At 41.1% G+C, this 56,803-nt stretch carries 67 protein-coding genes, 4 tRNA genes and 4 pseudogenes (2 of these 75 only partly in view); 22 read left to right on the top strand and 53 right to left on the bottom strand.

Annotated elements, in window-relative coordinates; genetic code table 11:
• From uvrA to JEU79_RS27235, 4 genes and pseudogenes are all read left to right on the top strand, one after another.
• A pseudogene (gene uvrA / locus JEU79_RS00715) lies at positions 1–201 on the top strand (excinuclease ABC subunit UvrA) (its annotated part extends 2,043 nt beyond the left edge of the window); the annotation flags it as partial.
• A gap of 61 nt (positions 202–262) precedes the next feature.
• On the top strand, positions 263–583 hold the full coding sequence (locus tag JEU79_RS25870; RefSeq protein ID WP_198263033.1) for a transposase: 321 nt from the start codon (positions 263–265) through the stop codon (positions 581–583).
• The gene (locus JEU79_RS00720; RefSeq protein WP_198263029.1) at positions 561–1,424 is read left to right on the top strand and encodes an IS3 family transposase; all 864 of its coding nucleotides are present in this window, start codon (positions 561–563) and stop codon (positions 1,422–1,424) included. The genes JEU79_RS25870 and JEU79_RS00720 overlap by 23 nt, the downstream gene beginning before the upstream one ends.
• Before the next feature lie 277 nt (positions 1,425–1,701).
• A complete protein-coding gene (locus JEU79_RS27235) occupies positions 1,702–1,824 on the top strand; it encodes a hypothetical protein (RefSeq protein WP_281400810.1) in 123 nt (40 codons plus the stop codon).
• A 218-nt stretch (positions 1,825–2,042) separates the two neighbouring features.
• Here the strand turns inward: JEU79_RS27235 and rplQ are convergent, their stop codons facing one another.
• From rplQ to JEU79_RS00945, 45 genes are all read right to left on the bottom strand, one after another.
• The gene (gene rplQ, locus JEU79_RS00725) at positions 2,043–2,447 is read right to left on the bottom strand and encodes a 50S ribosomal protein L17 (protein WP_198262547.1); all 405 of its coding nucleotides are present in this window, start codon (positions 2,445–2,447) and stop codon (positions 2,043–2,045) included.
• Positions 2,448–2,558: 111 nt separating this feature from the next.
• Positions 2,559–3,554 (bottom strand): DNA-directed RNA polymerase subunit alpha, encoded by a 996-nt coding sequence (locus JEU79_RS00730; RefSeq protein ID WP_198262548.1) that lies wholly within the window; start codon positions 3,552–3,554, stop codon positions 2,559–2,561.
• Positions 3,555–3,656: 102 nt separating this feature from the next.
• Positions 3,657–4,277 (bottom strand): 30S ribosomal protein S4, encoded by a 621-nt coding sequence (rpsD, locus tag JEU79_RS00735; RefSeq protein ID WP_198262549.1) that lies wholly within the window; start codon positions 4,275–4,277, stop codon positions 3,657–3,659.
• A 16-nt stretch (positions 4,278–4,293) separates the two neighbouring features.
• Positions 4,294–4,680, bottom strand: a complete 387-nt coding sequence (gene rpsK, locus JEU79_RS00740) for a 30S ribosomal protein S11 (RefSeq protein WP_198262550.1) — start codon at positions 4,678–4,680, stop codon at positions 4,294–4,296.
• A gap of 232 nt (positions 4,681–4,912) precedes the next feature.
• Positions 4,913–5,269, bottom strand: a complete 357-nt coding sequence (gene rpsM, locus JEU79_RS00745; RefSeq protein ID WP_198262551.1) for a 30S ribosomal protein S13 — start codon at positions 5,267–5,269, stop codon at positions 4,913–4,915.
• Between the two features lie 173 nt (positions 5,270–5,442).
• Positions 5,443–5,556: a 50S ribosomal protein L36 gene (gene rpmJ / locus JEU79_RS00750; RefSeq protein WP_198262552.1), complete on the bottom strand. Its 114-nt coding sequence runs from the start codon at positions 5,554–5,556 to the stop codon at positions 5,443–5,445.
• A gap of 49 nt (positions 5,557–5,605) precedes the next feature.
• Positions 5,606–6,946, bottom strand: coding sequence for a preprotein translocase subunit SecY (gene secY / locus JEU79_RS00755; protein ID WP_198262553.1), 1,341 nt, complete (start codon positions 6,944–6,946; stop codon positions 5,606–5,608).
• A gap of 58 nt (positions 6,947–7,004) precedes the next feature.
• A complete protein-coding gene (gene rplO, locus JEU79_RS00760; protein ID WP_198262554.1) occupies positions 7,005–7,436 on the bottom strand; it encodes a 50S ribosomal protein L15 in 432 nt (143 codons plus the stop codon).
• Between the two features lie 4 nt (positions 7,437–7,440).
• Positions 7,441–7,620 carry a 50S ribosomal protein L30 gene (gene rpmD, locus JEU79_RS00765; RefSeq protein WP_198262555.1) on the bottom strand — a complete coding sequence of 60 codons (180 nt, stop codon included), beginning with the start codon at positions 7,618–7,620 and terminating at the stop codon, positions 7,441–7,443.
• A gap of 16 nt (positions 7,621–7,636) precedes the next feature.
• A complete protein-coding gene (gene rpsE, locus JEU79_RS00770) occupies positions 7,637–8,149 on the bottom strand; it encodes a 30S ribosomal protein S5 (RefSeq protein ID WP_198262556.1) in 513 nt (170 codons plus the stop codon).
• Between the two features lie 10 nt (positions 8,150–8,159).
• Entirely contained in the window at positions 8,160–8,513 is a 354-nt protein-coding gene (rplR, locus tag JEU79_RS00775) for a 50S ribosomal protein L18 (RefSeq protein WP_198262557.1), read from the bottom strand.
• Positions 8,514–8,524: 11 nt separating this feature from the next.
• Positions 8,525–9,058, bottom strand: a complete 534-nt coding sequence (gene rplF, locus JEU79_RS00780; protein WP_198262558.1) for a 50S ribosomal protein L6 — start codon at positions 9,056–9,058, stop codon at positions 8,525–8,527.
• A 93-nt stretch (positions 9,059–9,151) separates the two neighbouring features.
• A complete protein-coding gene (gene rpsH, locus JEU79_RS00785) occupies positions 9,152–9,544 on the bottom strand; it encodes a 30S ribosomal protein S8 (RefSeq protein ID WP_198262559.1) in 393 nt (130 codons plus the stop codon).
• Positions 9,545–9,577: 33 nt separating this feature from the next.
• Positions 9,578–9,883 (bottom strand): 30S ribosomal protein S14, encoded by a 306-nt coding sequence (gene rpsN, locus JEU79_RS00790; protein WP_198262560.1) that lies wholly within the window; start codon positions 9,881–9,883, stop codon positions 9,578–9,580.
• A gap of 4 nt (positions 9,884–9,887) precedes the next feature.
• Positions 9,888–10,445 carry a 50S ribosomal protein L5 gene (gene rplE / locus JEU79_RS00795; protein ID WP_198262561.1) on the bottom strand — a complete coding sequence of 186 codons (558 nt, stop codon included), beginning with the start codon at positions 10,443–10,445 and terminating at the stop codon, positions 9,888–9,890.
• Between the two features lie 72 nt (positions 10,446–10,517).
• Positions 10,518–10,832, bottom strand: coding sequence for a 50S ribosomal protein L24 (rplX, locus tag JEU79_RS00800; RefSeq protein WP_198262562.1), 315 nt, complete (start codon positions 10,830–10,832; stop codon positions 10,518–10,520).
• Between the two features lie 150 nt (positions 10,833–10,982).
• On the bottom strand, positions 10,983–11,351 hold the full coding sequence (gene rplN, locus JEU79_RS00805; RefSeq protein ID WP_198262563.1) for a 50S ribosomal protein L14: 369 nt from the start codon (positions 11,349–11,351) through the stop codon (positions 10,983–10,985).
• 187 nt (positions 11,352–11,538) lie between these two features.
• Positions 11,539–11,796, bottom strand: a complete 258-nt coding sequence (gene rpsQ, locus JEU79_RS00810) for a 30S ribosomal protein S17 (protein ID WP_198262564.1) — start codon at positions 11,794–11,796, stop codon at positions 11,539–11,541.
• 12 nt (positions 11,797–11,808) lie between these two features.
• A complete protein-coding gene (rpmC, locus tag JEU79_RS00815; RefSeq protein WP_198265791.1) occupies positions 11,809–11,991 on the bottom strand; it encodes a 50S ribosomal protein L29 in 183 nt (60 codons plus the stop codon).
• Between the two features lie 18 nt (positions 11,992–12,009).
• A complete protein-coding gene (gene rplP, locus JEU79_RS00820; RefSeq protein WP_198262565.1) occupies positions 12,010–12,423 on the bottom strand; it encodes a 50S ribosomal protein L16 in 414 nt (137 codons plus the stop codon).
• A gap of 64 nt (positions 12,424–12,487) precedes the next feature.
• The gene (rpsC, locus tag JEU79_RS00825) at positions 12,488–13,171 is read right to left on the bottom strand and encodes a 30S ribosomal protein S3 (RefSeq protein WP_198262566.1); all 684 of its coding nucleotides are present in this window, start codon (positions 13,169–13,171) and stop codon (positions 12,488–12,490) included.
• 15 nt (positions 13,172–13,186) lie between these two features.
• Positions 13,187–13,519: a 50S ribosomal protein L22 gene (gene rplV, locus JEU79_RS00830; RefSeq protein ID WP_198262567.1), complete on the bottom strand. Its 333-nt coding sequence runs from the start codon at positions 13,517–13,519 to the stop codon at positions 13,187–13,189.
• A 5-nt stretch (positions 13,520–13,524) separates the two neighbouring features.
• On the bottom strand, positions 13,525–13,797 hold the full coding sequence (rpsS, locus tag JEU79_RS00835; protein WP_198262568.1) for a 30S ribosomal protein S19: 273 nt from the start codon (positions 13,795–13,797) through the stop codon (positions 13,525–13,527).
• A 22-nt stretch (positions 13,798–13,819) separates the two neighbouring features.
• Positions 13,820–14,647, bottom strand: a complete 828-nt coding sequence (rplB, locus tag JEU79_RS00840; protein WP_198262569.1) for a 50S ribosomal protein L2 — start codon at positions 14,645–14,647, stop codon at positions 13,820–13,822.
• Between the two features lie 26 nt (positions 14,648–14,673).
• Positions 14,674–14,970, bottom strand: coding sequence for a 50S ribosomal protein L23 (gene rplW / locus JEU79_RS00845; RefSeq protein ID WP_198262570.1), 297 nt, complete (start codon positions 14,968–14,970; stop codon positions 14,674–14,676).
• Positions 14,967–15,587 carry a 50S ribosomal protein L4 gene (gene rplD, locus JEU79_RS00850; RefSeq protein WP_198262571.1) on the bottom strand — a complete coding sequence of 207 codons (621 nt, stop codon included), beginning with the start codon at positions 15,585–15,587 and terminating at the stop codon, positions 14,967–14,969. Before rplD ends, rplW begins: the two co-directional genes overlap by 4 nt.
• 11 nt (positions 15,588–15,598) lie before the next feature.
• The gene (gene rplC / locus JEU79_RS00855) at positions 15,599–16,249 is read right to left on the bottom strand and encodes a 50S ribosomal protein L3 (RefSeq protein ID WP_198262572.1); all 651 of its coding nucleotides are present in this window, start codon (positions 16,247–16,249) and stop codon (positions 15,599–15,601) included.
• Between the two features lie 316 nt (positions 16,250–16,565).
• Positions 16,566–16,883, bottom strand: coding sequence for a 30S ribosomal protein S10 (rpsJ, locus tag JEU79_RS00860; RefSeq protein ID WP_198262573.1), 318 nt, complete (start codon positions 16,881–16,883; stop codon positions 16,566–16,568).
• 81 nt (positions 16,884–16,964) lie between these two features.
• Complete coding sequence (gene tuf / locus JEU79_RS00865; protein ID WP_198262574.1) at positions 16,965–18,155, bottom strand: elongation factor Tu; 1,191 nt, start codon at positions 18,153–18,155, stop codon at positions 16,965–16,967.
• A 281-nt stretch (positions 18,156–18,436) separates the two neighbouring features.
• On the bottom strand, positions 18,437–20,539 hold the full coding sequence (gene fusA / locus JEU79_RS00870; protein WP_198262575.1) for an elongation factor G: 2,103 nt from the start codon (positions 20,537–20,539) through the stop codon (positions 18,437–18,439).
• A gap of 109 nt (positions 20,540–20,648) precedes the next feature.
• The gene (gene rpsG, locus JEU79_RS00875) at positions 20,649–21,119 is read right to left on the bottom strand and encodes a 30S ribosomal protein S7 (protein ID WP_198262576.1); all 471 of its coding nucleotides are present in this window, start codon (positions 21,117–21,119) and stop codon (positions 20,649–20,651) included.
• A gap of 205 nt (positions 21,120–21,324) precedes the next feature.
• Positions 21,325–21,696, bottom strand: a complete 372-nt coding sequence (gene rpsL, locus JEU79_RS00880; protein ID WP_198262577.1) for a 30S ribosomal protein S12 — start codon at positions 21,694–21,696, stop codon at positions 21,325–21,327.
• 228 nt (positions 21,697–21,924) lie between these two features.
• Positions 21,925–26,178: a DNA-directed RNA polymerase subunit beta' gene (gene rpoC, locus JEU79_RS00885; RefSeq protein WP_198262578.1), complete on the bottom strand. Its 4,254-nt coding sequence runs from the start codon at positions 26,176–26,178 to the stop codon at positions 21,925–21,927.
• 119 nt (positions 26,179–26,297) lie between these two features.
• Positions 26,298–30,395 carry a DNA-directed RNA polymerase subunit beta gene (rpoB, locus tag JEU79_RS00890; RefSeq protein WP_198262579.1) on the bottom strand — a complete coding sequence of 1,366 codons (4,098 nt, stop codon included), beginning with the start codon at positions 30,393–30,395 and terminating at the stop codon, positions 26,298–26,300.
• A 316-nt stretch (positions 30,396–30,711) separates the two neighbouring features.
• Positions 30,712–31,089 carry a 50S ribosomal protein L7/L12 gene (rplL, locus tag JEU79_RS00895; protein WP_198262580.1) on the bottom strand — a complete coding sequence of 126 codons (378 nt, stop codon included), beginning with the start codon at positions 31,087–31,089 and terminating at the stop codon, positions 30,712–30,714.
• Positions 31,090–31,234: 145 nt separating this feature from the next.
• Positions 31,235–31,762, bottom strand: coding sequence for a 50S ribosomal protein L10 (gene rplJ / locus JEU79_RS00900; protein WP_198262581.1), 528 nt, complete (start codon positions 31,760–31,762; stop codon positions 31,235–31,237).
• Between the two features lie 276 nt (positions 31,763–32,038).
• The gene (rplA, locus tag JEU79_RS00905) at positions 32,039–32,737 is read right to left on the bottom strand and encodes a 50S ribosomal protein L1 (RefSeq protein ID WP_198262582.1); all 699 of its coding nucleotides are present in this window, start codon (positions 32,735–32,737) and stop codon (positions 32,039–32,041) included.
• Between the two features lie 2 nt (positions 32,738–32,739).
• Positions 32,740–33,174 (bottom strand): 50S ribosomal protein L11, encoded by a 435-nt coding sequence (rplK, locus tag JEU79_RS00910; protein ID WP_198262583.1) that lies wholly within the window; start codon positions 33,172–33,174, stop codon positions 32,740–32,742.
• Positions 33,175–33,332: 158 nt separating this feature from the next.
• Complete coding sequence (gene nusG / locus JEU79_RS00915; RefSeq protein ID WP_198262584.1) at positions 33,333–33,866, bottom strand: transcription termination/antitermination protein NusG; 534 nt, start codon at positions 33,864–33,866, stop codon at positions 33,333–33,335.
• Positions 33,867–33,870: 4 nt separating this feature from the next.
• Positions 33,871–34,215: a preprotein translocase subunit SecE gene (gene secE / locus JEU79_RS00920; RefSeq protein ID WP_198262585.1), complete on the bottom strand. Its 345-nt coding sequence runs from the start codon at positions 34,213–34,215 to the stop codon at positions 33,871–33,873.
• Between the two features lie 113 nt (positions 34,216–34,328).
• A tRNA-Trp gene (locus JEU79_RS00925) sits at positions 34,329–34,404 on the bottom strand.
• A gap of 159 nt (positions 34,405–34,563) precedes the next feature.
• Complete coding sequence (gene tuf, locus JEU79_RS00930) at positions 34,564–35,754, bottom strand: elongation factor Tu (RefSeq protein ID WP_198262574.1); 1,191 nt, start codon at positions 35,752–35,754, stop codon at positions 34,564–34,566.
• A gap of 44 nt (positions 35,755–35,798) precedes the next feature.
• A tRNA-Thr gene (locus JEU79_RS00935) sits at positions 35,799–35,873 on the bottom strand.
• A 65-nt stretch (positions 35,874–35,938) separates the two neighbouring features.
• A tRNA-Gly gene (locus tag JEU79_RS00940) sits at positions 35,939–36,012 on the bottom strand.
• Between the two features lie 130 nt (positions 36,013–36,142).
• A tRNA-Tyr gene (locus JEU79_RS00945) sits at positions 36,143–36,227 on the bottom strand.
• Between the two features lie 274 nt (positions 36,228–36,501).
• Between JEU79_RS00945 and JEU79_RS00950 the strand changes: the two genes are divergently transcribed.
• Positions 36,502–38,211, top strand: a complete 1,710-nt coding sequence (locus JEU79_RS00950) for a bifunctional sulfate adenylyltransferase/adenylylsulfate kinase (protein WP_198262586.1) — start codon at positions 36,502–36,504, stop codon at positions 38,209–38,211.
• A gap of 27 nt (positions 38,212–38,238) precedes the next feature.
• Complete coding sequence (locus tag JEU79_RS00955; RefSeq protein WP_198262587.1) at positions 38,239–39,222, top strand: DHH family phosphoesterase; 984 nt, start codon at positions 38,239–38,241, stop codon at positions 39,220–39,222.
• A gap of 31 nt (positions 39,223–39,253) precedes the next feature.
• Here the strand turns inward: JEU79_RS00955 and JEU79_RS00960 are convergent, their stop codons facing one another.
• The 4 genes from JEU79_RS00960 to JEU79_RS00975 form a co-directional block, all read right to left on the bottom strand.
• A complete protein-coding gene (locus JEU79_RS00960) occupies positions 39,254–40,219 on the bottom strand; it encodes a KpsF/GutQ family sugar-phosphate isomerase (RefSeq protein ID WP_198262588.1) in 966 nt (321 codons plus the stop codon).
• Between the two features lie 3 nt (positions 40,220–40,222).
• The gene (gene kdsB, locus JEU79_RS00965) at positions 40,223–41,017 is read right to left on the bottom strand and encodes a 3-deoxy-manno-octulosonate cytidylyltransferase (protein ID WP_198262589.1); all 795 of its coding nucleotides are present in this window, start codon (positions 41,015–41,017) and stop codon (positions 40,223–40,225) included.
• 500 nt (positions 41,018–41,517) lie between these two features.
• On the bottom strand, positions 41,518–42,063 hold the full coding sequence (locus JEU79_RS00970; RefSeq protein ID WP_198262590.1) for a KdsC family phosphatase: 546 nt from the start codon (positions 42,061–42,063) through the stop codon (positions 41,518–41,520).
• Positions 42,064–42,104: 41 nt separating this feature from the next.
• Complete coding sequence (locus JEU79_RS00975) at positions 42,105–43,463, bottom strand: YfiM family lipoprotein (protein ID WP_198262591.1); 1,359 nt, start codon at positions 43,461–43,463, stop codon at positions 42,105–42,107.
• 238 nt (positions 43,464–43,701) lie between these two features.
• On the opposite strand from JEU79_RS00975, the gene JEU79_RS00980 reads away from it, so the two are divergent.
• From JEU79_RS00980 to JEU79_RS01030, 11 genes and pseudogenes are all read left to right on the top strand, one after another.
• Entirely contained in the window at positions 43,702–44,403 is a 702-nt protein-coding gene (locus JEU79_RS00980; protein ID WP_198262592.1) for an IS1 family transposase, read from the top strand.
• Positions 44,404–44,434: 31 nt separating this feature from the next.
• Positions 44,435–45,595, top strand: a pseudogene (locus JEU79_RS00985) (IS3 family transposase).
• A 311-nt stretch (positions 45,596–45,906) separates the two neighbouring features.
• Positions 45,907–46,083 carry a hypothetical protein gene (locus JEU79_RS00990; protein ID WP_198262593.1) on the top strand — a complete coding sequence of 59 codons (177 nt, stop codon included), beginning with the start codon at positions 45,907–45,909 and terminating at the stop codon, positions 46,081–46,083.
• 122 nt (positions 46,084–46,205) lie between these two features.
• Complete coding sequence (locus JEU79_RS00995; protein WP_214660466.1) at positions 46,206–46,466, top strand: hypothetical protein; 261 nt, start codon at positions 46,206–46,208, stop codon at positions 46,464–46,466.
• A gap of 32 nt (positions 46,467–46,498) precedes the next feature.
• The gene (locus JEU79_RS01000) at positions 46,499–46,909 is read left to right on the top strand and encodes a hypothetical protein (RefSeq protein ID WP_198262595.1); all 411 of its coding nucleotides are present in this window, start codon (positions 46,499–46,501) and stop codon (positions 46,907–46,909) included.
• 12 nt (positions 46,910–46,921) lie between these two features.
• Positions 46,922–47,221, top strand: coding sequence for a hypothetical protein (locus JEU79_RS01005; protein ID WP_198262483.1), 300 nt, complete (start codon positions 46,922–46,924; stop codon positions 47,219–47,221).
• Between the two features lie 92 nt (positions 47,222–47,313).
• Complete coding sequence (locus tag JEU79_RS01010; RefSeq protein WP_198262596.1) at positions 47,314–47,478, top strand: hypothetical protein; 165 nt, start codon at positions 47,314–47,316, stop codon at positions 47,476–47,478.
• Positions 47,475–47,750, top strand: a complete 276-nt coding sequence (locus tag JEU79_RS01015; protein ID WP_198262597.1) for a hypothetical protein — start codon at positions 47,475–47,477, stop codon at positions 47,748–47,750. The genes JEU79_RS01010 and JEU79_RS01015 overlap by 4 nt, the downstream gene beginning before the upstream one ends.
• Positions 47,751–47,758: 8 nt before the next feature.
• On the top strand, positions 47,759–48,379 hold the full coding sequence (locus JEU79_RS01020) for an N-6 DNA methylase (protein ID WP_198262598.1): 621 nt from the start codon (positions 47,759–47,761) through the stop codon (positions 48,377–48,379).
• On the top strand, positions 48,376–48,564 hold the full coding sequence (locus JEU79_RS01025) for a hypothetical protein (protein WP_198262599.1): 189 nt from the start codon (positions 48,376–48,378) through the stop codon (positions 48,562–48,564). Before JEU79_RS01020 ends, JEU79_RS01025 begins: the two co-directional genes overlap by 4 nt.
• 1 nt (position 48,565) lies before the next feature.
• Positions 48,566–48,943, top strand: a complete 378-nt coding sequence (locus tag JEU79_RS01030; RefSeq protein ID WP_198262600.1) for an Eco57I restriction-modification methylase domain-containing protein — start codon at positions 48,566–48,568, stop codon at positions 48,941–48,943.
• A gap of 149 nt (positions 48,944–49,092) precedes the next feature.
• Here JEU79_RS01030 and JEU79_RS01035 read toward each other — a convergent pair.
• Positions 49,093–50,248 (bottom strand): annotated as a pseudogene (locus tag JEU79_RS01035) (IS3 family transposase).
• Positions 50,249–50,691: 443 nt separating this feature from the next.
• On the opposite strand from JEU79_RS01035, the gene JEU79_RS01040 reads away from it, so the two are divergent.
• The 5 genes and pseudogenes from JEU79_RS01040 to JEU79_RS01070 all read left to right on the top strand — a co-directional run bounded on the left by JEU79_RS01040 (position 50,692) and on the right by JEU79_RS01070 (position 53,923).
• The gene (locus JEU79_RS01040; protein WP_198262601.1) at positions 50,692–50,979 is read left to right on the top strand and encodes a hypothetical protein; all 288 of its coding nucleotides are present in this window, start codon (positions 50,692–50,694) and stop codon (positions 50,977–50,979) included.
• A 79-nt stretch (positions 50,980–51,058) separates the two neighbouring features.
• A complete protein-coding gene (gene tnpA, locus JEU79_RS01045) occupies positions 51,059–51,382 on the top strand; it encodes an IS66 family insertion sequence element accessory protein TnpA (RefSeq protein ID WP_198262602.1) in 324 nt (107 codons plus the stop codon).
• On the top strand, positions 51,379–51,759 hold the full coding sequence (gene tnpB / locus JEU79_RS01050) for an IS66 family insertion sequence element accessory protein TnpB (RefSeq protein ID WP_198262603.1): 381 nt from the start codon (positions 51,379–51,381) through the stop codon (positions 51,757–51,759). Before tnpA ends, tnpB begins: the two co-directional genes overlap by 4 nt.
• Positions 51,760–51,808: 49 nt before the next feature.
• Positions 51,809–53,338 (top strand): annotated as a pseudogene (gene tnpC / locus JEU79_RS28240) (IS66 family transposase).
• Positions 53,339–53,347: 9 nt separating this feature from the next.
• The gene (locus tag JEU79_RS01070; RefSeq protein ID WP_198262606.1) at positions 53,348–53,923 is read left to right on the top strand and encodes a hypothetical protein; all 576 of its coding nucleotides are present in this window, start codon (positions 53,348–53,350) and stop codon (positions 53,921–53,923) included.
• 80 nt (positions 53,924–54,003) lie between these two features.
• Here JEU79_RS01070 and JEU79_RS01075 read toward each other — a convergent pair whose 3' ends face one another.
• The 3 genes from JEU79_RS01075 to mnmL form a co-directional block, all read right to left on the bottom strand.
• Entirely contained in the window at positions 54,004–55,221 is a 1,218-nt protein-coding gene (locus JEU79_RS01075) for an RNA-guided endonuclease InsQ/TnpB family protein (RefSeq protein WP_198262607.1), read from the bottom strand.
• 147 nt (positions 55,222–55,368) lie between these two features.
• Entirely contained in the window at positions 55,369–56,229 is an 861-nt protein-coding gene (locus JEU79_RS01080; RefSeq protein WP_198262608.1) for a hypothetical protein, read from the bottom strand.
• 5 nt (positions 56,230–56,234) lie between these two features.
• Positions 56,235–56,803: the 3' portion of a tRNA modification radical SAM protein MnmL/YtqA gene (gene mnmL / locus JEU79_RS01085; protein WP_198262609.1), read on the bottom strand. It continues 361 nt past the right edge of the window; the window shows 569 of its 930 coding nt (coding positions 362–930); its start codon lies off the right edge, out of view — the gene reads right to left on this strand; its stop codon occupies positions 56,235–56,237.

Genomic DNA, 56,803 nt, shown 5'->3' on the forward strand with positions numbered 1-56,803 from the left:
GATAAGGTGATTGATATTAATCAAAGCCCCATTGGTCGCACGCCTCGTTCAAATCCTGCCACTTATACTGGCTTATTCACTTCTATTCGTGATCTTTTCACTGCAACTAATGAGGCACGTTCTCGTGGTTATACCCCTGGACGCTTTAGTTTCAATGTCAAAGGTGGACGCTGTGAAGCATGTCAGGGTGATGGTGTAATGTGGCTATACTTAACCGGACACACAACTTAAAATAACTAAAAAATAAAAAGTGTGACCTAAAATGAATGATCAAACAAAAAAACCGAATAAAAGCTATACATCAGAATTTAAAGAATCAGCTGTCAAATTAGCTAATGAGACGGATCAACCCGTTTCTCAGACTGCCAGGGAGCTAGGTGTTAATGTAAATACTCTACATACCTGGATCAGTAAATATTCCAAACCGGTGAAGACGGTAGCCAATAGAAGTGATGAACACATTTATGATGAAGTAAAACGTCTGAAAAAAGAATTGGCAAAAGTGATTCAGGAGCGTGATTTATTAAAAAGGCCACAGCGTACTTTGCAAGGGAAACTTTGTGAAGTACGCATGGATAACTGATCAGGCTAAAGATTACCCGGTAACGATTCTGTGCCGTTTTATGGATGTTTCCCGTAGTTGCTATTATGATTGGGTTAGCTCTCCTAAAACGGATAGAGAGAAAGAAAATGAAGCGCTTACTGAGCAGCTAAAAAACTGTTTGAAGACAGTCGCAAGACTTATGGAACCCGTCGTCTTAAAAAGAAAACTGGCTGAAAAAGGCGTTCATATAAGCCGCCGGAGAATTGGTCGATTAATGAAAAAAGCCGGTTTGTTTTGTAAAACGAAGAGACGCTTTAAAGCGACGACTAATTCCAAGCATAATAAGCGTATATCTCCAAATTTACTGGAAAGAGAGTTTACTGTCTCTCAACCTGATCGCTACTATGTGGGTGATATTACCTATATTGCCACCAAGGAAGGCTGGTTATATTTAGCGGTTGTCATTGACTTATTCTCTAGGCAAATTGTTGGCTGGTCGATGGATGAGCGAATGAAAGCCAAGCTAGTCAATGATGCTTTACTGATGGCCATATGGAAGCGTAAACCAATGGATGGATTGCTTTGGCATACTGACCGAGGTAGCCAATATGCCTCTGATAGTCATAGAAAAATATTGTCGGATCATAACATAATTCAGTCTATGAGCCGCAAAGGAAATTGCTGGGACAATGCTGTATCAGAGAGCTTCTTTCATAGTTTGAAAACTGAATTGACGCACCATTGTCGATTCAAAACCAGAGTAGAAGCAAAGCAGGCAATATTTGAATATATTGAGGTATTTTATAATCGGGAGCGACTTCATTCGGCTAATGATTATTTGTCACCAGTCGATTATGAAATACAGCAGGAAATAGCTTAAATCGATTGATTGAAGAGGGGTAAAAGGCGACATAAATGCCGCCCATTACCGTTGACGGCCATCGGCTCCTCAGCCTGTGCCGTGAAGATATTGTAACAGGATCATTACCGTTGTGAAAATACCTTGGGTGAATGGAACGGCTCTATCGTTCCAGAGGGCAAAGCCCTTTCTCTTCATCTGTTTAAAGTTAACATGAGAAACTAAAATGATAGGAAATACAAAATGACAAAAATCACTTGAAACAGCCAAAAAAATATTTAGAAAACTGTCCGGAAAAGTGTTGACACATCAACCTGAGGGTGGTAACAAGGGAGGGACAGTGATTGCTTGTACCACACCAGAAAAATTAATTAAGAATAAGAAATCTTATACAGGACAGTATTTGAAGAGTTATTTATAGATAATCTCAACTTAGTTTATGATGTTGAAGATGCGCTTCGTACCTCAGCAGCATCCTACATTCCATATAAATTTGACTAGGTAGATTTGTAGGATGCTGCTGAGGTACGAAGCGCATCAAGTTTAAAGTCTCATAGAATATTTATCAGGCATAAAAAAACCGAGCAAGCCCGGTTTTTATGCCCTTACAGGCTAGAACATTAAGTCAGTGAAACTTATTTATTCATCAATTTCTTCAATATCGTCTTCTTCTTCATCTTCGATGATAGGACGGTCAACCAATTCTACATAAGCCATTGGTGCACGGTCACCCTTACGGAAACCACATTTCAAGACACGTACATAACCACCTGGGCGATCTTCATATCGAGGACCAATCTCAGTGAATAATTTTGCTGTAATTTCGCTATCACGAGTACGAGCAAAAATGATACGACGGTTAGCAACGCTGTCAGATTTACCACGAGTAATCAATGGTTCAACAAAACGACGCAGTTCTTTTGCCTTAGGCAAAGTTGTTCTAATAATTTCGTGGCGTAACAAAGAAACACACATATTTCTAAACATCGCTTTACGATGTGAGCTATTACGATTTAATTGACGACCACTATGGCGATGACGCATGATAAAACCCTTTTACTAATTCACAGCACCCAGTGAATAAAAACATGCACTGAATCAAAGTAACTGTAAACACTATTTACATAGATTTTTAAAACTTAAAAAACAACCAGCTTATAACTTAGTGCTGTCCTTAAGGATAGCAGGTGGCCAGTTTTCTAATTTAATACCAAGACTTAAGCCCTTAGAAGCAAGTACATCTTTAATTTCAGTTAAAGACTTCTTACCTAGGTTAGGTGTCTTCAACAATTCAACTTCAGTTCTCTGAATCAGATCACCAATGAAGTAAATTTGTTCTGCTTTCAAACAGTTTGCTGAACGAACAGTCAATTCTAGATCATCAATTGGACGTAATAGAATTGGGTCAATTTCAGGCTCTTTCTCTTCTGGTGCTTCTGCTTCACGCACATTCAGATTAACGAAAGAAGACAGTTGGTCAGTAAGAATAGTCGCAGCATGTTTAATTGCTTCTTCTGGATCAATCGTACCGTTTGTTTCTAAATCAATAATTAATTTATCCAGATTAGTACGCTGTTCAACACGGGCACTTTCAACGGAATAAGAAACTTTGATAACCGGACTATAGCTTGCATCTAATTGTAAGCGACCGATAACAGTATCTGACTCTTCAGCATTAGTACGTGCATTTGAAGGATGGTAACCAATTCCCTTATTGATGCGTAATTTCATAGAAATTTCAGCACCTGAGGATAGGTTACAAATAACGTGATCAGGATTGATGATTTCAACATCATGATCCAAAGCGATATCAGCCGCAGTAACTATACCAGGACCTTTCTTAGTCAAGCTAAGCTCAACTTCATCACGATTATTTAAAACAATTGCAACACCCTTAAGGTTCAGCAAGATTTCAATCACATCTTCCTGCACGCCTTCCATGCTCGAATACTCGTGCAATACACCATCTATTTCAACTTCATGGATGCAAGCACCAGTCATTGAAGAAAGTAAGATGCGACGCAATGAGTTACCCAAAGTATGTCCGAAACCACGTTCGAGAGGTTCCAAAACTACTTTCGCATGATTTTCTGAATATTGTTGTACATCAACCAGTTTAGGTCTTAGAAACTGTGATACAGAGTCCTGCATGAAGTGTCCTCATAGCATTTTAAGTTTATTTGAACGACAAAAGCACCAATAGCACCCTGCAATAAAGCCAGGATGATATAGTGCTTTTTACAAAAAGTAGAATTACTTAGAGTATAATTCCACAATTAGATTTTCTTGAATTTCGCTTGGTAAATCAGCACGTTCAGGAATGGATTTAAAGGTACCTTCCATTGATTTTTCATCAACAGCAATCCACTCATCAGTTTCACGTTGCTTGCGTAGTTCTAGAGCATCTTTAACGCGTTGTTGTTTTTTTGCTTTTTCACGTATGGAAATAACATCACCCGGCTTACAGCAAAAAGAAGCGACATTAACAGTCTGACCATTAACAACAATGGCTTTATGACCGACCAATTGTCTTGCTTCTGCACGTGTAGAGCCAAAACCCATACGATAAACAACGTTATCGAGACGTTGCTCAAGAAGTTTTAACAGGTTTTCACCCGTAGCACCCTTTTGACCTGATGCTTTTTTATAGTAATTTCTGAATTGTTTTTCCAGAACACCATAGATTCTTTTTACTTTTTGTTTTTCACGTAACTGAAGTCCGAATTCGCTTAAGCGACCACGGCCTGCACCATGAACGCCAGGAGGCTGTTCCATGTTACATTTTGAATCCAGTGAACGTAAGCCACTTTTAAGACCTAAATCAGTTTTTTCACGACGTGCTAATTTACAAGTTGGTCCGATATATCTAGCCATTATTTATCTCCCTACCCTATACACGACGTTTCTTAGATGGACGACAACCGTTATGTGGAATCGGTGTCACATCTGTAATACTATTAATTTTATAACCCAAGGCATTGAATGCACGAACTGCAGATTCACGACCAGGACCAGGACCTTTAACATTCACGTCAAGATTTTTCATACCCATTTCAAGGGTGATTTTGCCCGCTCTTTCAGCAGCAACCTGTGCTGCAAAAGGGGTACTTTTTCTTGAACCACGGAAACCAGAGCCACCAGCGGTAGCCCAAGACAGAGCATTACCCTGACGGTCTGTGATTGTGATAATAGTGTTATTGAAGGATGCATGTATATGTGCAATGCCATCAACAACTGTACGTTTTACTTTCTTACGTGAACGACTTGGTTTAGCCATAGTTGTACCTACATTTTGATCCCTTTTGAAATAATCAATTCGGGATATAATAAATGAAACTTAATTGAGCATCTATTTAGTTGCATAGTATTAGTTATTTTATTGGTAACACTTGTTACCAATGGCTGTTTATTTGATAAAACAGTTTACTAAGGCAGCTCAATTAACAATCAGTTCGTGTTAATTCGCAAATTATTCATTTACGATTTACGGATTGGCTCGTGGTAAAAGCTTACTTACGAATTGGTTTTCTAGGACCCTTACGTGTTCTAGCATTCGTTTTAGTACGCTGACCGCGTAGAGGTAAACTTCTACGGTGTCTTAAACCACGGTAACAACCCATGTCCATCAAGCGTTTGATGTTCATAGACGTTTCACGTCGTAGATCACCTTCTACACTGAACTCACCCACAAAACCACGAATTGCATCTAACTGCGCTTCGGATAAAGTGTCAATTTTAGTATCACCAGCAATACCGGCTTTTTCTAAAATTTGAGTTGAACGGGTTCTTCCAATTCCATAAATCGATGTTAACGCAATAACTGCATGTTTTCTATCTGGAACATTTACACCAGCAATACGAGCCATAAAGGCACTCCCATCAATCTAATAGTAATACAAAGAGCGCGTAAGTATACGCGCCCTCATTAGGTCTGTCAATCAGAAACCTTTTAAACTCTAAAGATTAATTGATATGACAGTATTTAAAATTAATCGGGTTAGGATTAATTATTTAAAAAAACATAATACCAGGTTAAAAATTAACCCTGACGTTGTTTGTGACGGCCATCTGAACAGATGACGCGTACTACGCCTTTACGTTTGATAATTTTGCAATTTCTGCAAATCTTTTTCACTGAAGCACGTACTTTCATAATACACCTCTAAAAATTTAAATCGTAATTCTTTATAATGTGCTACTAACTACTTTTTAGAACCTTTTTTCAGGTTGGCTTTCTTCATTAGACCTTCATACTGATGTGACATGATGTAGGTTTGAATTTGTGCCATAAAGTCCATAGTAACAACAACAATAATCAATAAGGATGTACCACCAAAATAAAATGGTACATTCCAGTTAAGTATTAAAAATTCAGGTAGCAAGCAAACACCGGTAATATAAACTGCACCAATGAGTGTTAAACGACTCATAATGGCATCAATAAAACGTGATGTATTTTCACCCGGTCTAATACCCGGAATAAAAGCACCTGATTTCTTTAGGTTATCCGCTGTTTCTCTGGGATTAAACATAATCGCAGTATAGAAAAAACAAAAGAAGAAAATACCTAAAGCATAAAACAATACATATAAAGGTTGTCCTGGAGAAATAGCGTCTGCCATTGTCTGCATCCAACCCATCCCTTCTGAATTAGCAAATAACTTACCAATCGTCGCCGGGAACAAAATAATACTTGAAGCAAAAATAGGTGGAATAACTCCCGCCATATTCACTTTCAAAGGTAGGTGAGATGATTGCGCAGCATACATCTTTTTACCTTGTTGTCGTTTTGCATAATTGACCGTTATTCGGCGCTGGGCTCGCTCAACAAATACCACAAATGCAGTCACTGCAATGATGATTAAGATGAGTAGCAATAACACGCCAGAAGAAATTGCACCTTCACTCTGTAAAGAGAATGTACCACCTAAGGCGCTAGGTAAACCAGCCACAATACCGGCAAAAATAATCAATGAAATACCATTACCAATACCGCGTTCCGTGATCTGCTCACCTAGCCACATCAAAAACATCGTACCTGTAACCAGTGTTGCCACTGTTGAAATTCTAAAAATCATACCTGGGTCAACTACTACGTTGGTCGCACCAGCAGTCTGACTTTCAAGGGTGATTGCAACACCTAATGCCTGGAATGTTGCCAGACAAACAGTACCAATACGTGTGTATTGGGTAATTTTTCTTTTTCCTGACTGACCTTCTTTACTCAATTGCTCAAGTGTAGGGATTACCTTGGTCATAAGTTGAACGATAATCGAAGCAGAAATATAAGGCATAATCCCCAGAGCAAAGACTGAAAGTCTCTCCAAAGCACCACCTGAGAACATATTAAACATGCCTAAGATGGAGTCACGTTGCTGATCAAATAAAGTAGCAAGTGCATCTGGATTAATACCAGGAACTGGAATATAGGTTCCTATACGAAAAACTAATAATGCACCAAGAACAAAAAGAAGGCGGTTTTTTAACTCAGAGAGTTTACCGCCTCCTAGTGAACTGGCCAATTGCGCTGCTGATGCTGCCACAAATCGTCCCTTTTCTTCAAATAATTTTGACTAAAATTGTTATAAAACGAAGATTAACTTAATCTTCGATTTTACCACCGGCAGCTTCAATTGCTGCACGCGCACCCTTAGAGACTTTAAGACCTTTAAGAGTAACCGCCTTAGTCAGTTCACCTGAAGCAAATACTTTGACACGTTTAATGTTTTTATTGACTAGATTAGCTTTTTTCAGCACTTCTATATCAACAACACCATCAAAACGGTTTAATTCGTGTAAACGAATTTCATCAGTAATAATGCTCACACGTGATGAAAAGCCGACTTTAGGTAGACGCTTTTGTAAAGGCATTTGACCACCTTCAAAACCGACCATTACTTTACCACCAGAACGTGACTTCTGACCTTTATGACCGCGTCCACAAGTCTTGCCTGTACCAGATCCGATACCACGACCAACTCGCTTTCCCGTTTTATTCGAACCTGCAGCAGGTTTTAGTGAATTAAGATACATTATCTTAGTCCTCAACTTTTAATAGATAGGACACCTTGTTGACCATACCACGGTTTTCCGGGGTATCGATAACTTCAACAGTGTGGTTAATTCTTCTTAGGCCAAGACCGGCAACACAGGCTTTATGTGCTTTCAGTCGACCATTAATACTCTTAATTAGAGTTACTTTAATTGTCTTTGACATCATTGTTACCTGTTATTTAACCAGTGACTTCTTCAACGGTCTTGCCACGTTTAGCAGCAATAAAGTCTGGTGAACGCATTTCTGATAAACCAGTAATTGTTGCGCGAACCACGTTGATTGGATTCTGTGTACCAATACATTTTGCTAACACGTTGCGAATACCAACAGCTTCGAACACTGCACGCATTGCACCACCAGCAATAATACCTGTACCTTCAGATGCGGGCTTCATGTAAACACGCGCCGCACCTTCAACTCCGTACAAACCATATTGTAAAGTACCATCTTTAACAGGCACTTTAACCAGGTTACGACGAGCATTTTCCATTGCCTTTTGAATTGCCGCTGGTACTTCTTTCGCTTTACCGCGACCAAAGCCAACACGACCATTACCATCACCGACAACTGTCAGAGCTGCGAATCCGAAAACTCGACCACCTTTAACAACTTTTGCAACACGATTCACGTTGATCAGCTTTTCGATCAAATCGTCTGTTTGTTTTTCTCTTGCTTGGTTTTTTCCAGCCATGATATTACCCTTAAAATTCCAGACCATTTTCACGAACTGCATCAGCTAGTGACTTGACACGTCCATGGTATTTAAAACCACTTCTATCGAATGCGACTTTCGTAATGCCGGCTGCTTTTGCTTTTTCTGCAATGGCCTTACCCACTACAGTTGCAGCATCACAATTACCCGTATATTTGACTTCTGCTTTAATCGTTGCTTGAGCAGTACTCACAGCAGCAATCACTTCAGAACCATTAGGCGCAATCACTTGAGCATAAATATGTCTAGGTGTTTTATGAATAGTCAGACGATTAACCGCTAACTCTCTTATCTTTGCACGCGCTCTGCGAGAACGACGTATACGTTTTTCTTTTTTATCCATTACAGCCGCCTCTACTTCTTCTTAGCTTCTTTACGAGCAACATGCTCATCAGCATAACGAACACCCTTACCTTTATAAGGCTCAGGTGGACGATAGGAACGAATATCAGCAGCAGTTTGACCTACTTTCTGTTTATCAATTCCTCTGATAATGATTTCAGTCTGACTAGGTGTTTCTGCAGTGATACCTTCAGGTAACTGGTGTTCTACAGGATGAGAAAAGCCCAGGGTCAAATCAACTTTGTTGCCCTGTGCTTTTGCTCTATAACCAACACCGATGAGTGTAAGTTTCTTTTCGAACCCAACACTCACTCCGGTCATCATATTGGTAACGATTGACTTCATAGTACCGGTCAATGCATCACCTTGTTTATCTTTCGGATCAACAGGCTTAAACGCAGCGCTGCCATCTTCAAGTGTTAGTTCAACTGCTGTGTTTAAATTCATTTGCAATTGACCCTTAGTTCCTTTGACTGAAACCTCTTGCCCGTTAAGGGAGACTTCAACACCGGAAGGAATTGCTACCGGCTTTGTTACTCTAGACATATATTCACCTTATAGTGTCATAATTCTTGATTTCATATTAAGGAGACTTAGAATCTGCTAGATTCCAGTTTCCCCAGACATAAGCATGTTAGCTTATGCTACGAAACACAATACTTCGCCACCTTGTCCAATATTTTTAGCTGCAGTATTAGTCATAATACCTTTAGAAGTAGAAACAATAGAAACACCTAAGCCATCCCAAACAGTTGGAATGTCATTAGCTGACTTATATTGTCTAAGACCGGGTCTGCTGGCTCTTTTGATCAGTTCAATAACTGGTTTGCCCTGAAAATATTTCAAGTCAATGGTTAGAACTGGCTTGCTACCATCGCTCACTTTGTGTGAAAGAACGAAACCTTCGTCTTCCAAAACTTTAGTGATAGCAACCTTCATTTTAGATGAAGGCATGGATACGTTTACTTTGTTTGCAGCTAATGCATTTCTTATGCGAGTTAGCATATCTGCAATTGGATCACTCATGCTCATAACTTTCTCCTAATTCCTGAATCTAATCGTCGATTACCAGCTGGCTTTACGCAAACCTGGGACATCTCCCTTCATGGTGTGCTCGCGTAGTTTGTTTCTTGACATACCAAACTTACGGAAATAACCATGTGGACGACCTGTAATACGACAGCGATTACGCAGACGAACTGGAGAAGAGTTTCTTGGTAGGGCGTTAAATTTCTCACGCGCTGCCATTTGTTCTTCATAGCTTGCTTTGGGATCGGACATAGCCGCTTTTAATGCAGCACGTTTAGCAGCATATTTAGCAACCATCTTTTCGCGTTTTAATTCGCGTTGAATCATTGATTGTTTGGCCATCTGACTATCCTTTTGCTTCTGCTTCAGCTTTCAATGGGAAGCTAAAGGCTTTTAATAAAGCTTTGGCTTCGTCATTGGTTTTTGCGGTTGTAGTAATAGTAATATCCATACCGCGTATCTTATCAATTTTGTCATAATCTATTTCAGGGAAAATGATTTGTTCTTTCACACCCATACTATAGTTACCACGACCATCAAATGACTTGGGGTTTAAACCACGGAAGTCACGGATACGAGGAATAGAAATACTGATCAAGCGCTCAAGAAATTCATACATTCTTTCTCTGCGCAAAGTTACTTTGCAACCAATAGGATAATCATCACGAATTTTGAATCCAGCGATAGATTTTCTAGCTTTGGTCACAACAGGTTTTTGACCGGATATCTTGGTCATATCGCCTACTGCGTGCTCAATAATCTTTTTGTCACCAATTGCTTCACCAAGACCCATATTCAGGGTGATCTTGGTGATCTTAGGAACTTCCATTACACTTTTGTAATTGAATTCCTTTTGTAGCTGAGCTACAACTGTGTCTTTATAAAACGTTTGTAAAGTTGCCATTTTTGAACTTGTCCTACTTCGAATTTAGTAAGGATGACTAAGAATCTGTTGCGTCATCAATGAAATAATTACTTACGCAATCACTTCATTGTTTGACTTGTAAAAACGGACTTTTTTGCCGTCTTCCAAGAACTTAATACCTACTCGGTCAGCTTTACCCGTGGCAGCATTAAAAATTGCTACATTGGAGATGTTCAAAGGCATAGCTTTATCGATTATGCCTCCAGCTTCTCCAGCATTGGGGTTAGCTTTGACGTGTTTTTTAGCGATATTTACATTCGGTATGATTAACCGGTTTTCGCCAACAAACGAGTCAACCTGACCGCGTTTTCCTTTATCTTTTCCGGCGATAACAATAACTTCATCACCTGTTCTTAACTTACGCATCACTTTCTCTCTTACGTCTTTTTAGCAGTGATCACTCCCGAGTAATCTTAAACCTCAAGATCATCAGGTGATATCATCACTAAAGTGCATCTAATAATAATTTAACTAACCATTTATAGCCCGCTTATAATAAGTGGACGATAAAATTAATTAAAGAACTTCAGGTGCTAATGAAATAATTTTCATGAACTTTTCATTACGTAGTTCACGGGTAACTGGACCAAAGATCCGTGTACCGATAGGCTGATGTGCTGCATTTAATAAAACTGCTGCATTACTATCAAAACGAATCAAAGAACCATCAGGACGACGAACACCTTTTGTTGTGCGAACAACAACAGCATTATAAACGTCACCTTTTTTTACTTTACCGCGAGGTATAGCTTCTCTGATGCTACATTTGATGATATCACCCACACGAGCATATCTTCTATGAGAACCACCAAGAACCTTAATACAAAGAATTCTTCGAGCTCCACTATTATCGGCTACATCAAGTACCGTTTGCATCTGAATCATTGTTAATCTCCAAACAATGCTAATTCGGCGCTTTACTTATCTTTCCATATAGATAGACAAGTCATATAAACAAGCATAGCCAAGAAAGCCAAACATTATAGCATGGCTTCTTTTCTCTTGTACAGTGCTTATTATTGCGCGTACTGGCTAACTATCACCATTACCCTATCGCTAAGGCAACAATTCGTTAACCTGCTTTATTGACAACTGCGACTAATGCCCATGACTTCGTCTTAGACATTGGACGACATTCAGTAATGGTGACAGTATCACCAATACCACATTCGTTGTTTTCATCATGAACATGCAGTTTAGTAGAACGCTTTATGTATTTACCATATAGCGGGTGCTTCACTTTACGCTCAATCATCACGGTTACAGTTTTGTCCATTTTATCACTTAGAACAACACCATTAACCGTTCTTTGTTTTTTATCTTCACTCACAATAAGTACCTGTTACTTTGAACTAAGAACGGTTTTTACGCGTGCAATATTACGTCTAACTATTTTAAAAAGATGAGGCTTGACCTGTTGGCCACTGCCTTGTCCCATTCTTAAGTTAAACTGCTCTTTACGCAATTCGTGCAATGTTTCAGTCAGCTCTTCAGGAGACTTGGCTTGCAGATCGCTTGATTTCAATTTATTTTCACTGCTCATTTACATCACCGTACGCTTAACAAATGTTGTTGCACAAGGTAACTTTGCAGCTGCTAGTTTGAAAGCTTCACGTGCAATCTCTTCAGAGACACCTTCCATTTCATATAGCATTGAGCCTGGTTGAATTTGGGCAACCCAATATTCTACGTTACCCTTACCCTTACCTTGTCTTACTTCTAGTGGCTTCTTAGAAATCGGCTTGTCTGGGAAGACCCGAATCCAAATTTTACCACCACGTTTAATATGACGAGTCATTGCACGACGTGCGGCTTCAATCTGACGTGCAGTCAAGCGACCGCGCGACATAGATTTTAGACCGTATTCGCCAAAACTCACTTTATTTCCAGTTGCAGCAAGTCCGCGATTGCGACCCTTGAACTGTTTCCGAAATTTTGTTCTTTTTGGTTGAAGCATTGTCTAACCCTTCTAGTTTGTTCCTGATGAGTCCGATGCACCTAAAGAGTACATCGGAACTGGTTTACTTTGAATCGGCTGATTTTTTGGACAATAACTTGTCTTTCATCAGTGATTCAGTATCCAGAACCTCACCTTTGAATATCCATACTTTTACGCCAATAATGCCGTAAGTGGTATTCGCTTCTGCAGTGCCGTAATCAATGTCAGCACGAAATGTATGTAACGGCACACGGCCTTCACGATACCATTCTGCACGGGCAATTTCTGCACCGTTCAAACGACCAGATACATTGATCTTGATCCCTTGAGCGCCTAAACGCATTGCATTTGTGACTGAACGTTTCATCGCACGACGGAACATGATACGGCGTTCTAATTGTTGCGCAACACTCTGGGCAACTAAAACGGCATCAACTTCAGGCTTACGAATTTCTTCAATATTGATATGAACTGGTATGCCCATCATTTCTGCAATGGTGGTCTTTAGTTTTTCAATATCTTCGCCTTTCTTACCAATCACGATGCCTGGACGGGCGGTGTGAATAGTGATTCTAGCATTGTGTGCTGGTCTGTCGATCTGAATACGACTGACTGAAGCATGAGCTAATTTCTTTTCAAGAAATGTTCTTACTTCGATGTCTTTATTCAGAAAATCAGCATAGTCCTTAGAATTGGCATACCATTTCGATGTCCAATCCTTAATAATACCCAGGCGAATGCCAATTGGGTGTACTTTCTGTCCCATTATTCTGCTCCGCTATTATCTATCGCTAACTTTCACGACAACGTGACTGGTGCGTTTTAAAATTCTATTACCACGACCCTTTGCACGAGGCTGCATACGTTTGTATGTCGGCCCTTCGTCAACAAATATTGTAGTGATTTTTAATTCATCAATATCTGCGCCTTCATTGTGCTCGGCGTTGGCAATAGCTGATTCAAGCACCTTCTTGATAATAACTGCAGCTTTTTTAGGACTGTATGCTAATAGATCGAGTGCTGCTTCTACTGGTTTGTTGCGGATTTGATCGGCTACCAAGCGCATTTTTTGAGCAGAAATCATAGCATTTCTTAATTTTGCTGAAACTTCCATAATGCTTACCTAACCTTCTTATCTGCAACGTGGCCTCGGAAGGTTCTGGTAGGAACCATTTCACCTAACTTGTGACCAACCATGTTTTCATTAATTAATACAGGTACATGCTGACGACCGTTGTGCACTGCGATAGTTAAACCAACCATCTCAGGCATAACCATTGAACGACGTGACCAGGTTTTAACTGGCTTACGATCATTAGTTTCAACTGCCTTAAGCACCTTTTTCATTAAGTGACCATCAATAAATGGTCCTTTTTTAATTGAACGTGGCACTATTAATACTCCTTAATAACGATTATTTTTTGTTACGACGACGTACAATAAACTTATCAGTACGTTTATTACTACGTGTCTTATAACCCTTAGTCGGAGTACCCCATGGAGAAACCGGATGACGGCCTCCAGATGTACGCCCTTCACCACCACCATGCGGGTGATCAACGGGGTTCATAGCAACACCACGAACTGTTGGACGAATACCTCTCCAACGGGTCGCGCCAGCTTTACCTAGCTTACGTAGACTATGTTCTGAGTTACTGACTTCACCGATCGTTGCTTTACAATCAACGTGAATTTTACGCATCTCACCGGAGCGTAAACGCACGGTAACATAAGCACCTTCACGCGCAATCAATTGAGCTGAAGTACCGGCGCTACGTGCGATTTGTGCACCTTTGCCTGGCTTCATTTCAATACAATGAACGGTTGAGCCCACTGGGATGTCACGCAATTGCATGGCATTACCCGGTTTGATATCAGACTCTGCACCAGAATGAATAGGTGTACCTTCAGATACGCCCTTCGGTGCAATAATATAACGACGTTCACCATCAGCATATAATACTAATGCTAAATGAGCCGTTCTATTGGGATCATATTCCAAGCGTTCTACTTTGCCTGGGATACCATCTTTATTTCTTTTAAAATCAACAACACGATAATGTTGTTTGTGTCCGCCACCAATATGACGCGTAGTAATACGCCCATTATTGTTACGACCACCTGATTTTGACTTCTTAGCGAGCAGCGGTGCATGACCTGAGCCTTTATGTAGACCTTCGGTTTGAATGCGAACTACAAAACGACGCCCTGCTGAAGTTGGTTTGCTTTTAATTACAGCCATTTCTGTTTACCTCAACTTTAGCCCGGCTACTCGCCCGACATCATTTTAATGGTTGAACCTTCTGCTAAGGTGACATACGCTTTTTTCCAGTCTTTACGACGACCAACTCTCTGGCCAAAACGTTTCACTTTACCCTTAGCAACACTGGTTTGTACATTTGATACTTTCACATCAAATACACTTTCAACTGCTTTTTTAATTTCTGGTTTATTGGCATCAATTGCGACCTTGAAAACATATTGATTATTGTTTTCCTGGTTTAATGCCGCTTTTTCAGAGACATGTGGTGCAACTAATACGTTGAAGATACGTTCCTGATTCATTTGAGCATCTCCTCAACTTTCTTGACAGCATCGGCGGTTATGATAATTTTCTCATAACGTACCAAGCTGACCGGATTAATGTGCTGTGCATCAGTGTACTCGATGTTAATCAAGTTTCTTGATGATAAATAGATATTCTGATCAAAATCTTCAGTCACTATTAATGCATTGCTACAGCCAAGTGCTTTTAATTGTTCAGCAAGTTCCTTAGTCTTAGGCCCTTCCATTTTCAGTGACTCGATAACAACCAAACGGTCATTACGAACGAGTTCTGAAACAATGGAGACCATTGCACTACGGTACATCTTACGATTCACTTTTTGTGAAAAGTCACGATTTGTTGCTGCAAAAGTAGTACCACCACTACGCCAAATTGGGCTACGAATAGTACCCGAACGAGCACGACCTGTACCCTTCTGACGCCATGGTTTAGCACCACCACCGCTTACTGCAGAGCGATTTTTCTGAGCTTTAGTTCCAGAGCGTCCACCAGCTAAATAAGCGGTGACAACCTGATGGATCAGTGCTTCATTGAAATCTTTGTTGAATGTTTCTTCAGATACTTCTACCGTCTTTTTAGAGGCTTTACCTGAAGCTGTTGTTAAATTCAGTTCCATTTAATTATCCTCTACTCTTTGTTTGCAAATTGCATTTTAACAGCAGGTTTGATGATAACATTTGAATTTTTCGCGCCGGGAACACCGCCACGTACTAATATCAAATTTTTGTCAACATCAACGCGAATGACTTCAATGTTCAGGATTGTGCGCTGTGCAGCACCCATGTGACCAGACATTTTCTTGCCTTTAAATACGCGTCCTGGTGTTTGGTTCTGACCAATAGAACCATTTGAACGGTGAGATACCGAGTTACCGTGTGTCATATCCTGACGATGGAAATGATGACGTTTGATACCACCCTGAAAGCCTTTACCAATTGATATGCCGGTTACGTCAACGATCTGACCTTCAGCAAAAATATCAACTTTAACTTCAGAACCAGCAGTAAACTCAGAGCTGTCGTCTAAACGAAACTCTACGGTTTTACGACCAGCTTCAACACCTGCTTTCGCAAAGTGTCCTGCTGCGGCTTTGTTGACGCGGGTTGCGCGACGACTGCCTACGGTAACCTGAATTGCATTGTAACCATCGGTAGCACTGGATTTAACCTGTGTTACGCGATTAGGTTCCATTTCTAGCACTGTCACAGGGATTGATTCTCCCTGCTCCGTAAAGATACGGGTCATACCCACTTTACGGCCTACTAAACCTAAACTCATTTTATTTTCCTCTGCAATCCGCTATTAATAGTTGCTTTAGTTAGCTAAATTACAATATGTGCAAAAATTCCGGTTGATTGTTGCACTATCTTTAAGTGAAAACACTCTCTCGCTGGCTAAATTAAATTTAATTTAGCTCCGTCAATGACAGAAAACCTTCAAAACAAAGGGGCTAAGAGTGTAAAAACCAAAACAGAATAGCTTATGACTCTCTAAGCTAATGTCTAAGCTAATGTTTTTTAACAAAAAAATAACTTAGACATCAACTTAGACATTTACTCGTTCTGTCTTGATCAAAAATACAAGAGGCAGTATTTTAGTTCAATTTAATCTGAACATCAACACCTGCGGCAAGATCCAGTTTCATCAGTGCGTCTACAGTCTTATCAGTTGGCTTAACAATATCCATTAAGCGTTTGTAAGTACGTAGTTCATACTGATCACGAGCATCTTTATTAACGTGTGGAGAAGTCAATATGTCGAAACGTTCTTTGCGTGTAGGCAGTGGGATAGGACCCTTAACCATTGCGCCAGTACGTTTAGCGGTTTCAACAATTTCTTTAGCACTGATATCAATTAAACGATAATCAAAAGCTTTTAAGTGAATACGGATTGTTTGATCTTCTGTTGACATTATTTTTTGTCCTGTTCAATTTTTTATAGGATTCGTGTGCCTTCCCACTTCGTTAAGAAGGGGGAAGTAAAGAATCGTCTATTATTCGATGACCTTAGCAACAACACCCGCACCAACGGTACGGCCACCTTCACGAATTGCAAAACGTAAACCGTCTTCCATCGCAATCGGTGCAATCAAAGTAACAACCATTTGCACGTTATCACCTGGCATAACCATTTCTACACCTTCGGGTAATTCACAAGCACCGGTCACATCAGTTGTACGGAAGTAAAACTGTGGACGATAGCCTTTGAAAAATGGAGTATGACGACCACCTTCATCTTTGCTCAACACATAAACTTCAGCATCGAAAATGGTATGAGGGGTGATTGAACCCGGCTTAGCCAGTACTTGACCACGTTCGACGTCTTCACGTTTAACACCACGTAGAAGGATACCGACGTTATCACCTGCCTGACCCTGGTCAAGCAATTTGCGGAACATTTCAACACCCGTACAGGTAGTCGTTTGAGTTTCTTTGATACCGATGATTTCGATTTCTTCACCGACTTTAACAATACCACGCTCAATACGACCGGTTACCACCGTACCACGACCTGAGATTGAGAATACGTCTTCAACGGGCATAATAAAATCACCATCAATCGCACGCTCTGGCTCTGGAATGTAGGTATCCATTGCTTCAACGAGTTTAACGATTGATGGCACGCCGATGTCACTGGTATCGCCTTCTAGGGCTTTGAGTGCTGAACCGATAATAATTGGCGTGTCATCACCTGGAAATTCATAGAGATCCAATAATTCACGGATTTCCATTTCAACTAATTCGAGTAATTCTTCGTCGTCTACCATATCGGCTTTGTTCATATAAACAAGGATATAAGGTACACCAACCTGACGAGATAATAGGATGTGCTCACGGGTTTGTGGCATAGGGCCATCAGCCGCACTACAAACAAGGATTGCGCCGTCCATTTGAGCAGCACCGGTAATCATGTTTTTAACATAATCGGCGTGTCCTGGACAGTCAACGTGTGCGTAATGACGAACGACTGATTCATATTCTACGTGAGAAGTTGCAATCGTGATACCACGTGCTTTTTCTTCTGGTGCTGAGTCAATTTGATCAAATGCGCGAGTTTCACCACCGTGAATTTCTGCCATACATTTGGTGATTGCTGCAGTTAAAGTTGTTTTACCATGATCGACGTGGCCAATTGTACCAACGTTGACATGGGGTTTTGTACGTTCAAACTTTTCTTTAGACATTTTCTTTTCCTGACTAAATATTAATTTACACAGACACCTTATACATTCACACTTTCTTACAAAAGTGATCGGGTAAAATCAGAGTCACATTCATTACACAAATTGTTTACATTCAAAATAGGTAAGTCCTATCTTAAATGGTCTTGCTCGGTTCCCCTCTATTTAAAGAAGGCAATCTATCCGAGGTCGGAGTCAAATCACATCCACCCCAGTTAAACATTTGGAGTGCGAAGTTTTTGTAATTTGACTCCGCCCCCCTTAGCTATAACCTCAGCTAAAATCTAATAACCCTGCTTTTTACGTATGGCATCAACCACACTGCTAGGGGCTTCGGCGTATTTCTTAAATTCCATCGAATAACTGGCGCGCCCTTGAGTCGCTGAACGCAGTGCCGTCGCATAACCAAACATTTCAGATAAAGGTACATCTGCATGTAATAGCTTACCCATCGGCCCATCATCCATCCCTTCAAGGATACCACGACGGCGATTTAAGTCGCCCATCACGTCACCCATGTAATTTTCCGGGGTAACGACTTCTACTTTCATTATTGGCTCAAGTAATACCGGATTTGCTTTTTTCGCGCCATCGCGTAAAGCATACGATGCAGCCACTTTAAATGCCATCTCATTGGAGTCAACATCATGGTAAGAACCATCATATAAAGTAGCTCTGATATCAACCAATGGAAAACCGGCAATCGCGCCGTTTTGCATTTGATCCTGAATACCCTTATCCACTGCACCAATATATTCTTTAGGTACGGTACCGCCAACGACTTCGTTGACAAATTCATAACCTGAATTTTCTTCAAGCGGCTCTAGTTTTAACCAGACATGGCCATATTGACCACGACCACCCGATTGACGAATAAATTTACCTTCGACTTCAGCCGTTTTACGGATGGTTTCCCTATAGGATACCTGTGGTGCTCCGACATTAGCCTCAACAGCGAACTCACGTTTCATTCTATCGACAATAATATCCAGATGCAGTTCACCCATACCGGAAATGATGGTCTGACCGGAATCTTCATCGGTTTTAACCCGAAAAGAAGGATCTTCATGGGCTAATTTGCCCAAAGCGACACCCATTTTTTCCTGATCAGCCTGTGTTCTAGGCTCAACAGCAACAGAAATAACAGGCTCTGGAAACTCCATTCGCTCTAAAGTAATCACAGCATTCTGAGCACAGAGTGTTTCGCCGGTAGTCACATCTTTTAAGCCAACTGCAGCGGCAATATCACCAGCACGTACTTCCTTAATCTCTTCACGAGAATTGGCATGCATTTGCAATATCCGGCCAATACGTTCTTTTTTGCCCTTGGTCGGGTTATATAACATATCACCCGATTTCAGCACCCCGGAGTAAACCCGGAAAAAAGTCAGCGTCCCAACAAAGGGGTCAGTGGCAATTTTAAAGGCTAAAGCGGCAAAAGGTTCATCATCGGATGCTTCCCGATGCGCCTCGGTTTCATTCTTATCATCCAGTACGCCATTTATTGCTTTCACTTCCGTGGGTGAAGGCAGATAATAAACAATCGCGTCAAGCATGGCTTGCACACCGATGTTCTTAAAGGCACTACCGCAGCAAACGGGAACAATTTCTGTGGTTAAACAGCGTTCACGAATACCTTGATGTATTTCTTCTGCAGATAAATCACCTTCTTCAAGGTACTTATCCATTAATTCTTCATTGGCTTCTGCTGCCATTTCCAGCAAGTTTTCTCGCCACTCTTCGCAGAGTGCTAGCATATTTTCAGGAATTTCTTTGGCCTGATAATTAATGCCCATGTTTTCGTTTTCCCAGTAGATGGCTTGCATCTTTACTAGGTCAACGACACCCTCTAATTCCTCTTCAGCACCAATGGGTAGCTGTAGTGGCACGGGGGTAGCACCAAGACGCGTTTTTATTTGTTCAACAACGCGTAAAAAATCAGCACCTGAACGATCCATTTTATTAATGAAGGCCATTCTGGGCACTGCGTATTTATTTGCCTGACGCCATACGGTTTCAGACTGCGGTTCCACACCACCTACGGCACAAAAAACCGCAACTGCACCATCAAGTACGCGTAATGAACGCTCTACTTCAATGGTGAAGTCAACATGTCCAGGGGTGTCAATAATATTGATGCGATGGGCATCAAATTGTTTGTCCATCCCCTTCCAGAAACAGGTAGTTGCTGCTGAGGTAATGGTAATACCCCGTTCCTGTTCCTGTTCCATCCAGTCCATTGTTGCAGCGCCATCGTGTACTTCACCGATTTTATGTGAAACCCCCGTATAATACAGAACGCGTTCTGTGGTGGTGGTTTTACCCGCATCAATATGAGCCATAATGCCCACATTGCGATATTGGGTAATCGGTGTTTTACGTGCCACTGCTAAAAAAACCTCTAAACGTTTTTATTGGGACTGGATGGTTAAAATTTTCGCCTGCGAACAACCGCTAAGTTGTCCCAGGACATGATAAAACAAGTTTATCGTTTTTTTACCAGCGGTAGTGAGCAAATGCCTTGTTAGCTTCTGCCATACGATGCGTATCTTCACGCTTCTTAACTGCAGAACCTTTATTTTCTAGGGCATCAATCATTTCGCCCGCAAGTCTGCGGCCCATAGATTTTTCACCACGTTTTCTAGAAGCATCAACTAACCAACGCATTCCTAGTGTTGCTTGACGTTCAGTACGAACTTCAACGGGCACCTGATAAGTTGCACCACCCACACGGCGAGATTTTACTTCCACTGTTGGTCTGATGTTCTCAATCACTTTGTTAAACAACTCAACTGGCTCACCCTTGGTTTTCTCGACAACGATCTCAAGTGCACCATAGACTATTTTTTCAGCAACTGATTTTTTGCCACTGAACATAATAATGTTAATGAATTTAGCCAGACTTTTATCCCCAAACTTGGGATCAGGTAGAATTTCGCGTTTTACTGCGGCTCTTCTCCTAGACATAGGTAATTACCTTTCTCTATTTGACTCAGCTTTTGCTGGGTCGTATGTTCTAAGATACTTACAGGTGACGTCTTTGGAAGATAACTGACTGAGCAATTATCTGACATTTCAGGCCTGTATGCGCTTTGCTCGTTTTATATAGCTCAAGGCTGTTTATATAGCTCAAGGCTGTTTATATAGCTCAAGGCTGTATAAAAACAAGACTTTATTTTGGACGTTTAGTACCGTATTTCGAGCGACCTTGACGACGATCGTCAACACCCGCAGTATCTAATGTGCCACGTACCGTATGATAACGAACACCCGGTAAATCCTTAACACGACCGCCACGAATCAAGATAACACTATGTTCCTGAAGATTGTGACCTTCACCACCAATATAGGTAGATACTTCGAAGCCACTGGTCAGACGAACACGCGCTACTTTACGTAATGCTGAGTTAGGTTTTTTAGGTGTTGTTGTGTAAACACGAGTACAAACGCCACGACGCTGAGGACAAGCCTGCAGTGCTGGAACATTACTCTTGGTTACTTGGCGTTTACGTGGTTTACGTACCAATTGGTTGGTAGTTGCCATAAACTTTTTTTCTCCACACAATAAACAACAGGCTGGGAACACCCCAGCCTGCAAGGACGGACAAATATAAACACTTGGCTTGTATTTGTCAAGTTATTTGTAGGTGGCGGTGAGTACAACGAACCCCAACAACGCTGAACAGAAAGACTTAAATCTGCTCAATTATATGTTGGGGTTCGCTGCGCTCAACGCCAACCTACGGTTCTCCCTCTAAAAGGGAGTTAAAAACTAGCTTTCTAAACTGCTGATTTCATCTTTCAATGAATAGCGTTCTTTATCTTTCTGACGACGTTTGCGACGTTCTTTATGGTAAGTCAGTCCGGTTCCAGCTGGAATCAGACGACCAACAATGACGTTTTCTTTCAGGCCGCGAAGTTCATCTATCTTGCCACTCACCGATGCTTCAGTCAGAACACGGGTAGTCTCCTGGAATGAAGCCGCTGAGATAAAGGATTCTGTTGCCAGAGATGCCTTAGTAATACCTAATAGCAAGCGCTGGAAAGTAGCTGGCATTTTGCCATCTTTTTCCATTTTCAGGTTTTCTTCAACAATGGTAGAAAATTCAACCTGCTCACCCTTGATAAAGCGCGTATCACCGGCATCATTAATTTCAGCACGCTTAATCATCTGACGTACGATGACTTCGATGTGCTTATCATTAATTTTTACACCCTGTAAGCGATACACTTCCTGAACTTCATTAACAATATAATTCGCCAGTTCCTGTTCGCCTTTCAGACGTAAGATATCATGAGGGTTTGTTGCGCCATCAGAAACGACTTCACCCTTCTCAACTGACTCACCTTCAAAGACATTAATATGACGCCACTTTGGTAGTAACTCTTCATATCCCTTGCCTTCTTTAGGCGTAATAACCAGACGTTGCTTGCCCTTGGTTTCTTTACCAAAGCTCACAACACCGGAGATTTCTGCCAAGATGTAAGGCTCTTTTGGCTTTCTCGCTTCAAATAAGTCGGCAACCCGTGGTAAACCACCGGTAATATCCTTAGTTTTTGAAGATTCCTGAGGAATACGAGCAACCGCATCACCCACACCAACCGTATCGCCATCGGCGTGGTTGACAATCGCACCAGCCGGTAGGGCATATTGCGCTGGAATATCGGTATCCAGAATATTCAGCTCATTACCATCGGCATCAAGTAATTTCACCATAGGACGTAAATCTTTAGCACTGCCTGCGCGTTGCTTCGGATCAATGACCACCAATGAACTCAGTCCAGTAATGGTATCCGTTTCTTTGTTAACCGTAATGCCGTCAATAAAATCAATAAAACGTACCACACCAGCCACTTCAGTAATAACAGGATGGGTATGTGGATCCCAATTAGCAACCACATCACCACCATTGGCTTCTGAACCATCATTGACCGATAAAGAAGCACCATAAGGGACTTTATAACGCTCACGTTCACGACCATGACTATCAGCAACTGTTAATTCGCCAGAACGAGAAACAGCGATATTATTGCCGGTAGAAATTTGCTTAACGGTCTTAATATTATGTAAACGCACGGTACCAGTTGATTTAATTTCAATGCTATTAACCGAAGCGGCACGTGATGCAGCACCACCAATGTGGAAGGTACGCATGGTTAACTGTGTTCCCGGCTCACCAATCGATTGCGCGGCAATAACACCGACAGCTTCACCCATATTAACCTTATGACCACGCGCCAAATCACGACCATAACAGGTCGCACAGATACCATGACGGGTTTCACAAGCAATCGGTGAACGCACTTTCATGTGATCAACATTTAACTCTTCGAGTTGTTCACACCAGGCTTCGTCCAGTAGTGTTCCCTTGGGAATAATGACTTCGTCACCATTGGCTTTGATTACATCCGCAGCAACGATACGACCTAGCACTCTTTCGCGTAGTGGCTCAACAACATCACCACCTTCAATCAGAGACTGAACCATGATGCCATCATCAGTACCACAATCATCTTCAACCACCACTAAATCTTGTGATGCATCTACCAGACGACGGGTCAGATAACCGGAGTTTGCTGTTTTCAGTGCCGTATCGGCCAAACCTTTACGCGCACCGTGAGTGGAAATAAAGTACTGAAGTACGCTCAGTCCTTCACGGAAGTTTGCTGTAATTGGTGTTTCAATGATTGAACCATCGGGTTTAGCCATCAAACCACGCATACCTGACAACTGTCTAATCTGTGCGGCACTACCACGAGCACCAGAGTCAGCCATCATATAAACAGAGTTAAACGAGGTCTGTTTAATGACCGTGCCTTTGACTGGAATTGAATCTTTAAGGTCATCAGGTACGATGTCTTTTAACGGTAAGCCAGAAACAGTAGAAGTCGGTACATAATCAATTTCAATGGAGTCAGTTTCCAAATTATCCATCATTGATTTGGCAACATGCTCATTGGCATGTGACCAAATATCAATTACCTTGTTATAACGCTCACCATTAGTGACCAGACCCGACTCATATTGCTCCTGAATTTCTTGAACTTCTTTTTCTGCCTTGTCGATAATTTCATATTTATCGTCAGGAATCACCATGTCGTTAACACCAAAGGATGCACCCGAGCGTGCCGCAAAAGCAAAACCGATATACATTAATTGGTCAGCAAAAATAACTGTTTCTTTCAAACCAACATTGCGATAACAAGCATTGATCAGGGCAGAGATTGCCTTTTTGGTCAAATCTTTATTCAGTAAGTCGAATGATAGGCCACGTGGTAATATCTTCGTTAAAATCGTACGACCAACCGTAGTATCGACAATACGAGTCCGATCTACCAACTCACCGTCTTCATTTGGGAAGGCTTCAGTGATACGTGATTTCACTTTCGCATGAAGCACAACATGACCACCTTCAAAAGCACGCTCAGCTTCCATCTGGTTGGCAAACATCATGCCCTCACCCTTACTATTGATCAGTTCACGGGTCATATAGTACAGACCTAAGACCACATCCTGTGAAGGAACGATAATAGGCTCACCATTAGCTGGTGATAAAATATTGTTTGATGCCATCATCAAGGAGCGCGCTTCAAGCTGCGCTTCAATGGATAATGGTATGTGAACCGCCATTTGGTCACCATCGAAATCGGCATTGAACGCAGTACAAACTAATGGGTGCAATTGAATCGCCTTACCTTCAATTAATACTGGTTCAAAGGCCTGAATGCCCAGACGGTGAAGTGTAGGCGCGCGGTTAAGCATGATGGGATGTTCACGAATCACCTCTTCGAGGATATCCCAAACTTCCGGACCTTCACGCTCGACCATTTTCTTAGCGGCTTTAATGGTAGTGGCTAAGCCACGTAATTCCAGCTTGCTGAAAATAAAGGGTTTGAATAATTCCAAGGCCATTTTCTTAGGCAGACCACACTGATGTAAACGTAGGGTAGGACCAACCACGATCACAGAACGACCGGAATAATCCACACGTTTACCCAACAAGTTCTGACGGAAACGACCTTGCTTACCCTTAATCATATCAGCTAAGGATTTTAGAGGACGCTTGTTAGAACCCGTAATAGCACGACCACGACGACCATTATCTAACAAGGCATCAACGGATTCCTGCAACATACGCTTTTCGTTACGGACAATAATATCCGGTGCATTCAACTCTAATAAGCGTTTTAGACGATTATTACGGTTAATAACACGACGGTATAAGTCATTCAAATCTGAAGTAGCAAAACGTCCGCCTTCAAGTGGGACTAACGGACGTAAATCAGGTGGCAGAACAGGTAGAATGGTCATTACCATCCATTCTGGCTTGTTATTGGATTGCTGAAAAGCTTCCATTAACTTCAGACGCTTACTGAACTTTTTCAGTTTGGTTTCTGATTCCGTACCATCCATAGCTTCGCGGATCATGGCGATTTCTTTAGGCACGGTAATGACTTTTAACAATTCACGAACCGCTTCAGCACCCATGCGGGCATCAAAATCATCACCATATTCTTCAATGGCATCCAGATATTGATCATCGGTTAAAATCTGGTTTTTCTCCAGAGTCGTCATACCCGGATCGATAACCACGAATGCTTCAAAATAAAGTACTCGCTCTATATCACGTAGCGTCATGTCTAAAATCAAACCCATACGAGAAGGCAAAGATTTTAAGTACCAGATATGTGCGACTGGGCTGGCGAGATCAATATGACCCATGCGATCACGACGTACTTTAGATTGTGTCACTTCAACGCCACACTTTTCGCAGATGACACCACGGTGTTTCAAACGCTTATATTTTCCACATAAGCATTCGTAATCTTTAACTGGGCCAAAAATTTTGGCACAAAATAAACCGTCACGTTCAGGTTTGAAGGTACGGTAGTTAATGGTTTCTGGTTTTTTTACTTCACCATAAGACCATGATTTGATCTTAGCCGGTGAAGCAAGTCCTATGCGGATGGCGTCAAAATCGTCGAACTGATTTTGCTGTTTTATGAGATTTAATAAATCTTTCAACTTGATATCCTCTACTAATGCGCCATGTGGGGCTGGTTATTTTCCAGACCCGGAATTTTGGTTTGAGCTTGTTTGCCTTCTAGAAAGAAGGGGGAGGCTTTATACTTCCCCCTCTTGGCCTAATCGACCTGCTCTAGTTCGATGTCGATGCCTAGGGCACGTATTTCTTTCAGTAATACGTTGAATGACTCAGGCATTCCGGCATCGATGCGGTGGTCGCCATCAACAATGTTTTTATACATTCTGGTACGACCCGTCACGTCATCAGATTTAACGGTCAACATTTCCTGCAAGGTATAGGCAGCACCATAAGCTTCCAGAGCCCAGACTTCCATCTCTCCGAAGCGCTGACCACCAAACTGTGCTTTACCACCTAGAGGCTGCTGTGTTACCAGACTATAAGGACCGGTTGAACGTGCATGCATCTTGTCATCAACCAAGTGGTTGAGTTTGAGCATATACATATAGCCCACAGTGACCGGACGATCAAACTTATTACCGGTACGACCATCATAAAGTACTGACTGACCAGACTCATCATAGCCGGCAAGTTCTAACATACGTTTAATTTCACTTTCTGCAGCACCATCAAATACCGGTGTTGCCATAGGCACACCACCTTTGAGATTCTTACATAGCGCCAGTATGTCGGTATCACTCAGGCTGTCTAAGTCTTCTTTAACACCAGCACTTTCGTTATAGATCTTGTGCAGATATTCACGTAGCTTTTTGACTTTCTCAGCTTCTGCTGCTTTTTCTTGCAACATATCACCAATTTTCAGTCCCAGACCTCTAGCAGCCCAACCTAAGTGAGTTTCTAATACCTGACCCACGTTCATACGAGAAGGTACACCCAATGGGTTAAGTACGATATCGACAGTACGACCGTCTTCCAGATAAGGCATATCTTCAACTGGTACAATAGTGGAAATGACACCCTTGTTACCATGACGACCTGCCATCTTATCACCAGGCTGTATACGACGTTTAACCGCCATATAAACCTTGACCATTTTCAGTACGCCAGGTGCTAAATCATCACCGGCAACAATTTTCAGACGTTTTTCTTCGAATTGCTCGTCAAATTCTTTACGGGCATTTTCCAGATTTTCTGATAATTTTTCTAACTGAGTCTGGGTTTCAGTATCACGCATTTTGATATCGAACCACTTGCTACGCGATGGAATTTCAGCCAGAGCTTCAGCAGTAACCTTGTCACCGGCATTCATGCCAGGGCCACCATCAACGATTTGATCGAGAATGACACGTTCAACACGGGCATAAGTATCTTTTTCCACAATGCGGAACTGATCCATCATGTCCTTGCGTACTGAGGCCAGAGCATCTTCTTCAATTGACTTAGCACGGGCATCTTTTTCTAGGCCATCACGAGTGAAAACCTGAACGTCGATAATAGTACCGACTTTGCTGCCTGAAACGCGCAGTGAAGTATCTTTCACGTCAGAGGCTTTTTCACCAAAGATAGCACGTAGTAATTTTTCTTCCGGTGTTAATTGTGTTTCACCCTTAGGTGTCACTTTACCCACCAGAATATCACCACCTTTAACCTCAGCACCGATATAAACGATACCGGACTCATCCAGTTTCGCTAATGCCGATTCACCTACATTAGGAATATCACTGGTGATTTCTTCTGAGCCTAATTTAGTATCACGAGCGATACACGTCAGTTCTTCAATGTGAATGGTAGTGAAACGATCTTCTTCAACCATACGTTCGGAAATAAGAATCGAATCTTCGAAGTTATAACCATTCCAAGGCATGAAGGCGATCATCATATTCTGACCCAGTGCTAATTCTCCGATATCCGTTGAAGGACCATCGGCCAGCACATCACCACGAGCAATCACATCACCTTCTTTAACCAACGGACGTTGATTAATACAGGTATTTTGATTAGAACGGGTGTATTTAGTCAGATTATAAATATCAACACCCGACTCACCCGGCAAGGTTTCTTCATCATTGACACGAATCACAATACGAGACGCATCACACTTGTCAATAAGTCCACCACGGCGAGCAATTGCAGCCACACCGGAGTCAATCGCAACCGTACGTTCCATACCGGTTCCAACTAAAGGCTTATCAGCTTTTAGTGTCGGTACAGCCTGACGTTGCATGTTTGAACCCATCAAGGCACGGTTAGCATCATCGTGTTCTAAGAATGGAATCATTGATGCCGCTACCGAGACAATCTGTCTGGGTGAGACATCAATATAATTCACCTTATCCGGTGAATAGGTAGTAAATTCATTTAAGTGACGACAATTAACAATAGCATCAGTAATCTTACCATCATCATCAATCGTTGCATTGGCCTGAGCAATAACAAACTCAGATTCATCAATCGCGGACAAGTAGTCAATTTGATCGGTTAGCTTACTATCAACGACCTTACGGTAAGGCGACTCAAGGAAACCATAATCATTAGTACGGGCATATACAGACAGGGAGTTAATCAAACCAATATTTGGTCCCTCAGGTGTTTCAATCGGACAAACACGACCATAGTGAGTTGGATGTACATCACGCACTTCAAAACCTGCGCGTTCACGCGTCAGACCACCGGGGCCTAAGGCTGAAACACGACGTTTATGAGTGATTTCAGATAATGGATTATTTTGATCCATAAACTGTGATAACTGGCTGGAGCCAAAGAATTCTTTAATCGCTGCTGAAACAGGCTTGGCATTAATGAGTTCCTGAGGCATCAGGTTATCGGCTTCTGCTAATGTTAAACGTTCTTTAACAGCACGTTCAACACGAACTAAACCGACGCGGAACTGGTTTTCTGCCATTTCACCAACGCTACGTACACGTCGATTGCCTAGGTGATCGATGTCATCAACGACGCCCTTACCATTTTTAATATTTAATAAGGTGTCAATGACCGCAATAATGTCTTCATTTGATAAGACACCCTCGCCGGTCAGATCTTCACGACCGATACGGCGGTTAAATTTCATCCTACCTACGGCTGATAAATCATAACGTTCTTCAGCAAAGAATAGATTAGAAAATAATGCTTCTGCTGCTTCTTTAGTGGGGGGCTCGCCTGGACGCATCATACGATAAATCTCGACTTGTGCTTCAAGCTTGGTCGAAGAGGGATCGATACGCAGTGTTTCAGAAATAAAAGCACCAGCATCTAAATCATTAGTATAAATGGTTTTAACGTCAGTTACTTTTGCTTCCAGTAATTTTTCTAATAATTCTTCAGTGATTTCATCATTGGCATTGGCTACGATTTCACCGGTTTCTTTATCAACGATATTTGTGGCGATTGCCTTACCAAAAAGAATTTCCAATGGAACGCGCATATATTCCATTTTTGACTTATCAATTTGGCGCACTAAACGTGCAGTAATACGACGACCTTGTTCTACTAGAACAGTCCCTTCACTATCTTTAATATCAAAGCTAAAGGTTTCGCCACGCATTCTTTCTGAAACGACTTTAATTTCTGCGCCCGTTTCACTGATTTTGAATTCTTCAAAATCAAAGAACATATCCAATATTTGCTCTGATTCATAACCTAGAGCGCGCAATAAAATGGTGGCTGGTAATTTGCGCCGTCTATCAATACGAACAAAGACGTTATCCTTAGGGTCAAATTCAAAATCTAACCAAGAACCACGGTATGGAATCACCCGGGCATTAAACAATAATTTACCGGATGAATGAGTTTTACCCTTGTCATGATCAAAGAATACGCCAGGACTTCTATGTAATTGTGAAACAATAACACGCTCAGTACCATTAATAATGAAAGTACCATTGCCCGTCATCAGAGGAATTTCACCCATGAAAACTTCTTGCTCACGAATATCTTTTACTTTTTTGTTCTTAGCACTGGATTCTTTATCATAAATAATCAGGCGTAACTTGACGCGTAAAGGTGCAGAGTAGGTTACACCACGAGTGCGACATTCGCGCTCATCAAAGGCCGGTTTACCCAGTCTATAGCTGATGTATTCAAGTGCGGCATTGCCAGAAAAGCTGACAATTGGAAACACTGATTTAAAAGCACCTTCCAGACCGACTTCATTGCGTCCTTCAGGGTTAACTTCAGATTGTAAAAATTTACGGAATGAATCCAGCTGAATAGCCAGTAAGTAAGGTACATCCATAATTCCTTTAGCGATGCCAAAGTTCTTACGAATACGTTTTTTTTCTGTAAATGAATAGGCCATTTATGTTCCCGAGCAGTCTCTGTTAAAGATCACTATTGTTTAAGATAGTGAGCGTCTAGGGGTATGCTTGCAAGGATCATTCGTTTGACGGATGAAGCTTGTTTGCATATTCGAGTTATCTCAACTATTGACACTGGCCTTACTCCCCCCTTCTAAAGAAGGGGGGAGTAAGGGCAAAAGCGACAGAATAAATAGTTCAAATAATTCGTATTTTAGAAACGGAAAAAGGCCGGTGGTCAAGACCACCGGCCATTTTCAGTTTTACTGTCTCTTTGTGCCAAAAAAGGTTACAAAAAAACAGTAAAAATGCAATGCCTTACTTAAGTTCGACAGATGCACCAGCTTCTTCAAGCTGCTTTTTGATTTCTTCAGCTTCAGCTTTTTCAACGCCTTCTTTAACAGGAGCAGGAGCGCCATCAACAACACCCTTAGCTTCTTTAAGACCTAAACCTGTGATAGCGCGTACAGCTTTAATGACGTTTACTTTCTTGTCACCTACAGCAGTCAGAATTACATCAAATTCAGTTTGCTCAGCAGCGTCACCACCAGCGTCACCGCCAGCAGCAGGTGCAGCAGCAACTGCAACAGCAGCAGTTACACCAAATTTTTCTTCCATTGCTTCAATAAGTTCCACAACTTCCATTACAGACATATTAGCAATTGCTTCTAACATTTCGTCTTTAGATACAGCCATTTTAAAACTCCAAATTTTTCTTGCTAATGAATCAACTTCGACTTTTTTGATCGAGTGATTTAACTAGCGTGTTGGTTTACCAATAAATTATTTCTTCTATAGCGAACATCGGCATATAACTTAATATAATAAGATGCTATCAGCCTTAGCTGGCTTCCTTCTGATCGCGAACAGCTGCGATAGTACGAACCAGTTTTGTATGCGGCTCTGCCAGAGTGCGAACAAATTTCGAAATAGGTGCTTTCATAACAGACATCAACATGCCGATTGCTTGATCCTTAGTAGGCATCTTCGCAAGGACAACAACATCTTTAGGTGCAAGTAATTTACCGCCAATTGAGACAATTTTTACTTCCAGCTTGTTATTTTCTTTCACAAATTCAGAAATGACTCGACCCGCAGCACCTGGATCTTCTTGCGAAAAAGCAAGAACCAGTGCGCCAGTCAGTTCACTTTGAATACATTCGAAATCTGTACCCTCTACAGCGCGTCTAGCCAGGGAATTCTTCACCACACGAAGATAAACACCATCAGCACGTGCCTTAGCACGTAGCTCGTTCATTTCGTTTGATTCGATACCCTGATAAACAGCACCTACAACAGAGTGTGCATTTGCGGCTATTTCAGCTACTTCAGCGACAATCGCTTTTTTACCTTCAATAGATAAAGCCACTACAACTCACCTCTCGTTGCGGTTAGGTTAATTAAAAAAACCTACCGAGTTACAGATAATTATTGACCTGAATAAACTGACCAATAATCGTTAACGATGTTTCTAGCATCCGAGGAGCATATTGAATTACACCGTCTGCGCCGGTTTTCACTGTTCTTTTAAAAAAAAACTAATGATGATTAAGAGCCTAAGCCCACCGACGGTCTTTGACGTCCACCACATTTAAAAAATTAAATAATGGTAAACCAAAGTTCTTTTTTATTTATTACTTATTACTTACTTAAGCGCAATTGTTGATTGATCAATTGTTAAACCTGGACCATGTGTGGTAGAAACACTGATCTTTTTCAGGTAAATGCCTTTTGCTGATGCCGGCTTTGATTTTTGTAAATCAATCACTAAAGCTTCTAAGTTACCTTGTAACTTGTCTGCATCAAAGCCTATTTTACCGATTGCACAATGGATGATACCACCCTTGTCAGCACGGAAACGAACCTGACCCGCTTTAGCATTGTTGACTGCAGTCACAACATCCGGTGTAACAGTACCCACCTTAGGATTAGGCATCAAACCACGTGGTCCTAGGATTTGACCTAGTTGACCAACCACGCGCATTGCATCTGGTGTGGCAATAACAACATCAAAGTCCATTTCACCGGCTTTGATTTTTGCAGCTAAGTCTTCAAAACCAACGATATCTGCACCGGCTTCAGTTGCCTTAGTGGCATTTTCGCCCTGAGCAAATACAGCAACACGAACAGTCTTGCCAGTACCATGAGGTAGTACACAAGCACCACGTACGTTTTGATCAGATTTACGAGGGTCAACACCCAAGTTCACACTGATATCAACTGATTCTTCGAACTTGGAAGCTGGTAATGATTTTAATAACTCAACCGCTTCAGAAAAACCATAGAGTTTACCCAGTTCTACTTTTTCATTGACAATTTTTTGTCTTTTAGTCAGCTTAGTCATAATTATTTAACTCCCTCTGTCTCAATACCCATACTTCTTGCTGTACCTGCGATGGTACGCACGGCAGCATCCATATCAGCAGCAGAGAGATCTTCCATTTTAGTGTTAGCAATTTCTTCTAATTGCGCGCGATTCACTTTGCCCACTTTATCGCGGTTAGGTACACCTGAACCACTCTTGATGCCAGCGGCTTTTTTCAGCAATACGGCAGCAGGGGGAGTTTTAGTGATGAAAGTGAAACTACGATCACTAAAGACAGTAATAACGACAGGAACAGGCATGCCTTTTTCAAGACTGTCTGTTTTCGCATTAAATGCCTTACAGAATTCCATGATGTTCACACCATGTTGACCTAGTGCAGGACCAACTGGTGGACTTGGGTTTGCAGAGCCAGCGGCTACCTGCAACTTAATATATGCTTCAATCTTCTTAGCCATAATTTCCTCAATTTGGGTAATAACGCCCGATTAGAGCTCCCCTGTTAATGCAGCCAGACATTATATCCGACAAATAGCAATAGCGCCACAATTATTTAAAATTGTGGCGCTATTTTTCTTTTTTCTCCCCCCCCCATTCTATTAGAAGGGGAAGTAAACTAGGTTTTTTCTACCTGAATAAATTGCAGGTCAACCGGTGTTGAGCGGCCGAAGATACTGACTGAGACACGCATTCTGCTCTTGTCGTAATCAACTTCTTCAACGACACCATTAAAGTCATTAAATGGACCATCAATGATACGCACCAGTTCACCCGATTCAAATAATACCTTAGGTTTGGGCTTGTCAGTACCTTCCTGAATTCGGTTCAGGATAGACTCGACTTCTTTATCGCTGATGGGTGCTGGATCGTCTTTTTTGCCACCGATGAAACCCAGTACTCTGGGTGCATCTTTGACTAAATGCCAAGTGTCGTCATTCATTTCCATTTGTACTAGCACATAACCGGGGAAGAATTTACGTTCACTGCGACGTTTTTTGCCATCTCTCATTTCAACTACTTCTTCAGTAGGAACGAGAATTTCACCGAAATCTGCTTCCATCTCTAAACGCACAATGCGCTCTTCAAGAGAACGCTTTACAGATTTTTCGTAACCAGAAAATGCTTGTACTACATACCAGCGTAATGCCATTTTATTATCCCTGACCGGTCAATAAACGAACAGCCCAACCAATTATCTGGTCGAAAGTCCAGAGAATAATGCCTACAATTACAACCATCACACCAACAGTTAAGGTAGTTTGAGTGGTTTCCTTTTTGCTAGGCCATACTACTTTTTTCATCTCAATGACTGAAGCTCTGACAAAGGCAATGCTATTCGCACCTTTTTCAGTTTTTGCTGCAATCAGAAAGCCAATAATCACACCGGCAAAAACACCCAGCACTCGATAAAGTACGGATATTTCACCTTGGGTGTAATATACAAAGAGAGAGGCTGCAACAACGAGTATTGCTAAGCTTAGTTTTATTTTATCTGCCATTAAATCATCTTAATGCTAATACCTTTGAAAATTTTAATTACAAACCATCAAACGCATTTATTTTGGATGAATATAGCGTGGTCATTTTTCAGTCCACGCTATGTTCAAGAATTTGGCAGGCCAGGAGGGAGTCGAACCCCCAACACCCGGTTTTGGAGACCGGTACTCTGCCAATTGAGCTACTAGCCTAAATTTGAATAATTTCTCTTACACTGTAATTTGGCAAATACACTGTTTATCTTCTTAGCAGTTTTCACTGAAAGAAAAAGCAAGAGATCAAAGCCCTTATTCGGTGAGCTTTTAATCAATGGCTCAAAAGAGCCATTGATTATTTTCTTATCGCTGCTATTATTCAATAACCTTAGCAACAACACCCGCACCAACGGTACGGCCACCTTCACGAATTGCAAAACGTAAACCGTCTTCCATCGCAATCGGTGCAATCAAGGTAACAACCATTTGCACGTTATCACCTGGCATAACCATTTCTACACCTTCGGGTAATTCACAAGCACCGGTCACATCAGTTGTACGGAAGTAAAACTGTGGACGATAGCCTTTGAAAAATGGAGTATGACGACCACCTTCATCTTTGCTCAATACATAAACTTCAGCATCGAAAATGGTATGAGGGGTGATTGAACCCGGTTTAGCCAGTACTTGACCACGTTCGACGTCTTCACGTTTAACACCACGTAGAAGGATACCGACGTTATCACCTGCCTGACCCTGGTCAAGCAATTTGCGGAACATTTCAACACCCGTACAGGTAGTCGTTTGAGTTTCTTTGATACCGATGATTTCGATTTCTTCACCGACTTTAACAATACCACGCTCAATACGACCGGTTACCACCGTACCACGACCTGAGATTGAGAATACGTCTTCAACGGGCATAATAAAATCACCATCAATCGCACGCTCTGGCTCTGGAATGTAGGTATCCATTGCTTCAACGAGTTTAACGATTGATGGCACGCCGATGTCACTGGTATCGCCTTCTAGGGCTTTGAGTGCTGAACCGATAATAATTGGCGTGTCATCACCTGGAAATTCATAGAGATCCAATAATTCACGGATTTCCATTTCAACTAATTCGAGTAATTCTTCGTCGTCTACCATATCGGCTTTGTTCATATAAACAAGGATATAAGGTACACCAACCTGACGAGATAATAGGATGTGCTCACGGGTTTGTGGCATAGGGCCATCAGCCGCACTACAAACAAGGATTGCGCCGTCCATTTGAGCAGCACCGGTAATCATGTTTTTAACATAATCGGCGTGTCCTGGACAGTCAACGTGTGCGTAATGACGAACGACTGATTCATATTCTACGTGAGAAGTTGCAATCGTGATACCACGTGCTTTTTCTTCTGGTGCTGAGTCAATTTGATCAAATGCGCGAGTTTCACCACCGTGAATTTCTGCCATACATTTGGTGATTGCTGCAGTTAAAGTTGTTTTACCATGATCGACGTGGCCAATTGTGCCAACGTTGACATGCGGTTTTGTACGTTCGAATTTTTCCTTGGACATCATCGACCCCAATCTTAGTTTAGTTTAAGCAAACAGTTTGTATCTGGAGCCCATGGCCAGAATTGAACTGGCGACCTCATCCTTACCAAGGATGCGCTCTACCCCTGAGCTACATGGGCATTCATTATTCTTTTACTCTGACTTTTTATAGCGTTATATAACTGTCAGAAAAAAGAGCAATCAATGGAGCGGGTAGCGGGAATCGGACCCGCATCATCAGCTTGGAAGGCTGAGGTTCTACCATTGTACCATACCCGCAAAATCACCTTTAAAACATTATTCCTAGCATTATAATAGGAGATAATATTTTAAGGTAAAAAAAAACGCTCTCCTATTATTCGTAATCAATAGTCATTAGCGTTTCTTTTATAAATTCTATAATCTGAAATGGTGGAGGGGGGAGGATTCGAACCTCCGAAGGCAGAGCCAGCAGATTTACAGTCTGCCCCCTTTGGCCGCTCGGGAACCCCTCCGTACCTCAGAAAGGACGCTATTATTGGTTAAATTCATTTATCTGTCAAGTCAATTAATCAATATTTTATGACTTTTTATTTATTCTGTTTAAATTGTAGTTTTTCGGGTGATTTCTAGCTAGGGGTCAGCTTGGAGTCGAAGTCAAATGGCACAAAGTTCAATGCCTAAATTTATCACCATACGTTTTGCCATTTGACTCCGACCCCTGAGTTCAAAGAGAATAGAGTAAACTACTCACATCTATCTAATTTATTTCAATTATAGGGACTTTATATGCCTCACGGTGGTGATCTCGTCAATCTTCTTGTCGCTCCAGAAGAAGCTGACAGCCTAAAACAACAATCTGAGTTTTTCCCTTCAATCACACTGACAAAACGGCAATTATGTGATTTAGAGATGCTCATTAATGGTGCGATGTCTCCCTTAACAGGTTATATGGATAAAGAAACCTATGATTCTGTTATTCAAACCTCACGCTTACCTAACAATTTGCTTTGGCCGATGCCTATTGTTTTAGATATCGAAGACAAGCTAGCGGAAAAGCTGTCTCCCGGTGACAAAGTAGCCCTACGCGATACTGAGGGCTTTATGCCTGCGGTCTTAACAGTGTCCGACATCTGGCAGGCTGATAAAAAATTAGAAGCTGATACCATTTATGGTACTCAATCTAATTTACATCCTGGGGTAGACTACTTGTTAAATCAAAGTCACTCCTATTATATCGGAGGAGAGATTCAGGGCACCGAAACGTTATCCCACTTTGATTTTGAACAGCTTTGGTCATCCCCTGCTGAATTACGAGCCTTATTTAACAAACAAGGCTGGCGAAATGTGCTGGCCTTTCAAACCAGTCAGCCTATGCATAAGGTGCATCAACACATCACCCTGAATGCAGCACGTGAAAACAATGCGCATATACTGATTCACCCGACTGTTGGTATCACCAAGCCGGGGGATCTCGATTATTATGCTCGGGTGCATTGCTATCAGGCCATACAAAAATATTATCCCACTAACTTAGCGACCATGTCACTATTGCCACTCGCCATGCGCATGGCCGGCCCCAAAGAAGCACTCTGGCACGCAATCGTTAATAAGAATTATGGTTGCTCTCATATTCTCATCGGCCCTGAACATGCATCGCCCCCTACTGAGCAATTTTATGCACACTCTGCTGCCCAGCAATATGTGACTGAACATGCTGATGAATTGGGTATTATTCCGGTATGCCCTGAAGAAACACGCTATGTGGCAGAAAAACAAGCCTTTTTACCACTTTCTAGCATTAAAAAAGATAAGCTTGGCAGTGAAATGCTCTCGGTAGATGAGCTCAAGAACCATTTACAGAATAACCACCCTATTCCTGAGTGGTTTAGTTATCCTGAAGTGTTAAAAGCACTCAGCCGCGCCTATCCTCCCCTTTGTAAACAAGGCATCACCTTGTTTTTCACTGGACTGTCCGGATCAGGCAAATCAACCCTAGCAAAAATCATTTATGCCAAATTGATTGAGCTTGGTACTAGACCCGTGACCCTATTAGATGGTGATATTGTCAGACATAATTTATCCAGTGAATTAGGTTTTTCTAGAAATGACCGCAATATCAATGTTCGACGCATCAGCTTTGTCGCCAATGAAATTACCAAAAATGGTGGGGTGGCGATTTGTGCGCCGATTGCGCCTTATACCGAAATGCGCCGCAGTGCCCGTGAATTAATCGAACAATACGGTGCTTTCATTGAAATCCATGTCGCCACCCCCTTAGAAGTGTGTGAGTCACGGGATCGCAAAGGGCTTTATGCCAAGGCCAGAAAGGGCATTATTCCTGAATTTACCGGCATTAGTGATCCCTATGAGCAACCGGAAACCCCTGAAATGCGCATTGATACTAGCCAATTTTCACCCATGGAAGCAGCTCAGGCAATTTACCTCTATTTATTTAGAGAGGGCTATATAGAAACGGCTGAAAACTGCGGTCAATAGGTAAAAAGACAGGTAAAAAGGACAACCATGCAAACATTTGATGTTTTTAACGGCGATGCCGATGGCATTTGCTCATTATTACAATTACGCCAGGCAATGCCCTGCCAATCTCAGCTGATCACCGGGATCAAGCGGGATATTAATTTATTAAAAAAAGTATCGGCTCAAACAGGTGATCAGGTTAATGTACTGGATGTTTCACTGGATAAAAACCGTATCGAGTTAGTGAGCCTGCTGGCCCAAGGCGTTGACGTATTATATATCGACCACCACTTTTGTGGTGAACTTCCAGAAAGTGAGCATTTGAGCCCAGTCATTGATACCCAGCCAAACACTTGCACCAGCTTATTGATGTATCAATATCTTAAAAAAGAACTCACTCAACAGATAAGTCCTTTATGGGCAATTACCGGCACTTTTGGTGACAACTTAAATCAATCAGCATTCACTTTAGCCTCAGAAACAGCTCTTAAAGACTCAGAAATAGCACGATTAAAATCACTGGGCATTTACATCAATTATAATGGCTATGGTGCTAGTGTGTCAGACCTGCATTTCGCACCAGATGAACTATTCAAATTATTATTACCCTATCACAAGCCTTTAGATTTTATTAATGATAGCAGCTCAGTCTACGCTTCATTAAAATCAGGCTACGATGAAGATAATGCTCATGTTCAAGACATAAAAGCGGAATTTGAAACCGATAAAACAGCCCTATTCATCTTACCCAATGCCGCTTGGGCACGCCGAATCAGTGGCGTTTATAGTAATGAATTGGTCAATCAATACCCTGATCGCGCCCATGCGGTATTGACAGAAAACGATCAGGATGGGTATTTAATCAGTGTTCGAGCACCATTGAACAACAAAACCGGCGCCGATGACTTGTGCCGTCAATTTGAATCCGGTGGAGGTAGAAAAGCTGCGGCAGGCATTAATCATTTACCTAAAGCTGATCTAGAGCGATTTATGGAGCGCTTTTCCGTACAGTTTGTTTCCAAAACGTAGGGTGGGCAGATAAGGCCATGCCCAGCCTACGTTAGCAATCGAATATTTCCAGGATACCGGTAATATGGTTATCATTATCAGTCACGATGAGTGCTTTGATCTTTTTCTTCAGCATTAATGACTCTGCATCGACTAGCATCATGTCATCATTAATAGTGATCGGATTTTTAGTCATGATCTCCCCAATACTGGCTTGGTTCATATCCACTTTATTCACTAGCGCACGGCGTAAATCACCATCCGTGACGATACCAATGACTTTTTGATCATCGACAATCACCACCAAGCCCAAGCGTCCTTCACTAATAGCCAAAACCGACTCACCTAGCGATGTCTCTTGACTCACTAATGGTAGATTATTGCTATGCATCACATTGCTCACTTTCGTCAGCAAACGTCGTCCTAAACTGCCACCGGGGTGATAGCGGGCAAAATCTTCAGCCTGAAAATTACGCGCCTTAATCAAAGCAACCGCCAGTGCATCGCCCATGCCCATCGTTGCCAGCGTCGATGTGGTGGGGGCTAAATTATTGGGGCAGACTTCACGCTCAACCTTGACACTCAAAATTACATCAGAATGCTGTGCCATGGTCGATTCTACATTGCCGACAATAGAAATAATTTCATTGCCAAAATGCTTCACCGAGGGTAATAAGTTAATAATTTCTTCTGTTTCACCGCTATAAGAAATCAAAACTAAGAGGTCGTCACGGGTTAACATTCCCAAATCACCATGAAAAGCTTCTGCTGGGTGCATAAAAAAGCTCGGGGTGCCTGTAGAGGCAAAAGTGGCCATCATTTTCTTTCCGACCAAACCGGACTTGCCCATACCGCAAACAACGACTCGTCCCTTCGTTTGCAAAATCATCGTCACCGCTTTAAAAAACTCATCACCCAAGCCCGCTGACATATTAATTAATGCCTTAGCCTGCTCAGTTAAAGATTCTTTGGCGATCTGTAGCATTGCTGATTGCTTGTCACTGTTCACATCGCTCATTTATCAGGAGTTTCCCATTATTATTTGTTCTACTTTATCAATATCGGCAGCGACATCAACCCCATGCCCTGGCTCATCACGCACGATAGAGACATGGATCCCAATACCATTATACAGTAGCCGTAATTGTTCTAGTGACTCTGTTTTTTCCAACTCACAAGGCTCAAGCATAATATATTGCTTTAAGGCAGTTCCTCGATAGGCATACATGCCAATATGCCGATACCAGTGACTTTCTTCTGGTAATTTCTTAATACTTTGTTGGGACGCATCTGTCATTTTAAAATCATCTCTAGCCCAGGGGATAACGGCACGAGAAAAATATAAGGCATAGCCTTGATGATCCATGACGACTTTTACAATATTGGGGTCAAATGCTTCTTCCTGCATTTCAATCGGTGTCGCCAGAGTGGACATGCCGGCCTTACGATTATTTTTTAAAGACTCTGCGACCAAGTTAATGTGCATGGGTGATACCAATGGTTCATCGCCTTGCACATTAACAATGATACTTTGCTCAGCCCAGTTTTTTAATTGTAGCACCTCAGCCAGACGTTCTGTGCCTGAGGCATGATCCGATGAGGTCATTACAATATCATTAGTGAATTGTTTGGCAGCATCGACGATTCGCTGATCATCTGTGGCAATCACCACCTCGCTTGCCTGACTTTGTAAGGCACGCTCATAGGTGTGTTGAATCATTGGTTTGCCTGCAATGATTTTTAAGGGCTTGCCTGGCAGACGGGAAGAAGCATAGCGAGCGGGGATAACAATTTTAAAATCGGGCTTGTTATTCATAAATTTTAGTTTTGTTTATGGATGATTTCCCATTATACGTTATATGAAATAATTTTCGGGATTTATGTGATATACCGCACCGCCTTGCGTGTCGCATCGGTATATTGTACCGACCTGTTCCGACCTGTTCCGAACCCGTTCCAAATCGTTCCGACCCGTTCCAACCCGTTCCACCTGTTCCGAACCGTTCCAACCCGTAGGGGCAGACCGTAGGGGCAGACCGTAGGGGCAGACCTATGTGTCTGCCCGGGTGGTGTTGAATTCAGGATGAATTTTGGGGCGGTCATTTAAAGGGCGGACATATTGGTCCGCCCCTACGGGTGGTGGTGTTGAATGCAGGGGGAATTGTGGGGCGGTCATTTAAAGGGCGGACACATAGGTCCGCCCCTACGGGGCTGGTGTTGAATTCAGGATGAATTGTGGGGCGGTCATTTAAAGGGCGGACACATAGGTCCGCCCCTACGGGGCTGGTGTTGAATTCAGGGGGGAATTGTGGGCGGTCATTTAAAGGGCGGACACGTAGGTCCGCCCCTACGGGGGGTTGAATATAATTCGTCTAGGTCGAACTGGGCATCGAGGATTAAATCTGCGACTTCTCTTGCAACGCCTTCCCCCCCACCGGCAATGGTGATGTAATCTGCTTGTTTTTTGACATAATTGTGGGCGTCTTGCACCGCAATAGACAAACCAACTTGTGACATCACGGGCAAATCAATGACATCATCGCCAACATAGGCGGCCTGTTCAGGTTCTAATGATAGAATCGTTAGCAACTCAGCAAAAGCTTGCGCCTTGTCATTGCAGGCAGGATAAAAATGCGTCACTGATAAATCACTCATTCTTTTTTTCAAGGGCTGTGAATCTTTAGCCGTGATCACCGCAACCGTAATTCCCTGCTGTTGCAGCAACTTAATCCCTACCCCATCTTTAACATTAAAACGCTTAAATAACTCGCCATCAGGACCATAATTCAGCATGCCATCCGTTAACACGCCATCAACATCAAAAATCAACAATTTAATAAGTTTTGCTTTGGATTCAATCATCTATTATTCAACTCTCATATTGCGGTTTAAATTAAATATCGCTAGCGATATAACAGCAGAGCATCTAAACGACGATCAATTTCACTCACCATCTGCTTATAAGGTTCAGCATTCACATCACCATAGCGTAATTTGAACTCATCTTTCGTTAAACCTTCCGGAAGTGCCGAAATATCAGGAAAAAATATTGCTTCAGATGCCTCTGCCGCCATAAGCCTTTGTAGCCTCCATGCCCCTCCATTTTTATCCATGGCCATACTGGCCAAACGAACACCAGCACGATCGGCCGCCAAATCCACAAAGCTGAAGCCACTACCCTTATAATCCGAATCTAACAACTCTTTGAATTCACCAATTGCCAAACTACTGCCCTGATCGCCCATTAACTTTAATGCCGTTGAATAAATAAAATGCAAACGCAAATCCCGTCGCTCAGCTAATACAACATGATGCTTGGGTGGTCGGTGCAGACGCATATAATTAGTTTTTTCCATACCCAGAAAAGAATTGAACTTATAGCTCCCCAGAAATATCGCCAAGGCCAAAATAGCCGCCTGATTTTCGACATCCGACTTGCCCGACTCAGTCAGGCGATGAGCTTCTTCAAATAAGGGGCTTAAATACAGTGCCAAAGAAACGACTTCTGAATCCTGATAAACTTGACTCAGTCCTAATAGATACTCATAATAATGACCAATTTTTTTAGGATCACCAAACAAAGCCACCTCATCCCGAAAGCCTTTCAAGCGTTGGCGGACAATTTCAACACGACGTTTCATGGCTGAAGAAGCATTAATACCTAAAGTCATCTGACTACGTTCCAAAGACAAACTTTCAACTGAGTTTAAAAAAAAAGTCCCCTGTTTATCCCCCATAACCCAATCCAATAATAAACGTAATACGGTAATCGATGTTTCCCCTGAAACAGACAGCTCACCAATCGACACAGACTCAATGTCCAGCCCCGCTTGAGAGGGATTAATTTGCGCCGATAAATTCAGGTAATAACCAAATGGATTCTCGGGCAAAGTTATAGACAGAGCCGCTAAGATGCCAAAACGGGTAACATTCATCCGCCCCTTCAGCCGTGGAATCGCACGAGAAGCTAAAGCCAGCACGCCATTCAGCTCTTCCGCTGTCGCGGTCAGAGAAACCGGCTTCTCTGCATTTGCTATCAGATCGAGTGTGCGCTTAACCAATGCCTTTGCCTGTGTTGCAGACTCAGCATTAATCGTATCCGTAGAAGAAACCAACGGCATCAACTGAATAGCAGACGACAACACCCATAGACCTAAAGCGACAAGCGTCATCAGCACCAGAGCAAAGCCTAAAATGACCTTCCAATAATGCGACAAACGAGAAGCAGTGGTTCCGCCTATTTTAGAAACTGATTTAAACAAAGGCTAAGCTCATTTTTTCATAGCACACTGCGACTCTATTATTTTTAGCCATAATCATCATTTGCATCTCTTCACAAGGTGATACCTGACATGGCCACTATCCAAATTACACCCTAAGCGTTTTCGCTACCTTGACATCCTACCCCACCTGAAGGACAAGCCGATAAATAAAGGTGTTGATAAATGCGATAAATTAAGCTATTATTCTTGTAAAATCAACATTTAAGGGGATATCTAAATGGATAAAATATCTTCTGATATAAAACAACCAAGAATTCCAGTTGAAATTAACGATATTCAGGTTAATTTTTGCAAAAATCCATTGTGCCAAAATTATGGTGTTCCTGCCAGCACAGAAAGCCAAGTTAAACTCCATAAATCACAAAAAGACTGCTACAAATTATCAAGTGGTAGTCGAAAGCCAGTTACTAAACTGATTTGCAAGTCTTGTAATGAGTTATTCCCAGTTAAGAGCAATCAAGGAATTTGGGATGAATTACAGCGAATTGAAGAATATTTAAAAGAAACTCCAGAGGTGTCATGCCCTGATAATTCATGTAAAAATAATCTCATTAGTATTAAGTTAGGAAAAGAATTTTACCAGTCTTTTGGGAAAACAAAATCAGGTTCTAGTCGTTATCGATGCAAGTCTTGTAAGAAAACATTTTCAGTTAAACAATCTACAACTGGTCAAAAACAGCCTCATAAAAACAATCTTATTTTCAAACTTCTAATGAATAAATCCCCTTTAAGGCGAATCTGTGAAGTTGCTGATGTTGGTATGGCGACTGTTTATGCAAAAATTGATTTTCTGCATAAACAGTGCATGACCTTTGTATCAGAAAGAGAACAGAGGTTAATTAAAAGCAATATAAAGCGACTTTATGTTAGCGTGGATAGACAGGTAATGTGGCTATACTTAACCGGACACACAACTTAAAATAACTAAAAGATAAAAAGTGTGACCTAAAATGAATGATCAAACAAAAAAACCGAATAAAAGCTATACATCAGAATTTAAAGAATCAGCTGTCAAATTAGCTAATGAGACGGATCAACCCGTTTCTCAGACTGCCAGGGAGCTAGGTGTTAATGTAAATACTCTACATACCTGGATCAGTAAATATTCCAAACCGGTGAAGACGGTAGCCAATAGAAGTGATGAACACATTTATGATGAAGTAAAACGTCTGAAAAAAGAATTGGCAAAAGTGATTCAGGAGCGTGATTTATTAAAAAGGCCACAGCGTACTTTGCAAGGGAAACTTTGTGAAGTACGCATGGATAACTGATCAGGCTAAAGATTACCCGGTAACGATTCTGTGCCGTTTTATGGATGTTTCCCGTAGTTGCTATTATGATTGGGTTAGCTCTCCTAAAACGGATAGAGAGAAAGAAAATGAAGCGCTTACTGAGCAGCTAAAAAACTGTTTGAAGACAGTCGCAAGACTTATGGAACCCGTCGTCTTAAAAGAAAACTGGCTGAAAAAGGCGTTCATATAAGCCGCCGGAGAATTGGTCGATTAATGAAAAAAGCCGGTTTGTTTTGTAAAACGAAGAGACGCTTTAAAGCGACGACTAATTCCAAGCATAATAAGCGTATATCTCCAAATTTACTGGAAAGAGAGTTTACTGTCTCTCAACCTGATCGCTACTATGTGGGTGATATTACCTATATTGCCACCAAGGAAGGCTGGTTATATTTAGCGGTTGTCATTGACTTATTCTCTAGGCAAATTGTTGGCTGGTCGATGGATGAGCGAATGAAAGCCAAGCTAGTCAATGATGCTTTACTGATGGCCATATGGAAGCGTAAACCAATGGATGGATTGCTTTGGCATACTGACCGAGGTAGCCAATATGCCTCTGATAGTCATAGAAAAATATTGTCGGATCATAACATAATTCAGTCTATGAGCCGCAAAGGAAATTGCTGGGACAATGCTGTATCAGAGAGCTTCTTTCATAGTTTGAAAACTGAATTGACGCACCATTGTCGATTCAAAACCAGAGTAGAAGCAAAGCAGGCAATATTTGAATATATTGAGGTATTTTATAATCGGGAGCGACTTCATTCGGCTAATGATTATTTGTCACCAGTCGATTATGAAATACAGCAGGAAATAGCTTAAATCGATTGATTGAAGAGGGGTAAAAGGCGACATAAATGCCGCCCATTACCGTTGACGGCCATCGGCTCCTCAGCCTGTGCCGTGAAGATATTGTAACAGGATCATTACCGTTGTGAAAATACCTTGGGTGAATGGAACGGCTCTATCGTTCCAGAGGGCAAAGCCCTTTCTCTTCATCTGTTTAAAGTTAACATGAGAAACTAAAACACATCAAGGAATATATTGTTAATTGGACAAGACGAGAAGATAAACGAAATATTAAACTTTCAGCAATCGGTAGTGCTGACAATGAAACGGGCTACGTATTTCAAATGAATTTAAACTATGATCCTTGTATTAGCCCTATTGAAATAGAAGAAAATGCTTTATCTGTTAATGATTATAATGCCCAATACGCCTATCGAAAACATGCAAGATTCTGGTTGAATGGTGATTATAAAGAGAGTGTGAAAAATTCAAGATCCAAAAGACAAATGGATCATCTTTAAGTGCCGATATATCAGCAACATACAAGGATGCAATTTCTCGTGATGATATAGAAGAATCAGAAGCTCTCTATCAAGTACAAAAATTGCCTCAAAATGGAATGCAGATCCATTCTGAATATACGATGTATGGACATTTCTTTTTTATACATAAATTGTTCAGTGGTGTTGAAAAAATCAGATTCTTTTTAGATCAAGATTCTGGAATGAGAGCAACCTGCTTAACAGCTTTCCATAACGAAATAAAAAATAGAAGCTGTGATGCTTTTTATGTTCGAATAACAAAGGATTTAACTGTTGATGAAAAGCGGAGAACTTTAAATGATTCCAGGAACTATTTTTCAGATCAGCAAAAGAACACCCTGATTTATCAAAAAATAAAATAAAATTAAAAATAATAAAAGATCGATTAGAAAACATGCAGGAAATTGGAAACTGGAAAGATAAATGGCTTTTACACCCTTTTCCTAATATGTCTGAACCAGAAAAAGCGATTTGTTATCTTACTGATTATGGTGACTATGATGAAGACCATCAGGCATGGTTATATAACAAAGCCTCCATGCATGGGATTGATAATTTTTTTATGCAGGTTAGACGTAGATTATCATTATTAGAGCGAGCTATTTCATCTGCCAGCAGTTCTGGCAGAAGGTGGTATGGGTATTCTGCTTACAACCCAAAGAACATTGTTAAGTTACTCGATATATTCCGAGTTTATTATAATTATTGTATTGCAGGAAAAGACAAAAAAACACCCGCTATGCGTTTAGGTCTGGCAAAAGGCATTGTTAGTCCAGAAGACATCATTTATTTTTCACCTAATTAACTATGAGCCATTATGAATAAAACAATTTTCAAACAACTTAAGAAAGACAAAGGTAACTGGCTCAATGAAACAGAAGTACGCCAGGGATGGATAAAGATTATTGGTGATGCTTTAAATATTCCTTTTCAAATGGAGAGGCAAAGAGTTGATGCCAGTTATAACAGAGTTATTATTGAATTTAAGGATAAGGGCTTATTTAATGGCAGTACTTCCAGTTCTGCATTTAAAAATGCGGTGTTTGATCGCTTAAAAAATATATCCCGACTCGTGCTAAACTCGAATCCCTCGACAATGAGGATTATATTGGAATAGTTACCGATGCAGAGCATATTGCATTTGCACGGTACAGCCGAGGAAAAATAGTTCATGATGCATTATTACCATTAAGTGAATCCAGTGTATCTTTGATAGTTAAGGCTCTGACTGATTGTAAATGGGTTCCTGTTACATCAGAAAATCTAATCACTGATTTTGGTCATAGTTCTGATGCTGGCTGTAATATGTTACAGGCTTTATCTGACGCATTATCAGAGCGACTGGAAAAGAAAAATAATAATAAAATAAAATGATCTTTGAAGAGTGGAAAGCTCTTTATGGACAAACATCAAATCTTTCCATCAGCCAAGTGAATGGGATTCTTGATAATATTGGATTTCAAGTCAATTTCTCTGAACAAAAAAAGTCTGAAGAATTGAAGATCCCTGTTGCACTTTTTGTCATACATACTTACAACTCTCTTTTGATAAAAATTCTTGGTGCAGAAGTTGTTGCCGAACATGCACTAACCACTTATAAAGGATTTATCAGAGAAACTCAGTCAGCCTTGATGGTCAATTATTAATTGACCGAATGGAATATGAAATTGAACAGGGTAATTTCTTTTCTGGTGCTGGAATAAATGGGTTTGGAGAAGAAGTTATTTTCAGTTGGTATCTTGATGTTGCAAGATTGAAACAACATCAAGCCAAAATAATTGATGGATTAAAAGGTATTTTGCTTTCATTCTCCATGTATAGAGCGGATAAATTAACTTCCGCACGTTCAAAAGATGTTCTTAAGTCGTTTTATCAAGATCTCGTGCCAAATGAGCTACGAAAAAGTCTGGGTGAATTTTATACACCAGAATGGTTGGTTGAAGTCACTCTGGATAGAATCAATGTAAAAAATTTTTTAACTCAACGATTTCTTGATCCAACATGTGGTTCAGCTTCTTTCTTACTGGCTTTAATCAGGAAAATAAAAATACAAGCAACAGATGATGGGTGGGGTGATTTAGAAGTGTTAAAACACATCATAAACAATGTCTGGGGCTTTGATTTAAATCCTTTAGCAGTCCAGACTGCCCGAGTGAATATATTAATCGCTATTTCTGATTTATTAGACAATAACAAAGGAACAGATATAGAAATACCGATTCTTTTAGCGGATGCAGTGTATTCCCCAGCTCGAAATCCTAAAAAGATGAATTGATTGTCTCTTATAAAATTGGTAGTGAAGTAGCCGATCTTGAAATTTTATTGCCTTCAGAATTGGCTTTTGATAGAAGTCGTTTAGATTCCGTATTTTTACTAATGGATAATTTAGTTTCAAAAAGTACTCAGTGGCGTGAGACAGAAAAAAAAATTAATACAAAAAAAATTAATTACATCCAATGAAATGAAAGAATGGAGATCACCACTCAAGCATACTTATGAAAAAATTCTGGATTTACATGAAAGAAACTGGAATGGTATCTGGTTTCGTATAGTGCGTAATTTCTTCTGGTCTGCTATTGCAGGAAAGTTTGATGTGGTTGTTGGTAATCCACCTTGGGGATGGTCAAAATTACCCGAATTATACCGTGAACGTATAAAGCCAACCTGTGATCATTATGGAATTTTCTCAAAAACAAAATTTCATGGTGGAAATGAACTTGATATATCAGGAATGATCACCTATACCGTTGCAGATAAATGGCTCAAAGATGAAGACGGAATTTTAGCATTTACAGTGGACCCCATTGTCAAGACAGCTTTCTCAAATATTAAGATATAATTCTGTTGGTTATTTATAGTATTAGTCTTATCCACATATCCACAGGTCTGCCAGTAGTCCAGAGACGCTTGCGATATATCTCAGGGCTACTGGCTTGGCCTGTGGATATGTGGACAAGGCGGTTGCCAGTAAAGTTGATTATCCTCTCATCATGCTGCCCGTTTTAAGTCTGGAACAACTTCTTTCATCACGCCATAGATCTCTGCAGGCGTTTTTCCACCGTGTGTACTGTGTGGTCGTTCATGGTTGTAAAACTCAAAATATTCCTTTAATGAGCTCTTTAGCTCATCAATACTTTGGTAATCCTTGAGGTAAATTTCCTCATATTTTACACTTCGCCAGAGTCGTTCAATCATAATGTTATCCATTGCTCTGCCTTTGCCGTCCATGCTGATTTTTATATCATTGGCCTTTAGAACACCTGTAAATGCTCTGCTAGTATATTGAGCACCTTGATCCGTATTGAAGATTTCTGGCTTTCCATATCGTCGCAGTGCTGTTTCCAGACTACTGATACAAAAGCTTTCTTCCATGCTGGTTGACACTTCCCAGGACAGCACAAAACGGCTACTCCAGTCCATAACAGCACTTAGGTAGACAAATCCATGTGGCATCCGTAAATACGTGATATCTGTGCACCAAACCTGGTTATTCCTATTAATATCAATTCCTTTGAGCAAATATGGATAGAGGTTATTTACTTTGCAAGGCTTGCTGGTATTGGGTTTTGGTGCCACTGAAACCAATCCCATGATCCGCATAAGCCGTTGAACTTTTTACGATTAATTTTATAACATTTCAATCTTAATGCATTACGAATTTGACGACTGCCATAGAATGGATGTTTTATGTACAACTCATCAATCAAATTCATTAATGTTAAATCTTTATTTTGCAGAGGCTTTTTAGGTTGATAGTAATAGCTTGAACGGTTCAGGCCGATAAGCTCACATTGTTTTTTGATGCTCAACTGAGGGTGCTCTTTTTCTATGCAACACCGCTTTTCTGCTCTACTCAGTTGAACATCTTCAACTTTTTTGACAGCCAGTCAGCCTCTACTTTTAGTTGACCTATTTGGCTGTACAGGTGTTCTTTTTCCTTTTCATGTTCAGCATCTTTATTCTCTAATTTTTTTTGAAAAAGTATCGGCTGCACCATCAAGCATCTGCTTTTTCCAGCTATTGACCTGGGTGGTGTGCACTTCAAATTCTGACGCAATTTCTGCGACTGTTTTTGACCTTTCAAAGCCTCAATGGCTACTTTTGCTTTAAATTTGTTGTTGAATGTTTTTCTTTTTGTGCTCATTTTTTTGTTCCCCGTTAGGTTAGCTCTTATATCTTAACCTATTGTCCAGTTTTCGGGGTCCACTATAATTTGTTATCACGCAAACTCATTTTCAATCACCATCTTCAGCAGGTTTTCGATCATTTTATATCGGAAATAATCAGATCATTCAACCTGTAGGGATTGATGATCTAAAAGCTTTAAAGCCATTTCCTGATGCAGCCAATAAAACAGCTATTTTTATTGCTAAAAAATGCAAAGGTAACACAATAAAATATCCTATACCCTATGCTATATGGGAAGCGGCTAAAGGAAATAAAAAAGCAATCCCTGCTCACCTCACAAAACAAGAAGCTCTTGATTCAGTTGACATTGATAAGTGTGAGGCAACCCCTGTTACGGGAGGTGATTCACCATGGGCTATTACACCGAAAGGTGGTTTTAAAGCATTTAAAAGATCACTGGTGCAAGCACTTGGGTTAACGGCAGAAAAAAGGATAACCACAGAATTAAATGGTATTTATTTTGTAAAAATTATTGATACAAATAAAAATAATAATTTGGTGCAAATTAAAACCTGCCCTGACTTTGGAAGAAATGAAAAAGTAAAACCAGCAAGAAAGTTTTGGATAGAACCTGATTTTCTATATCCTTTAGTTAAGGGGGCTGGAGATATACAGGAATGTTATGTCTCAATCAAAAAAGATTTATATGTACTGGTGCCTAATAAGGGGATCACAAAACAGTTGTAAACGTCAATTAAAACCCACGTTCACAATAAGCTTCAGTTAGCTCAAACTATGATCTTCAATTCGTAATTTGGAGATACAAATGAGCAACCATTCAAAAGATGCTTCGATGAAGCAACACATAGAGGCCTGCCAAGCCAGTAACTTAAGCCAGGCAGTTTATTGTCAACAACATAAGATACCCTCTCATATTTTTAGCTATTATCGAAAGAAGTTGGGTTATGTTAGCTCATCAAAACAGGTCAACACCAACAATCAACTCATTCCCATTAATTTACTGGCCAATTCCCCCACAAGCAATGCAATTAAAGTAAGCCATACCAATGGTTTCAGTTTGGAAATCAATTCTGATACGAACCTGAATCAGCTCAAGTCCATTCTGGATTTGCTCAGGACTGTTTCATGATAACGGGCATCACAGTCAATCAGGTTTATCTGGTTTCTGGTGTTACCGATATGAGAAAAGCAACCAATGGGCTATCACTGATTGTCTCAGAGCAATTGGAACACAATCCCTTTGATGGCAGTGTCTTTGTTTTTTGTAATCGTCAGCGAGATAAACTTAAAATACTGTACTGGGAGCGTAATGGTTTCTGGCTTTACTATCGTACACTTGAAAAAGGGAAATTCCAGTGGCCGATGGAAAAAGAACAACCCACTCTTTCGTTAACACTGAGAGAATTACAGTGGTTACTGGATGGTTTATCTTGCACACAACACCATGCTCACCCTGAAATTCATGGTCTGGAAACAACTAAAAAAGTCCCTTTAGATGCGCATTAAACAGAATAAATACAAGCATTTAACGCTCATTTTTAGTATAATATAACGCATGAGTTCAACAGACAAAATACTACCAGAAGAGATACCAACGCTCAAAAACAGGGTGCTTGAACTCCAGTCAAAAGTGGACTGGTATGAGGAACAATTTCGTCTGTTGCAACACAAACGGTTTGGTACTTCCAGTGAAAAAGAAGCCCACCCCGACTTCTTTAATGAGGCAGAAACGTTCGCCGAAGAAGCACCGGAAGTCCGTGAAACCATTACTTATGAGCGTAAAAGCCCGGTCGTAAGCCTTTACCTAAAGACCTACCTCGTAAAGTTGTTCGTCATGAGTTATCTGAAGCAGAACAAGTCTGTGACTGCGGTCATCACTTGCATGAAATTGGTGAAGAGACCTCAGAGCAACTGGAAATTGTTCCTGCTCAGGTATATGTTGTAGAACATGTTCAGGTTAAATATGCCTGTCGTGCTTGTGAGGAAGGCGTTAAAACTGCTCCTAAGCCTGCACAGCCCATTCCTAGAAGTTTTGCATCACCCAGCCTGCTGGCCTATATCATTGTTTCTAAATTCCTAGACAGCTTGCCTCTCTATCGACAGGAAGCGATATTTAAACGCTATAAGATAACACTTTCCAGAGCCAGTATGTCCAACTGGGTGCTTAAATCAGCTGAATTACTCAAACCCTTTTATAATCGGTTGTTGTATTATCTCATTAGGCAGAAAATCATCCAGGCCGATGAAACAACGATGCGAGTGATCCATGATGGACGTGAGAATTGCCCTAAATCTTATATGTGGCTCTATCAAAGTGGCGGCTATCATTCCAAGTGTCCCATTGTTTTGTATGAGTATCAGCCTACTCGTGCAGGCCAACATGCCAAAACCTTTTTAACGGGGTTTTCAGGTTACCTGCAAACGGATGGCTTTCCCGGTTATCATATATTCGAAAATGAGAACAGTGAAGTCACTTTATTAGGCTGCATGGCACATGCTCGTCGCAAGTTCCATGATGCCTTAAAAGCATTACCCAAGAACAGTCAGAAAAAGCCTGGCATGGTACAAATGGCGATCAGTAAAATTGCTAAATTGTATGCGATTGAAAAACAAATCAAACCGCTCAATGCTGAACAACGTTACCTGATCCGTCAGGAAAAAAAGCAAACCACTACTGGATGACTTTAAAAAGTGGTGTGATGATAAAGTGACTAAAACAACAAAAGACAGTAAGTTGGGTGTCGCTATTCGTTATGTGATCAATCAATGGAAGTATCTGACTGTCTATCTTGAAGAGGGCAACCTCCAGATTGATAATAATATGGCAGAGCGGCGGATCAAACCCTTTGTGATTGGGCGCAAAAACTGGGTCATGAACCAAAATCCTCGTGGTGCTGAGGCCAGTGCTATTTTATATTCAATCGTGCAAACAGCGAAAGCAAACAACCTAGAGCCCTTTGCCTTTTTAACACACATTCTGACTGAGTTACCTAAGCTGGGCAGGCATTATGATGATGAGGCTTTAGAGCAATTGTTGCCATGGAATTTGACTGAAAAAATTCAGCCTTTAAATAAAGTGGAATGATACGTCAACGTGGGAAGTTTTGACGTATACAAACAGTTATTAGAAGATTGTGAAAATGACATGGAAGACAAACCAAAGTGTGAAGGATTTTTTAGCACCTATCAAGACCAGCTTATTTTAAGATCAACATATAGCAAACGAATGACAGAACACGCACCTTATTTCTGTATTTCAAATGTTGGCAGTTATACTTTCGCACCATTTAAAGTGGTATGGCCTGAACAGCCTGGCAATAAATCATTTAGAGCGGCAGTCATTACAAAAGGTAACGATCCTATCAGTGGTCAAAAAGTTTTTGTTCCCGACCACAAATTGTTTTTTGTTGATTTTTATGATTCAGAGCCAGCCTATTATCTTTGTGGTTTACTAAACAGCTCTACAGTACAAGCTTTTATTGATAGTCATAATATTTCAATTCAAGTGGGTAATGTGTTTAAACACATGAATTTACCAGAATTTGATGCAGATAATAAGAAACATAAAGAGTTATCAGCATTAAGTGAAGTAGCACATAATGAAGATAACAAAATCAAAAGACAAGCATTGTTAAAAACTATTTCTAAACTTGGAAATTCATTACTTTGAGCAAATATGGGTGTTTTTATACAAAAATATCAACACCTTTGTTTATCGGCTTGCCTGAAGGAAGGGGATTCCTGAGAGCCTTAAGCTACAGCAGGTTCTAACTCATTACTGAGTTGTCTGGTTCCTGCTTCATAGAGTAGACTAACGCCCGTCTCTCCACAGGCTAACAAGCGGTGTCCCCGCTCTAATACATTGATTGCACCAATCACGTCAGCATGATTTTTATGATGACAGACAACACACTCAAATTCTGATTGTGTTTTCCGGTTGTCCTTGCTTCTGTGTTGGCACATGGGACAAGTCTGACTGGTGTATTTTGGATCGACAAACAACACTTGACCGCCAGACCAACGTTGTTTGTATTGCAGAAAGGTTTTGAACATCCCCCAGCCCTGTTCGAGGATGACTCGGTTCAAGCCTGATTTCTGTTTGACCATTGCTCCAGGGTTTTCCATATCACCTTTCGCTGATTTCGTCATGTTTTTTATCTGCAAGCTCTCAAGCACAATCATAGCGTGGCTTTTGCTGAGTGCAGTTGATAGCTTATGCAGGGTGTCATGACGAATATTGGCTATTTTGGTATGAAGTCGGTTAATCTTCTCTTTGAGCTTTCGCCAGTGGTTTGAAAACTTAATTTTTCTGGCTAAACTCTTTTGCAGACGTTTGATTTTATCCTTAAAAAAACTCACGTCTATCGGTTCGGCAAACTCACCGTCTGATAGGGTAAAGAGACGTTTCACACCCATATCGACACCAATCATTGATAATGACGAGTGGACAGATTCAGGTAATTCCATTTCAACCTGAATAGAGACAAACCAATATTTTCCCTGACGGGAAACCGTCACATTCTTTGCCGTACCTTCAATCTCTCTGGACTTTCTGAAATTTACCCAACCAATTTTAGGTAGGAAAATTCGCCGGCCTTCAATTTTAAAACCTTGGGGTAATGAAAAGCTATCCCTGTCACCTCGTTTCTTGGGTGTGGGTATTTTTTTTAACGGTTGCTTTTTGTCAAACGCATCCTTAAAGGCTCGTTCCAGTTGCTTAAGCGTCTGTTGTAAGGTTTGGGCGGGTGACAGTTTTAGAAACCCATATTGATCACTCTTTTTCCAGAGCTTGCTAAACCAGTCAAGTTCCTGGTACCAAAGCATCGGTTGTTTATTTTCAAGATGGTAAAGATTCAACCTTAAAGCCTTATTCCACAAGTAACGACAATTGCCCGCATATTGAGACATTAACTGCTCTGTCTCTGCGTTGGTGTTGAGTCGGTATTTGTAGGCTTTGCGAATGATCATGATTCTATAATAGCTATTTGTTGTACAATATTCAAGAAGTATTGAAAAAATTTTTAATGTCGGTGATCATCCACCTGAAGGAAGGTGTATTTCGCTTCGTTTGTTAAGAGATTTTTGGATAAAAGGGTTTAAATAATTCCAGATAGGCTACATTTTTAACAGAAAAACTTCAGAATATTCCGGTGAGGGTGGTTCAATATCCGCTACACTTCTATATTGATAAGGATAGCCCCAAGTGACCAAGCGAGACAAAAACAAAGAAGTGCCATTCAATAGTTGCTCATCAATTTGTATCCGCTTCACCCGCATTTGAGACATCAACTGATTACGAAAAAATGTTAAATGCTGTTGCAAAAACTGAGGGTCGCTGGCTGAATACAAGCTAAACAAACCATCGCCACCGCCGCCCATCAACAAACATTCTTCTTGTTTATGTTTCACCAATGCATAGGCATTGCCGAATGATGCATGATCATCGAAAAGCACTTTGTTCGCAGGATTACAAGAGCGACCAATTTCTTCAACATCCACAATGATTTTATAATCATTCGACTGAAAAAATGAGCTACGATAAAGAATTCGTTTACTTTGATTGCCATCCTTGAAACCTAATTTTTTATAAATCTCATAGGTCACATCATTAGAACTAAAGCTAGTCAAAATAAGGTCTTTATTTTTTAATAATGGGAAAAGCATCATGATGCTATAACTGCGATATTCATGCAAAACGATCCAAGTGCTCAAATTGCAAAACAGACGTGTCTTACCCGCCAGCTTCTGATGACTGTAGATGGTACCAATATAGCCGACAATTTGTTCCCCTACGGCTAAAACGATCCCCGGGGAAAAAGCCTCTTCCGACCAATGATTTTGAAATAAGCGCTGCCAATCTTGTTTGCATAAATGAGAATTCTTCATTTTCAGCAACAAAGGATACACTTTTTCAAAATCACTGACTACGGCCTGGCGTATCGTTGGCTTCGACTGAATTTCTATCACTTTATTCATGCTTATTATTTGCCATCTTTCACAGACACCGCATCACCATTAACATTCAAGCATTCCAACTTTGTGGTTATTTTATTTAACACCAACCATTTTTTGCTACACCATTGTGGTGCCAACAAAATATCTTCCGCTGCCGTCCCGGTTAAACGATGAAAAATTAATTCTTTAGGCGCCATCCTGATCATTTCAACCACCGTATCGACATATTCATCCAGGGTCAATGCATGACACAACCCCTGCTTCCATTGGCGTACTAATTGCGTGCCTTTGACTATATGCAAGGGATGTATTTTTATGCCTTCAGGTTGAGTTTCCAATACCCGCGACATACTCGTCACACTCTGTTGCGGTGTTTCTGGCGGCAAGCCTACAATTAAATGCGTACACACTTGCAAGCCATACTGATGCGCACGTTTAATCGCATCCTGATACTCAGCAAAACCATGACCTCGATTCACATGCGCTAGGGTACTATCAAAGCTGGACTGAACACCCAGTTCCAACCAGATTTCATAGCCCTGCTCTTGATATTGTGCCAACAATCTTAACACCCCATCCGGCACACAATCAGGGC

It is taken from the genome of sulfur-oxidizing endosymbiont of Gigantopelta aegis (assembly GCF_016097415.1).
GTDB lineage: Bacteria > Pseudomonadota > Gammaproteobacteria > GRL18 > GRL18 > GRL18.

What these genes read in the sequence shown, in the direction of transcription:
- rpsJ (WP_198262573.1), bottom strand. Translation starts at nt 16,883, where the DNA reads ATGTCAACAGAAGATCAAACAATCCGTATTCACTTAAAAGCTTTTGAT.
- rplV (WP_198262567.1), bottom strand. Translation starts at nt 13,519, where the DNA reads ATGGAAGTTTCAGCAAAATTAAGAAATGCTATGATTTCTGCTCAAAAA.
- rpsG (WP_198262576.1), bottom strand. Translation starts at nt 21,119, where the DNA reads ATGTCTAGGAGAAGAGCCGCAGTAAAACGCGAAATTCTACCTGATCCC.
- rpsC (WP_198262566.1), bottom strand. Translation starts at nt 13,171, where the DNA reads ATGGGACAGAAAGTACACCCAATTGGCATTCGCCTGGGTATTATTAAG.
- rplE (WP_198262561.1), bottom strand. Translation starts at nt 10,445, where the DNA reads ATGGCAACTTTACAAACGTTTTATAAAGACACAGTTGTAGCTCAGCTA.
- tuf (WP_198262574.1), bottom strand. Translation starts at nt 18,155, where the DNA reads ATGTCTAAAGAAAAGTTTGAACGTACAAAACCCCATGTCAACGTTGGT.
- rplO (WP_198262554.1), bottom strand. Translation starts at nt 7,436, where the DNA reads ATGTATCTTAATTCACTAAAACCTGCTGCAGGTTCGAATAAAACGGGA.
- rplQ (WP_198262547.1), bottom strand. Translation starts at nt 2,447, where the DNA reads ATGCGTCATCGCCATAGTGGTCGTCAATTAAATCGTAATAGCTCACAT.
- rplX (WP_198262562.1), bottom strand. Translation starts at nt 10,832, where the DNA reads ATGCGTAAGTTAAGAACAGGTGATGAAGTTATTGTTATCGCCGGAAAA.
- JEU79_RS01080 (WP_198262608.1), bottom strand. Translation starts at nt 56,229, where the DNA reads ATGAATAAAGTGATAGAAATTCAGTCGAAGCCAACGATACGCCAGGCC.
- rpsL (WP_198262577.1), bottom strand. Translation starts at nt 21,696, where the DNA reads ATGGCAACTACCAACCAATTGGTACGTAAACCACGTAAACGCCAAGTA.
- JEU79_RS01005 (WP_198262483.1), top strand. Translation starts at nt 46,922, where the DNA reads ATGAATAAAACAATTTTCAAACAACTTAAGAAAGACAAAGGTAACTGG.
- secE (WP_198262585.1), bottom strand. Translation starts at nt 34,215, where the DNA reads ATGGCAGATAAAATAAAACTAAGCTTAGCAATACTCGTTGTTGCAGCC.
- rpsM (WP_198262551.1), bottom strand. Translation starts at nt 5,269, where the DNA reads ATGGCTCGTATTGCTGGTGTAAATGTTCCAGATAGAAAACATGCAGTT.
- rpsN (WP_198262560.1), bottom strand. Translation starts at nt 9,883, where the DNA reads ATGGCCAAACAATCAATGATTCAACGCGAATTAAAACGCGAAAAGATG.
- JEU79_RS01020 (WP_198262598.1), top strand. Translation starts at nt 47,759, where the DNA reads ATGGAATATGAAATTGAACAGGGTAATTTCTTTTCTGGTGCTGGAATA.
- rpsK (WP_198262550.1), bottom strand. Translation starts at nt 4,680, where the DNA reads ATGGCTAAACCAAGTCGTTCACGTAAGAAAGTAAAACGTACAGTTGTT.
- rpoB (WP_198262579.1), bottom strand. Translation starts at nt 30,395, where the DNA reads ATGGCCTATTCATTTACAGAAAAAAAACGTATTCGTAAGAACTTTGGC.
- JEU79_RS00960 (WP_198262588.1), bottom strand. Translation starts at nt 40,219, where the DNA reads ATGAGCGATGTGAACAGTGACAAGCAATCAGCAATGCTACAGATCGCC.
- rpsD (WP_198262549.1), bottom strand. Translation starts at nt 4,277, where the DNA reads ATGGCTAGATATATCGGACCAACTTGTAAATTAGCACGTCGTGAAAAA.
- rplW (WP_198262570.1), bottom strand. Translation starts at nt 14,970, where the DNA reads ATGAATCAGGAACGTATCTTCAACGTATTAGTTGCACCACATGTCTCT.
- rplN (WP_198262563.1), bottom strand. Translation starts at nt 11,351, where the DNA reads ATGATTCAGATGCAAACGGTACTTGATGTAGCCGATAATAGTGGAGCT.
- tnpA (WP_198262602.1), top strand. Translation starts at nt 51,059, where the DNA reads ATGAGCAACCATTCAAAAGATGCTTCGATGAAGCAACACATAGAGGCC.
- rplF (WP_198262558.1), bottom strand. Translation starts at nt 9,058, where the DNA reads ATGTCTAGAGTAACAAAGCCGGTAGCAATTCCTTCCGGTGTTGAAGTC.
- rpmJ (WP_198262552.1), bottom strand. Translation starts at nt 5,556, where the DNA reads ATGAAAGTACGTGCTTCAGTGAAAAAGATTTGCAGAAATTGCAAAATT.
- rplA (WP_198262582.1), bottom strand. Translation starts at nt 32,737, where the DNA reads ATGACTAAGCTGACTAAAAGACAAAAAATTGTCAATGAAAAAGTAGAA.
- rplB (WP_198262569.1), bottom strand. Translation starts at nt 14,647, where the DNA reads ATGGCTGTAATTAAAAGCAAACCAACTTCAGCAGGGCGTCGTTTTGTA.
- rplR (WP_198262557.1), bottom strand. Translation starts at nt 8,513, where the DNA reads ATGGATAAAAAAGAAAAACGTATACGTCGTTCTCGCAGAGCGCGTGCA.
- JEU79_RS00950 (WP_198262586.1), top strand. Translation starts at nt 36,502, where the DNA reads ATGCCTCACGGTGGTGATCTCGTCAATCTTCTTGTCGCTCCAGAAGAA.
- kdsB (WP_198262589.1), bottom strand. Translation starts at nt 41,017, where the DNA reads ATGAATAACAAGCCCGATTTTAAAATTGTTATCCCCGCTCGCTATGCT.
- tnpB (WP_198262603.1), top strand. Translation starts at nt 51,379, where the DNA reads ATGATAACGGGCATCACAGTCAATCAGGTTTATCTGGTTTCTGGTGTT.
- rpsE (WP_198262556.1), bottom strand. Translation starts at nt 8,149, where the DNA reads ATGGCTGGAAAAAACCAAGCAAGAGAAAAACAAACAGACGATTTGATC.
- JEU79_RS01015 (WP_198262597.1), top strand. Translation starts at nt 47,475, where the DNA reads ATGATCTTTGAAGAGTGGAAAGCTCTTTATGGACAAACATCAAATCTT.
- JEU79_RS00730 (WP_198262548.1), bottom strand. Translation starts at nt 3,554, where the DNA reads ATGCAGGACTCTGTATCACAGTTTCTAAGACCTAAACTGGTTGATGTA.
- JEU79_RS01030 (WP_198262600.1), top strand. Translation starts at nt 48,566, where the DNA reads ATGAAAGAATGGAGATCACCACTCAAGCATACTTATGAAAAAATTCTG.
- JEU79_RS01075 (WP_198262607.1), bottom strand. Translation starts at nt 55,221, where the DNA reads ATGATCATTCGCAAAGCCTACAAATACCGACTCAACACCAACGCAGAG.
- rpmD (WP_198262555.1), bottom strand. Translation starts at nt 7,620, where the DNA reads ATGTCAAAGACAATTAAAGTAACTCTAATTAAGAGTATTAATGGTCGA.
- rplP (WP_198262565.1), bottom strand. Translation starts at nt 12,423, where the DNA reads ATGCTTCAACCAAAAAGAACAAAATTTCGGAAACAGTTCAAGGGTCGC.
- JEU79_RS00990 (WP_198262593.1), top strand. Translation starts at nt 45,907, where the DNA reads ATGAATTTAAACTATGATCCTTGTATTAGCCCTATTGAAATAGAAGAA.
- tuf (WP_198262574.1), bottom strand. Translation starts at nt 35,754, where the DNA reads ATGTCCAAGGAAAAATTCGAACGTACAAAACCGCATGTCAACGTTGGC.
- rpsH (WP_198262559.1), bottom strand. Translation starts at nt 9,544, where the DNA reads ATGAGCATGAGTGATCCAATTGCAGATATGCTAACTCGCATAAGAAAT.
- JEU79_RS01000 (WP_198262595.1), top strand. Translation starts at nt 46,499, where the DNA reads ATGCAGGAAATTGGAAACTGGAAAGATAAATGGCTTTTACACCCTTTT.
- rplC (WP_198262572.1), bottom strand. Translation starts at nt 16,249, where the DNA reads ATGAGTTTAGGTTTAGTAGGCCGTAAAGTGGGTATGACCCGTATCTTT.
- JEU79_RS25870 (WP_198263033.1), top strand. Translation starts at nt 263, where the DNA reads ATGAATGATCAAACAAAAAAACCGAATAAAAGCTATACATCAGAATTT.
- rplL (WP_198262580.1), bottom strand. Translation starts at nt 31,089, where the DNA reads ATGGCTGTATCTAAAGACGAAATGTTAGAAGCAATTGCTAATATGTCT.
- JEU79_RS00955 (WP_198262587.1), top strand. Translation starts at nt 38,239, where the DNA reads ATGCAAACATTTGATGTTTTTAACGGCGATGCCGATGGCATTTGCTCA.
- JEU79_RS00995 (WP_214660466.1), top strand. Translation starts at nt 46,206, where the DNA reads ATGTATGGACATTTCTTTTTTATACATAAATTGTTCAGTGGTGTTGAA.
- nusG (WP_198262584.1), bottom strand. Translation starts at nt 33,866, where the DNA reads ATGGCATTACGCTGGTATGTAGTACAAGCATTTTCTGGTTACGAAAAA.
- rplK (WP_198262583.1), bottom strand. Translation starts at nt 33,174, where the DNA reads ATGGCTAAGAAGATTGAAGCATATATTAAGTTGCAGGTAGCCGCTGGC.
- rplD (WP_198262571.1), bottom strand. Translation starts at nt 15,587, where the DNA reads ATGGAACTGAATTTAACAACAGCTTCAGGTAAAGCCTCTAAAAAGACG.
- JEU79_RS00980 (WP_198262592.1), top strand. Translation starts at nt 43,702, where the DNA reads ATGGATAAAATATCTTCTGATATAAAACAACCAAGAATTCCAGTTGAA.
- JEU79_RS00970 (WP_198262590.1), bottom strand. Translation starts at nt 42,063, where the DNA reads ATGATTGAATCCAAAGCAAAACTTATTAAATTGTTGATTTTTGATGTT.